General features: G+C 70.4%; 59 protein-coding genes, 1 tRNA gene and 1 pseudogene (2 of these 61 only partly in view). 26 read left to right on the top strand and 35 right to left on the bottom strand.

The window, feature by feature from the left end; all coding sequences use genetic code 11:
* The 3 genes in view from ACIQM3_RS17040 to ACIQM3_RS17030 are tightly spaced (each overlapping or abutting the next) and all read right to left on the bottom strand, a layout consistent with a single transcriptional unit that may run on beyond the window.
* Positions 1-720 carry the 5' portion of an FAD-dependent oxidoreductase gene (locus ACIQM3_RS17040; RefSeq protein ID WP_401624591.1) on the bottom strand. It extends 552 nt beyond the left edge of the window, so 720 of the gene's 1,272 nt are visible here — the first part of the coding sequence; its start codon is at positions 718-720; the stop codon falls past the left edge of the window.
* Positions 717-2,138 carry an FAD-dependent oxidoreductase gene (locus ACIQM3_RS17035; protein WP_401624589.1) on the bottom strand — a complete coding sequence of 474 codons (1,422 nt, stop codon included), beginning with the start codon at positions 2,136-2,138 and terminating at the stop codon, positions 717-719. Before ACIQM3_RS17035 ends, ACIQM3_RS17040 begins: the two co-directional genes overlap by 4 nt.
* Positions 2,135-3,568, bottom strand: coding sequence for an FGGY family carbohydrate kinase (locus ACIQM3_RS17030; protein WP_401624587.1), 1,434 nt, complete (start codon positions 3,566-3,568; stop codon positions 2,135-2,137). Before ACIQM3_RS17030 ends, ACIQM3_RS17035 begins: the two co-directional genes overlap by 4 nt.
* Positions 3,569-3,941: 373 nt before the next feature.
* Here ACIQM3_RS17030 and ACIQM3_RS17025 point away from each other — a divergent pair, with 373 nt between their 5' ends.
* Together ACIQM3_RS17025 and ACIQM3_RS17020 are read left to right on the top strand one after the other, a co-directional pair.
* Complete coding sequence (locus tag ACIQM3_RS17025; protein WP_401624585.1) at positions 3,942-4,949, top strand: hypothetical protein; 1,008 nt, start codon at positions 3,942-3,944, stop codon at positions 4,947-4,949.
* A gap of 111 nt (positions 4,950-5,060) precedes the next feature.
* Positions 5,061-6,590 (top strand): amino acid permease, encoded by a 1,530-nt coding sequence (locus ACIQM3_RS17020; protein ID WP_401624583.1) that lies wholly within the window; start codon positions 5,061-5,063, stop codon positions 6,588-6,590.
* Between the two features lie 22 nt (positions 6,591-6,612).
* Here ACIQM3_RS17020 and ACIQM3_RS17015 read toward each other — a convergent pair whose 3' ends face one another.
* Positions 6,613-7,377 carry a sulfite exporter TauE/SafE family protein gene (locus ACIQM3_RS17015; RefSeq protein ID WP_401624581.1) on the bottom strand — a complete coding sequence of 255 codons (765 nt, stop codon included), beginning with the start codon at positions 7,375-7,377 and terminating at the stop codon, positions 6,613-6,615.
* A 146-nt stretch (positions 7,378-7,523) separates the two neighbouring features.
* Between ACIQM3_RS17015 and ACIQM3_RS17010 the strand changes: the two genes are divergently transcribed.
* The 8 genes from ACIQM3_RS17010 (at position 7,524) to ACIQM3_RS16975 (ending at position 17,200) form a co-directional block, all read left to right on the top strand.
* The gene (locus ACIQM3_RS17010) at positions 7,524-8,639 is read left to right on the top strand and encodes a substrate-binding domain-containing protein (protein ID WP_401624579.1); all 1,116 of its coding nucleotides are present in this window, start codon (positions 7,524-7,526) and stop codon (positions 8,637-8,639) included.
* Positions 8,640-8,740: 101 nt separating this feature from the next.
* On the top strand, positions 8,741-10,108 hold the full coding sequence (locus tag ACIQM3_RS17005) for an ABC transporter substrate-binding protein (RefSeq protein WP_401624577.1): 1,368 nt from the start codon (positions 8,741-8,743) through the stop codon (positions 10,106-10,108).
* A gap of 47 nt (positions 10,109-10,155) precedes the next feature.
* A complete protein-coding gene (locus ACIQM3_RS17000; RefSeq protein ID WP_401624575.1) occupies positions 10,156-11,157 on the top strand; it encodes a carbohydrate ABC transporter permease in 1,002 nt (333 codons plus the stop codon).
* Positions 11,154-12,029: a carbohydrate ABC transporter permease gene (locus tag ACIQM3_RS16995; RefSeq protein WP_401624573.1), complete on the top strand. Its 876-nt coding sequence runs from the start codon at positions 11,154-11,156 to the stop codon at positions 12,027-12,029. Before ACIQM3_RS17000 ends, ACIQM3_RS16995 begins: the two co-directional genes overlap by 4 nt.
* Positions 12,030-12,066: 37 nt before the next feature.
* Positions 12,067-13,095, top strand: a complete 1,029-nt coding sequence (locus ACIQM3_RS16990; protein ID WP_401624571.1) for a hydroxyacid dehydrogenase — start codon at positions 12,067-12,069, stop codon at positions 13,093-13,095.
* On the top strand, positions 13,092-14,984 hold the full coding sequence (locus tag ACIQM3_RS16985) for a DUF2264 domain-containing protein (RefSeq protein WP_401624569.1): 1,893 nt from the start codon (positions 13,092-13,094) through the stop codon (positions 14,982-14,984). Before ACIQM3_RS16990 ends, ACIQM3_RS16985 begins: the two co-directional genes overlap by 4 nt.
* A gap of 382 nt (positions 14,985-15,366) precedes the next feature.
* Positions 15,367-16,032, top strand: a complete 666-nt coding sequence (locus tag ACIQM3_RS16980; protein ID WP_401626426.1) for a fascin domain-containing protein — start codon at positions 15,367-15,369, stop codon at positions 16,030-16,032.
* Positions 16,033-16,300: 268 nt separating this feature from the next.
* The gene (locus ACIQM3_RS16975; RefSeq protein WP_401624567.1) at positions 16,301-17,200 is read left to right on the top strand and encodes a hypothetical protein; all 900 of its coding nucleotides are present in this window, start codon (positions 16,301-16,303) and stop codon (positions 17,198-17,200) included.
* A gap of 82 nt (positions 17,201-17,282) precedes the next feature.
* On the opposite strand, the gene ACIQM3_RS16970 is transcribed toward ACIQM3_RS16975, so the two are convergent.
* From ACIQM3_RS16970 to ACIQM3_RS16955, 4 genes are all read right to left on the bottom strand, one after another.
* On the bottom strand, positions 17,283-17,921 hold the full coding sequence (locus ACIQM3_RS16970; RefSeq protein WP_401624565.1) for a lactate utilization protein C: 639 nt from the start codon (positions 17,919-17,921) through the stop codon (positions 17,283-17,285).
* The gene (locus tag ACIQM3_RS16965) at positions 17,918-19,462 is read right to left on the bottom strand and encodes a lactate utilization protein B (protein WP_401624563.1); all 1,545 of its coding nucleotides are present in this window, start codon (positions 19,460-19,462) and stop codon (positions 17,918-17,920) included. The genes ACIQM3_RS16970 and ACIQM3_RS16965 overlap by 4 nt, the downstream gene beginning before the upstream one ends.
* On the bottom strand, positions 19,459-20,226 hold the full coding sequence (locus tag ACIQM3_RS16960; RefSeq protein ID WP_401624561.1) for a (Fe-S)-binding protein: 768 nt from the start codon (positions 20,224-20,226) through the stop codon (positions 19,459-19,461). The genes ACIQM3_RS16965 and ACIQM3_RS16960 overlap by 4 nt, the downstream gene beginning before the upstream one ends.
* Before the next feature lie 153 nt (positions 20,227-20,379).
* Positions 20,380-21,111 carry a FadR/GntR family transcriptional regulator gene (locus tag ACIQM3_RS16955; RefSeq protein WP_401624559.1) on the bottom strand — a complete coding sequence of 244 codons (732 nt, stop codon included), beginning with the start codon at positions 21,109-21,111 and terminating at the stop codon, positions 20,380-20,382.
* 142 nt (positions 21,112-21,253) lie between these two features.
* On the opposite strand from ACIQM3_RS16955, the pseudogene ACIQM3_RS16950 reads away from it, so the two are divergent.
* Both ACIQM3_RS16950 and ACIQM3_RS16945 read left to right on the top strand, forming a co-directional pair.
* Positions 21,254-21,525 (top strand): annotated as a pseudogene (locus ACIQM3_RS16950) (response regulator transcription factor); the annotation flags it as partial.
* A gap of 143 nt (positions 21,526-21,668) precedes the next feature.
* Entirely contained in the window at positions 21,669-22,592 is a 924-nt protein-coding gene (locus ACIQM3_RS16945) for a DUF2510 domain-containing protein (RefSeq protein ID WP_401624557.1), read from the top strand.
* 407 nt (positions 22,593-22,999) lie between these two features.
* On the opposite strand, the gene ACIQM3_RS16940 is transcribed toward ACIQM3_RS16945, so the two are convergent.
* Complete coding sequence (locus tag ACIQM3_RS16940; protein ID WP_401624555.1) at positions 23,000-23,731, bottom strand: MerR family transcriptional regulator; 732 nt, start codon at positions 23,729-23,731, stop codon at positions 23,000-23,002.
* 204 nt (positions 23,732-23,935) lie between these two features.
* Here ACIQM3_RS16940 and ACIQM3_RS16935 point away from each other — a divergent pair, with 204 nt between their 5' ends.
* Positions 23,936-25,438 (top strand): alpha/beta hydrolase, encoded by a 1,503-nt coding sequence (locus ACIQM3_RS16935; protein WP_401624553.1) that lies wholly within the window; start codon positions 23,936-23,938, stop codon positions 25,436-25,438.
* A 72-nt stretch (positions 25,439-25,510) separates the two neighbouring features.
* Here ACIQM3_RS16935 and ACIQM3_RS16930 read toward each other — a convergent pair whose 3' ends face one another.
* The 3 genes from ACIQM3_RS16930 to ACIQM3_RS16920 all read right to left on the bottom strand — a co-directional run bounded on the left by ACIQM3_RS16930 (position 25,511) and on the right by ACIQM3_RS16920 (position 27,985).
* Entirely contained in the window at positions 25,511-26,692 is a 1,182-nt protein-coding gene (locus tag ACIQM3_RS16930) for an alpha/beta hydrolase family protein (protein WP_401626423.1), read from the bottom strand.
* 691 nt (positions 26,693-27,383) lie between these two features.
* Entirely contained in the window at positions 27,384-27,569 is a 186-nt protein-coding gene (locus ACIQM3_RS16925) for a hypothetical protein (protein WP_401624551.1), read from the bottom strand.
* The gene (locus ACIQM3_RS16920; protein ID WP_401624549.1) at positions 27,566-27,985 is read right to left on the bottom strand and encodes an ATP-binding protein; all 420 of its coding nucleotides are present in this window, start codon (positions 27,983-27,985) and stop codon (positions 27,566-27,568) included. The genes ACIQM3_RS16925 and ACIQM3_RS16920 overlap by 4 nt, the downstream gene beginning before the upstream one ends.
* A 229-nt stretch (positions 27,986-28,214) precedes the next feature.
* Here ACIQM3_RS16920 and ACIQM3_RS16915 point away from each other — a divergent pair, with 229 nt between their 5' ends.
* From ACIQM3_RS16915 to ACIQM3_RS16905, 3 genes are read left to right on the top strand one after another with little or no spacing between them, the layout of a single operon-like run.
* Positions 28,215-29,480 carry an XRE family transcriptional regulator gene (locus tag ACIQM3_RS16915; RefSeq protein ID WP_401624547.1) on the top strand — a complete coding sequence of 422 codons (1,266 nt, stop codon included), beginning with the start codon at positions 28,215-28,217 and terminating at the stop codon, positions 29,478-29,480.
* Entirely contained in the window at positions 29,477-30,004 is a 528-nt protein-coding gene (locus ACIQM3_RS16910; RefSeq protein WP_401624545.1) for a GNAT family N-acetyltransferase, read from the top strand. Before ACIQM3_RS16915 ends, ACIQM3_RS16910 begins: the two co-directional genes overlap by 4 nt.
* Before the next feature lie 57 nt (positions 30,005-30,061).
* A complete protein-coding gene (locus tag ACIQM3_RS16905) occupies positions 30,062-30,580 on the top strand; it encodes a hypothetical protein (protein WP_401624543.1) in 519 nt (172 codons plus the stop codon).
* A 77-nt stretch (positions 30,581-30,657) separates the two neighbouring features.
* Here ACIQM3_RS16905 and ACIQM3_RS16900 read toward each other — a convergent pair whose 3' ends face one another.
* The 9 genes from ACIQM3_RS16900 to ACIQM3_RS16860 all read right to left on the bottom strand — a co-directional run bounded on the left by ACIQM3_RS16900 (position 30,658) and on the right by ACIQM3_RS16860 (position 35,817).
* Positions 30,658-31,263, bottom strand: coding sequence for a DUF2637 domain-containing protein (locus ACIQM3_RS16900; protein ID WP_401624541.1), 606 nt, complete (start codon positions 31,261-31,263; stop codon positions 30,658-30,660).
* Entirely contained in the window at positions 31,260-31,436 is a 177-nt protein-coding gene (locus ACIQM3_RS16895; RefSeq protein ID WP_401624539.1) for a hypothetical protein, read from the bottom strand. Before ACIQM3_RS16895 ends, ACIQM3_RS16900 begins: the two co-directional genes overlap by 4 nt.
* 70 nt (positions 31,437-31,506) lie before the next feature.
* The gene (locus ACIQM3_RS16890) at positions 31,507-32,220 is read right to left on the bottom strand and encodes an HGGxSTG domain-containing protein (protein WP_401624537.1); all 714 of its coding nucleotides are present in this window, start codon (positions 32,218-32,220) and stop codon (positions 31,507-31,509) included.
* A gap of 232 nt (positions 32,221-32,452) precedes the next feature.
* Positions 32,453-34,444 (bottom strand): AAA family ATPase, encoded by a 1,992-nt coding sequence (locus ACIQM3_RS16885; RefSeq protein WP_401624535.1) that lies wholly within the window; start codon positions 34,442-34,444, stop codon positions 32,453-32,455.
* Entirely contained in the window at positions 34,441-34,596 is a 156-nt protein-coding gene (locus ACIQM3_RS16880) for a hypothetical protein (protein WP_401624533.1), read from the bottom strand. The genes ACIQM3_RS16885 and ACIQM3_RS16880 overlap by 4 nt, the downstream gene beginning before the upstream one ends.
* The gene (locus ACIQM3_RS16875; RefSeq protein WP_401624531.1) at positions 34,587-34,778 is read right to left on the bottom strand and encodes a hypothetical protein; all 192 of its coding nucleotides are present in this window, start codon (positions 34,776-34,778) and stop codon (positions 34,587-34,589) included. Before ACIQM3_RS16875 ends, ACIQM3_RS16880 begins: the two co-directional genes overlap by 10 nt.
* Positions 34,779-34,967: 189 nt before the next feature.
* Positions 34,968-35,327, bottom strand: a complete 360-nt coding sequence (locus tag ACIQM3_RS16870) for a hypothetical protein (protein WP_401624529.1) — start codon at positions 35,325-35,327, stop codon at positions 34,968-34,970.
* Positions 35,328-35,338: 11 nt separating this feature from the next.
* A complete protein-coding gene (locus tag ACIQM3_RS16865; RefSeq protein WP_401624527.1) occupies positions 35,339-35,539 on the bottom strand; it encodes a hypothetical protein in 201 nt (66 codons plus the stop codon).
* Positions 35,539-35,817 carry a helix-turn-helix transcriptional regulator gene (locus tag ACIQM3_RS16860; RefSeq protein ID WP_401624525.1) on the bottom strand — a complete coding sequence of 93 codons (279 nt, stop codon included), beginning with the start codon at positions 35,815-35,817 and terminating at the stop codon, positions 35,539-35,541. Before ACIQM3_RS16860 ends, ACIQM3_RS16865 begins: the two co-directional genes overlap by 1 nt.
* Positions 35,818-36,069: 252 nt before the next feature.
* Between ACIQM3_RS16860 and ACIQM3_RS16855 the strand changes: the two genes are divergently transcribed.
* Positions 36,070-36,441: a helix-turn-helix domain-containing protein gene (locus tag ACIQM3_RS16855; protein WP_401624521.1), complete on the top strand. Its 372-nt coding sequence runs from the start codon at positions 36,070-36,072 to the stop codon at positions 36,439-36,441.
* 2 nt (positions 36,442-36,443) lie between these two features.
* Positions 36,444-37,700 carry a tyrosine-type recombinase/integrase gene (locus ACIQM3_RS16850; protein ID WP_401624519.1) on the top strand — a complete coding sequence of 419 codons (1,257 nt, stop codon included), beginning with the start codon at positions 36,444-36,446 and terminating at the stop codon, positions 37,698-37,700.
* A 96-nt stretch (positions 37,701-37,796) separates the two neighbouring features.
* On the opposite strand, the gene ACIQM3_RS16845 is transcribed toward ACIQM3_RS16850, so the two are convergent.
* From ACIQM3_RS16845 to ACIQM3_RS16835, 3 genes are all read right to left on the bottom strand, one after another.
* Positions 37,797-37,870: transfer RNA gene (locus tag ACIQM3_RS16845), tRNA-Pro, on the bottom strand.
* Between the two features lie 151 nt (positions 37,871-38,021).
* Positions 38,022-38,390 (bottom strand): MmcQ/YjbR family DNA-binding protein, encoded by a 369-nt coding sequence (locus ACIQM3_RS16840; protein WP_401624518.1) that lies wholly within the window; start codon positions 38,388-38,390, stop codon positions 38,022-38,024.
* A gap of 582 nt (positions 38,391-38,972) precedes the next feature.
* Complete coding sequence (locus tag ACIQM3_RS16835; protein ID WP_401624516.1) at positions 38,973-40,019, bottom strand: aldo/keto reductase; 1,047 nt, start codon at positions 40,017-40,019, stop codon at positions 38,973-38,975.
* 142 nt (positions 40,020-40,161) lie between these two features.
* On the opposite strand from ACIQM3_RS16835, the gene ACIQM3_RS16830 reads away from it, so the two are divergent.
* Positions 40,162-40,752, top strand: coding sequence for a TetR/AcrR family transcriptional regulator (locus ACIQM3_RS16830; RefSeq protein WP_401624514.1), 591 nt, complete (start codon positions 40,162-40,164; stop codon positions 40,750-40,752).
* A gap of 68 nt (positions 40,753-40,820) precedes the next feature.
* The gene (locus ACIQM3_RS16825; RefSeq protein ID WP_401624512.1) at positions 40,821-41,546 is read left to right on the top strand and encodes a TetR/AcrR family transcriptional regulator; all 726 of its coding nucleotides are present in this window, start codon (positions 40,821-40,823) and stop codon (positions 41,544-41,546) included.
* Positions 41,547-41,560: 14 nt separating this feature from the next.
* Here the strand turns inward: ACIQM3_RS16825 and ACIQM3_RS16820 are convergent, their stop codons facing one another.
* From ACIQM3_RS16820 to ACIQM3_RS16785, 8 genes are all read right to left on the bottom strand, one after another.
* On the bottom strand, positions 41,561-42,028 hold the full coding sequence (locus ACIQM3_RS16820) for a GAF domain-containing protein (RefSeq protein WP_401624510.1): 468 nt from the start codon (positions 42,026-42,028) through the stop codon (positions 41,561-41,563).
* The gene (locus ACIQM3_RS16815; protein ID WP_401624508.1) at positions 42,025-42,636 is read right to left on the bottom strand and encodes a GTP-binding protein; all 612 of its coding nucleotides are present in this window, start codon (positions 42,634-42,636) and stop codon (positions 42,025-42,027) included. Before ACIQM3_RS16815 ends, ACIQM3_RS16820 begins: the two co-directional genes overlap by 4 nt.
* On the bottom strand, positions 42,614-42,985 hold the full coding sequence (locus tag ACIQM3_RS16810; RefSeq protein WP_401624506.1) for a DUF742 domain-containing protein: 372 nt from the start codon (positions 42,983-42,985) through the stop codon (positions 42,614-42,616). Before ACIQM3_RS16810 ends, ACIQM3_RS16815 begins: the two co-directional genes overlap by 23 nt.
* Before the next feature lie 2 nt (positions 42,986-42,987).
* Positions 42,988-43,422 (bottom strand): roadblock/LC7 domain-containing protein, encoded by a 435-nt coding sequence (locus tag ACIQM3_RS16805; RefSeq protein WP_014152748.1) that lies wholly within the window; start codon positions 43,420-43,422, stop codon positions 42,988-42,990.
* Positions 43,423-43,427: 5 nt separating this feature from the next.
* Positions 43,428-45,497 carry a sensor histidine kinase gene (locus ACIQM3_RS16800; RefSeq protein WP_401624504.1) on the bottom strand — a complete coding sequence of 690 codons (2,070 nt, stop codon included), beginning with the start codon at positions 45,495-45,497 and terminating at the stop codon, positions 43,428-43,430.
* A 416-nt stretch (positions 45,498-45,913) separates the two neighbouring features.
* Positions 45,914-46,303: a VOC family protein gene (locus tag ACIQM3_RS16795; RefSeq protein ID WP_401624502.1), complete on the bottom strand. Its 390-nt coding sequence runs from the start codon at positions 46,301-46,303 to the stop codon at positions 45,914-45,916.
* A complete protein-coding gene (locus ACIQM3_RS16790) occupies positions 46,300-46,593 on the bottom strand; it encodes an ArsR/SmtB family transcription factor (RefSeq protein WP_401624500.1) in 294 nt (97 codons plus the stop codon). Before ACIQM3_RS16790 ends, ACIQM3_RS16795 begins: the two co-directional genes overlap by 4 nt.
* 72 nt (positions 46,594-46,665) lie before the next feature.
* Entirely contained in the window at positions 46,666-48,462 is a 1,797-nt protein-coding gene (locus ACIQM3_RS16785; RefSeq protein WP_401624498.1) for an ABC transporter ATP-binding protein, read from the bottom strand.
* A 182-nt stretch (positions 48,463-48,644) separates the two neighbouring features.
* On the opposite strand from ACIQM3_RS16785, the gene ACIQM3_RS16780 reads away from it, so the two are divergent.
* Positions 48,645-48,950 carry a hypothetical protein gene (locus ACIQM3_RS16780; RefSeq protein ID WP_401624496.1) on the top strand — a complete coding sequence of 102 codons (306 nt, stop codon included), beginning with the start codon at positions 48,645-48,647 and terminating at the stop codon, positions 48,948-48,950.
* A gap of 103 nt (positions 48,951-49,053) precedes the next feature.
* Here the strand turns inward: ACIQM3_RS16780 and ACIQM3_RS16775 are convergent, their stop codons facing one another.
* Together ACIQM3_RS16775 and ACIQM3_RS16770 are read right to left on the bottom strand one after the other, a co-directional pair.
* A complete protein-coding gene (locus ACIQM3_RS16775; RefSeq protein WP_401624494.1) occupies positions 49,054-49,497 on the bottom strand; it encodes an SRPBCC family protein in 444 nt (147 codons plus the stop codon).
* Between the two features lie 106 nt (positions 49,498-49,603).
* Positions 49,604-50,101, bottom strand: coding sequence for a cupin domain-containing protein (locus ACIQM3_RS16770; RefSeq protein ID WP_401626421.1), 498 nt, complete (start codon positions 50,099-50,101; stop codon positions 49,604-49,606).
* Positions 50,102-50,400: 299 nt separating this feature from the next.
* On the opposite strand from ACIQM3_RS16770, the gene ACIQM3_RS16765 reads away from it, so the two are divergent.
* The 5 genes from ACIQM3_RS16765 (at position 50,401) to ACIQM3_RS16745 (ending at position 53,544) form a co-directional block, all read left to right on the top strand.
* On the top strand, positions 50,401-50,757 hold the full coding sequence (locus ACIQM3_RS16765; RefSeq protein WP_401624492.1) for a hypothetical protein: 357 nt from the start codon (positions 50,401-50,403) through the stop codon (positions 50,755-50,757).
* A 51-nt stretch (positions 50,758-50,808) separates the two neighbouring features.
* Positions 50,809-51,546 (top strand): SDR family oxidoreductase, encoded by a 738-nt coding sequence (locus ACIQM3_RS16760; protein WP_401624490.1) that lies wholly within the window; start codon positions 50,809-50,811, stop codon positions 51,544-51,546.
* Positions 51,547-51,638: 92 nt separating this feature from the next.
* Entirely contained in the window at positions 51,639-52,112 is a 474-nt protein-coding gene (locus tag ACIQM3_RS16755) for a carboxymuconolactone decarboxylase family protein (RefSeq protein WP_401624488.1), read from the top strand.
* A gap of 100 nt (positions 52,113-52,212) precedes the next feature.
* Positions 52,213-52,584, top strand: a complete 372-nt coding sequence (locus tag ACIQM3_RS16750) for an iron chaperone (RefSeq protein ID WP_401624486.1) — start codon at positions 52,213-52,215, stop codon at positions 52,582-52,584.
* Positions 52,585-52,641: 57 nt separating this feature from the next.
* On the top strand, positions 52,642-53,544 hold the full coding sequence (locus tag ACIQM3_RS16745; RefSeq protein ID WP_401624484.1) for an RNA polymerase sigma-70 factor: 903 nt from the start codon (positions 52,642-52,644) through the stop codon (positions 53,542-53,544).
* Positions 53,545-54,030: 486 nt separating this feature from the next.
* On the opposite strand, the gene ACIQM3_RS16740 is transcribed toward ACIQM3_RS16745, so the two are convergent.
* Positions 54,031-54,215 carry the 3' portion of a rhodanese-like domain-containing protein gene (locus tag ACIQM3_RS16740; RefSeq protein ID WP_401624482.1) on the bottom strand. Its footprint extends 301 nt past the window's final position, so 185 of the gene's 486 nt are visible here — the last part of the coding sequence; the start codon falls outside the window, past its right edge — the gene reads right to left on this strand; it ends in the stop codon at positions 54,031-54,033.

The raw sequence follows: 54,215 nt of genomic DNA, 5'->3' as shown, positions 1-54,215 counted from the left end.
TCGCAGGGCCACCCCGGAGAGCCGGGTCCTGCCCGTGAGCCCTGTGACGGTGGCGGCGGTGAGCAGCGGGGTGTGCCCGCTCCGCAGCCGGACCGGTCGGGGCGGCTGATCGGTGACCATGGCGACGACGTGGACCCCGGCGGCGCGCAGTGTGGCGGCGGCCGCGTGCCCGACGGGCTCGTCACCGACGACGACCGCCCTGGTGCCGATCCGCTGCCCGTACAGATGGACGGCCTGCTGGAGTTCGCCGGTGGTGTAGACGCCGGGCGGCCGGGTGCCGGGGATCAGGCGGGCGCTGCGCGGCCGTTCGCGTGCGCCGGTGGCGAGGACGACGGCCCGGGCGGTGATGCGCTCGATTCCTGCGGGTCCGGTGGTCTCGACGGTGCGGGGTCCCGCCCAGCCGGTGACGGTGACTCCGGTGCGCAGCTCGGCGCCGGCGTCCAGGGCCGCGGCCACACTCCGCCGGGCGTAGGCGGGCCCGCTCGTCCCTCCCTGGGCGTACGCGGATCCGGTGGCCGACGCCCAGGCGTGGGCGGCCCGTCCGAGGCGTCCGCCGAATCCTCCGTGGTGGCAGTGGCGGGGGATCCCTCCCGCCTCCTGCTCGCGTTCCAGGATCTCCACCCGGCCCGCTCCCGCCCCGGCGAGCTCGGCTCCGGCCGCGAGGCCGGCGGGGCCTGCGCCGATGATCAGGACGTCGATGTCGCGTGCGTGTCCGGTCACGGTCGCGCCTCCTCGAACAGGGCGCGGACGGCGGCGCCGCAGTAGAAGCCCTGGCACCGGCCGCCACGGGCGCGGGTGCGGCGCCGCAGGCCGTCCAGGGAGTGCGGCGGGACCGTGGAGGCCAGCGCGTCCCGGATCTCTCCGAGGGTGACCTGTTCGCAGTGGCAGACGAGGGTGCCGTACGCCGGGTCCCCGGCGATCAGGGCGGCGTCGCGGTAGGGGCGGGGGTACGCCTCGCCCAGGTTGGGCATCGTGAGGGGCGGGAGCGGGCGGGGCTCGGTCAGGTCGAGGCCGGTGTCGGCCAGCAGGCCCATGACGTGGCGGCCGATCGCCATGGACGCGGTGAGACCGGTGGAGCGGATGCCGCCCACGGCGACGTAGCGCTGTTCGGGGTACTCCTGGATGCGGTAGTCCTCCTGCCCTGTGGCGGCGCGGAGGCCGGCGTAGACGGCGGTGACCTCCTCGTCGAGGAGCGCGGGCACGATGCGGTGGCCCTTCTCGCGCAGGAGGTCCAGGCCGTCGGCGGTGGACCCGGTGGCGGTCTTGTCGTCGAGCTCCTCGGCGGTGGGGCCGAGGAGGACGTTGCCGAAGACGGTCGGTGCGACCAGGACGCCCTTGCCGGCCGGGCCGGGAACCGGCAGGAGGATGTGGCCGACGAGCTCGCGGGCGAGCTTGTCGAAGACGATGAGCTGGCCTCGGCGAGGGGTCACGGTGAAGACGTCGTGGCCGAGGAGCCGGTCGATCTCGTCGGCGTACAGCCCGGCGGCGTTGACCAGGTGGCGGGTGCGCAGCGGGCCGCGTGAGGTGGTGAGCGTGTGGCCATCGGCGTCGCTCGCGATGTCCTGCACCCGGCAGTTCAGGTGCAGGTGGACGCCTGCCCGCACGGCCTGGGTGGCGAAGGCGAGCGGGGTGGTCCAGGGGCAGATGACGCTCTCGTCGGGGATCTCGAGCGCGCCGAGCGCGCCGGGCCCCAGGTGCGGTTCGGCGGAACGCAGTTCGTCGGCGCCGATGATGCGGGACGCGTGGTAGCCGTTGCGCTCGGCCTTGTCCCGGAGCCGGGGCAGTGCGGCGAGCTGGTCCTCGTCCCAGGCCACCAGGAGGGCGCCGGTCCGCTCGACCGGGATGCCGGTCTCGGCGGCGTAGTCGGCGAGGAGGTCCCGTCCTTCGCGCACGAGGCGGGCCTCCAGCGAACCGGGAACGGCGTCGAAACCGGTGTGCAGGATCGCGGTGTTGGCCTTCGACGTGCCGTTGCCGATGTCGTCGGCGGCGTCGACCAGTGCGGTGCGCAGCCGGTAGCGGGCGAGTTCGCGGGCGATGGCCGTGCCCACGACGCCCGCGCCGACGACGGTCACGTCGTACGTGTCCTCCGCGTCCTGCTCCGAGGGCAGCGGGCCGGTGGTGGTGAGGGTGACGGTCACGCGCGCTCCAGCAGGCTGTCCACCGCGGCACGGAAGCCGGCGAGGCGCTCCGACGCCTCCTCGGGGGCGATCCGTGGTTCGTACACGGCGGAGGGCCGCCACTCCGGGGTCGCGCTGCCCGGCGGCAGCCGCGGGTCGAGCCCGAGCCTGGCCACGACGCCGGCGCCGAGCGCGGTCACGTCGGGCAGCGCCGAGACCTCGACCGGCCTTTGCAGCAGGTCCGCCTGGGTCTGCATCAGCAGGGAGGAGCGGGTCAGGCCGCCGTCGACCCGCAGCGCGGTCAGTGGGGCTCCCAGGTCCGCGGCGACGGCGTCCGCCAGGGCGACGACCTGCGCGGCGATGCCCTCGCAGAGGGCGTGGACCAGGTGGCCCGCGGTGGTGTCGAGGCCGAGGCCGGTCACGGAGCCGCGCAGGTCGCTGCGCCACCAGGGTGCGGCGAGGCCGGCGAGCGAGGGGACGAAGGTGACTCCCCCGGTGCCGCCGACCGAGGCGCCCACCGGGTCGAGGTCCGCGGCTCCTGAGATCACTCCGAGGTCGGTGAGCCAGCGCACCGCCGAGGCCGCCGTGTAGACCTGTCCGTCGAGGCAGTAGTCCGTCAGCCCGCCGAGGCGCCAGGCGACACAGCTGACCAGGCCGGTGGAGCCGGTGCTGGGCCGGCGGCCGGTCTGGGCGAGGAGGAACGCCCCGGTGCCGTACGTGCATTTGGCCTGGCCGGGATCGAGTGCGTTCTGTGCCAGCAGGGCGGCCTGCTGGTCGACGATGAGGCCGGTCAGGGGGATTTCTCCGCCGAACGCGGTGGTGGTGCCGACGGGCCCGGCGCAGTCGACGACCGTGGGCAGCCGCTCGTCGGACAGTCCGAAGATCTTCAGGGCGTCGGGCGACCAGCCGACGTCGTGGAGGCCGAGCAGCTGGGTGCGTCCCGCGGTGGCCGCGTCGGTGACGAAGGCTCCGGTGAGCTGGTGGACCAGCCAGGAGTCGCTGGTCGTGACGACCCCCTCCCGGGTCAGTTCGCGGCGGATCCACGCCATCTTGGGCGCGGCGAAGTACGGATCGAGCGGCAGTCCGGTGAGCCGCTTCAGCTCGTCCCCGTGCGCGGCGAGGGCGCCGCAGAGCCCTTCCGCGCGCCGGTCCTGCCAGACGACGGCGTCGGTGAGCGGCCGGCCGGTCGCGGGGTCCCAGGCCAGCACCGTCTCGCCCTGGTTGGCCAGGCCGACGGCCGCCACGGGCTCGGCGGCGTCCGCGACCGCCTGCCGGCCGGCGTCGAGGACCGACCCGATCAGCTGGGCGGGGTCGGCCTCCACGAGGCCCCCGGCACCGTACCGCGGTCGTACGGGTGCGGAACCGGAACCGATCACGCCGCGCTCGGGACAGATCACCAGCGCCTTGGTCCCGGACGTCCCCTGGTCGATGGCGAGCACCGGTTCTGTCAATCCACGCTCCAGCCGTGCGGGCCGCCCGGACCCGGGCGGAATCGTGATCATTTGGTCCCTACGCCCACAGTCGTGCAGACCACGCCCTGCGTCAAGCCTCCCAGAACATCCCGTCAGGAGCCGCCGGGCGTGATCAACGTCCGGTATATGGAAGCTACTTGCGTAAGATCCGCACAGTCGCCGGAAGGCGGGCACGCGGCGCTCTACACTCACCGCCGAGTGGACAACCGGACGATGACCAACGGCAGTTCACTACCGAACCGCACAACCCCCCACGTTCCTTGAGGATTCATGACGAGAAGAACCTGCGCCGTGCCGCTGTGCCCGGCTCACCGCCCCGCCCCCACCGCGTGTTCAGGGGCGGGGCGCATACATGGCTACCGGTGACTTCCGGCCGGTCTACCACCCCGCTGGGCACGATCACCCTCTGCGTGTGGCGTTACAGGATCTGCGTACCGGCCGTTGGCTCGCCATGCGGAATCTGCTGGAGAGCACCCCGGACTGGGCGCTGTGGACCCAGCGGACCCAGGTCCTCGCGGCCGTGGCGGCGGGTTCCGACACGGTCCACGCCTGGCTGGCCGAGGAGCCTCGGAGTGTGGCGGCGGCGGTGATGCACGCCCGGGTGACGGTGGAGCGCGCCGTCCGCGCCCACCGGGAGAGGCACCCGAGAGCCCAGGAGCTGTGGCAGGAGGCGTGGGAGGGGTGCCGCTCCGCCGCGCACGCCTCGCCCGCGGATCCTGTGCCGTGGGTATGTCTCCTGGCCCTGTCCCAGCTCGACGAGGGACAGCGCCTGGAGGAGCACCGCCTGCTGCCGCCGGGCCCGATGCTGTTCCCCGGGCCGTGGGGCCTCCTGGCGGAGGCGGACAAACGCGATCCTTTCAATCGCGAGGCGTACCACCGGATGCTGCAGTTCGTCTATGCGCGACAGCCGGGCGGCACTCTCTCCGAGGCGGTCAACTTCGTCCAGTGGGCGGCCTCTTCAGCCCCGGAGGGCTCCGCGCTCCATGTGCTGCCGCTGTACGTCCGGGTGGAGCGCTACCGGCGCGAGCACGGCAACGAGCGGGCACTGGACCTGCACTGGGTCACCGAGGACGGCGAGCGGGATGCCCGGCGCGCCCTGCGCATCTGGTTCGCCGCGGCGGACCCGGCCGCCCGGTCCCTGCTCGACCTCAACCACCTGGCGCACGCGCTGTGGGGTTCGCTCCGGTTCGCCGACGCCGCCCCGGTGTTCCGGGCGATGGGCCCGTACTACACGTCCGTCCCCTGGGCCCACCGCACCCGTGCACCGCAGGATCCGGCCGGTACCGAGGACGTCTTCCTCCGGGCCCGGAGCCGCTGTCTGGCCGCCGAGCCCGGGCCGGGGAGGGAGCCGCCCGGCTGACCGGCCGGTGTCCCTCCGTGGACCGTGCGCCTGTCCGGCCGCTGCTCCGTCCCCACGATTCCCCCCGTCCCCCGTCCCCCGTCCCCCTTCCCCCACCTGGAGGTCGTCTCCATGTCCATATCCGCCTCGACCCCGTCGAGCACGGAGCCCACGCCGCACAAGGACGAAGAGCAGCGGCTGCGCGAGCTCGGCTATCAGCCGGTGCTGGCACGCCGCATGGGCGGCTTCGGCAACTTCGCGATCAGCTTCTCCGTCATCTCGATCCTCTCCGGCTGCATGACGCTGTACGGCTTCGGCATGTCCACCGGTGGCCCGTCCGTGATGCTCTGGGGCTGGGCCGGCGTCGGCCTGTTCGTGCTCTGCGTGGGCATGGCTCTGGCCGAGGTCACCAGTGCGTACCCGACGTCCGGGGCGCTCTACTACATGGCCGACCGGCTCGGTGGCCGTAAGTGGGGCTGGTACACCGGGTGGCTGAACCTGCTCGGTCTGCTGGGCGCGATCGCCGGCATCGACTACGGGGCCGCGCTGTTCACGGGCGCTCTGCTCAATCTGCAGTGGGGGTTCGATCCCACCCCCGGCTCCACGATGGTGATCTTCCTCTGCATCCTGCTGCTGCACGCCGTGCTGAACCTCTTCGGGGTGCGCCTGGTCAGTGTGCTCAACTCGATCAGCGTCTGGTGGCACCTGGCCGGTGTCGCCGTGATCGTGACGGTGCTGGCGATCGTGCCCGCGAACCACCAGTCGCCGTCGTTCGTCTTCACCGAGTTCGTCAACGACACCGGCTGGGAGAACCCGATCTATGTGGCGGCGATCGGTCTGCTCCTGGCGCAGTACACCTTCTGCGGCTACGACGCCTCGGCCCACCTGTCCGAGGAGACCTCGAACGCTTCGGTGACGGCGGCCAAGGGCATCGTCCGCGCGATCTGGGTCTCGTGGATCGCCGGTTTCGTCCTGCTGGCCGGACTGACCTTCGCCATCCAGGACTACGCGGGTACGCAGAACAGCGCCACCGGGGTCCCTCCCGCCCAGATCCTGATCGACGCGCTGGGGACGTCGGGCGCCACCGCCATGCTGCTGATCGTCATCGCGGCTCAGCTGTTCTGCGGCAACGCCGAGGTGGCGGCCGCGAGCCGGATGGTCTTCGCCTTCAGCCGTGACAACGCGCTGCCGGGCTCCGCGCTGTGGCGGAAGGTGAGCGCGCGTACGCAGACTCCGGTGCCCGCCGTGTGGCTGTCGGTCGCTGTCGCGGCGCTGCTGGCGGTGCCGTCGCTGTACTCCGCGACCGCGTACGGCGCGGTCACGGCGATCAACGTCATCGGGATCACACCCGCGTACGCCATCCCGATCTACCTGAAGCTGCGCGCCGGGGACCGCTTCCAGCGCGGCCCCTGGCACCTCGGCCGCTGGTCCAAGCCGATCGGCTGGATCGCCGTGGTGTGGGTCGCCGTGGTGACGGTGCTCTTCCTGCTGCCGCAGTCCTCGCCGGTGACGATCGACTCGATGAACTACGCGTCGATCGCCCTGGTCGCCGTGCTGGTCCTGGCCACGGTGTGGTGGTTCGTCGCGCGCCGTTCGTACAGCACCCCGGCCGCGTACGGGAACGCCCGTGAGCAGGCGGAGATCGCCGAGGGCATCGTCTGACATCCGCTCCCCCGGGCGGTCTTCAGCGCAGCAGCAGCTGGAGGCCGCCCAGGACGGTGGCTCCGATGACGATCCGGTCGAAGAGCTTCTGGTTGATCCGGCCGACGCAGGCACGGCCGAGGTAGGCGCCCGGGACGACGAACAGCACCAGGGCCGCGTCCAGCATCAGCGACTGCGCGTCGATGAGACCGAGTCCCACGCTGAAGGGCACCTTGGACGTGTTGACGATCAGGAAGAACCACGCCGACGTCCCCAGGAAGCCGAGCTTCCGGAATCCCGCGGACAGCAGGTAGAGCGACATCACGGGGCCGCCCGCGTTGGCGACCATGGTCGTGAAGCCGCCCAGCACCCCGTAGGTCCGGGCCTTGAGGCGCCCGCCGCGCGAGGGTTCGTCCGTGTCCTCTTCCGCGGGCGGCCGGGGACGGGCGCGCCGGCGCCAGAGGGTGACGCCCGCCATGAGGAGCAGGATCGCGCCGATCGAGCGGGCCACGGCCTCGTCGTCGGCCCACAGCATGAAGACCGTGCCCGCCACCACGCCCGCGGCGACGGCGGGGAAGAGCCGCAGCAGTGTGGGCCAGTGGGCGTGCCGACGGTAGACCAGCACGGCGAGGATGTCACCGGCGATCAGGATCGGGAGCAGAACTCCGGTCGATTCGCGGGCCGGCAGTACGGCCGCGAAGACCGCGAGGCTGATCGTGTTGGCACCGCTGACGGCCGTCTTGGAGAAGCCGACGAGCAGGGATGCCGCCGCGAGCGCGGCCAGTGGCCACAGGGTGATGGTGTCCATTCCGGATCAGATGGTAGACACATCTTCCTCTCGGCGGATCATCGTTCCATCCTGTGAGCGTCTTGAGCGGCGGTCCCTCGCTATGCTGCGATCATTCAGAGAAACGTTCAAACGAACATCGCACAGCGGTAGGCAAGGGGGCCAGCATGCGGGAGCCGGTTGAGCTGAGGCGCAAGCGCATTCTCGCGGTGGTGCACGCACGCGGTGCCGTCAAGGTGAGTTCGCTGGCCGACGAGCTGGACGTCTCGGCGGTGACGCTGCGGCGGGATGTGGAGGAGCTGGCCAGGACGGGGATGCTGCGGCGCGGGCACGGGGTGGTCCGTCCGATGGGGGACGCCACGCGCACGACTGCCGTGCCGGCCGCACGGAACGGGGAGCCGGCCGGGGACGCGATCGCGCTGGTCGTCCCGGAGCGGCATTCGTATCTGTACGAGACCCTCTACGGCGCCAGGACCGCCCTGGAGGAGGCCGGGAAACGCATCACCCTGCACATCACCCCGCAGATGGCCGGGGCCGAACGGCCGCAGGTGGAGCAGGCCTTGGCCGCGGGCGTGAGCGGGTTGCTGATCGCCCCCCGGTGGCGGAGCGCCGCCGGCGAGGAGGCGGACTACGAGTGGCTCGCCGAGTTGGAGGTGCCGACGGTCCTGATGGAGCGGCGGCCCCGGTCCGGCAGCGCGCTGCACGCCATGGACTCGGTGTGCTCCGACCACTGGTACGGGATCCACCTCGCCGTGGACCACCTGATCTCGCTCGGCCACCGCCGGCTGGTCCTCGCCGCCAGGAACGACAGCCCGACGGCGCGCTCGATACGGGCCGCGTTCGCCGACATAGCCGCCTCCCGGCCCGAGGTGGAGGACTGGTCCGTGGTGCTCAGCTCCCCGAACGCGGGCCCCGGGGAGCCCGGCACACGGGAAGTGGTCCCGGATCTCACGGCGCTGCTGAGGGAGCGCGGTGTGACCGGCGCCGTCCTGCACGGCGACGAGGACGCCCTGATGCTGGTCCAGCGGCTGGCGGAGAACGGCTTCCGGGTGCCGCGGGACTGCTCCGTGGTGGCGTACGACGATGTCGTCGCGGCGCTGGGCAGCACCGCCCTCACCGCGGTCGCCCCGCCGAGGGCCGAGATCGGGCGGGCGGCGGCGGAGCTGCTTCTGCACCGGCTGGCGCACCCGGCCGGCACCACCGGGCCCGTGCGCAGGGTGGAGCTGCTCCCCCGACTCGAAGTGCGCGGATCGACCCAGGAGTTGCCCCACATCGATAACTGATCGTTTGAACACTTCAATCTTCTTTTGATCGATCTATTGACCGCTACCGATCAGCCGATCAGTATTCCCGTGTCTCGAATCAGGAGCCGCGGGAGGCGCACATGCCTGGTCGACAGAGCCGTCGATCCGTGCTCGCCACGATCGCCGCACTGCCTCTGACGGGCGCGCTCAGCGCCTGCGGAGGTGGTGGCGGAGACACACGATCGGGCGGTACGAGCAGTACCGGCAGGAACGTAAGCAACAGGACCGGCAGGAAGACGCGGATCACCTTCTGGTCCGCCCTGCGGGGCAGTCAGGAGGTCGTGGACGCGTTCAACCGCGGTCACGACACCATCGAGGTCGACTACCAGCAGGTCCCCTCCGGGACCCAGGGCGGCTACGCCAAACTCAGCAGCGCCGCACGGGCCGGCAACGCCCCGGACGTCGCCACCATCGAATACATGCAGGTCCCGGGCTTCGCCATCGACGGGGTCTGCCGCGACATCACGGATCTGGTCGGTGCAGGGCTGCGGTCGAAACTGCTGCCGCAGGCCCTGGGACTGACCACCTTCGAGAAGCGGGTGTTCAGCGTCCCGCTCGACATAGAACCGATGGTGCTGCACTACCGCACCGACCTCTTCGAGCGGTACGGGCTGACCGTCCCGCGTACCTGGGAGGACTTCGAGGACGCGGCAAGGAGCGTACGGGGCAGGAGCGGTGACCGTCGGATGGCGCTCTTCCCCACGGACGGTGACACGCACCTCGCCGCGTTCGCGTGGCAGGCGGGCGCCCAGTGGTTCGACACGAGCGGCGGCGTCTGGAACGTGTCGCTCGCCGACGCGCCCACCCGACGTGTGTCCGCCTTCTGGCAGCGGCTGACCGACCAGGACCTGGTCTTCATGAACGCGGTGGAGAGCCGTCAGAGCGACGTCCAGATCGGCAACGGCCTGGTGCTCAGCCGGCTCAGCGGCGCGTGGGACGCCGGCGCCCAGATGAAGGCCCGGCCGAAGCAGACGGGGAAGTGGGCACTCGCACCGATCCCCCAGTGGGATCCGGCCGACCCCGGTGTCGGGACCCATGGCGGCTCGACCTTCGCGATCACCAAGGACAGCGCGCACCCGGAGGCCGCGATGGAGTTCATCGAGTGGCAGGTCTCGCATCCGGACGCTCTGCGGGCCCGGCTCTCCAGCGGTGCGAGCAGTCAGTACCCCGCCGCGCCGGGCCTGGTCGACGTGGGCCGCAAGGCCTTCGACCGGGCCTACTACGGCGGGCAGGACATCTACACCCTCTTCGAGCAGGAGGCGCGGAAGATCCGCCCGGGCTGGATCTGGGGCCCCCGCATGACGGCCACCGGCAGGCTCATGAAGGACGGACTGGCGCGGGCGAGCGGAGGCCAGGGCTCCATCCTCGGAGCGGTCCGGGCGGCGGAGGAGGGCACCATGCCCGACCTCAAGGCGCTCGGTCTCTCCACCACCCGGCGCTCCACCTGACAGGCGACCCGCATTCCGTTCCCAGCAGCAGAGAGGCAGGTGACACCATGACCAGCGCCACCCCTGTGTCCGCACCGGCAAACGCCCCCGCCCGGCCGTCGCCGGAGCGTCCGGCCGCCGCCGCGCCGGCGCCCACCGCCCGCAGGTCCGCCCGGCGTCGTGAACTCGGCGCCTGCGGCGTCCTGATGACGCCGTTCTTCGTCCTTCTGGTGACCGTCTTCCTGATCCCGGTCGCCACCGCCGTCTATCTGAGTTTCTTCAGCGACGACCAGCCCGGGCTCGGCTTCGGCCCGGAGCGGACGGTCTTCGCAGGGCTCCGCAACTACGCCGCCGTACTGGCGGACCCGACGTTCCTCAGCGGTCTCGGCGTCGTCGCCCTGTACTGCGTGGTCTACATCCCGCTGATGGTGATCGGCGCCCTCGTGCTGGCGCTGCTGCTGGACTCCGGGGTGGTCCGCCTGCGCGGCACCGTCCAGCTCGCCCTGTTCCTGCCGCACGCCGTGCCGGGCATCATCGCGGCTCTGATCTGGCTTTATCTGTACACGCCCGGCATCAGTCCGGTCATCGACCTGCTCGGCAGGGCCGACCTCACGGTCGACTTCCTCGGGGTGCACATGGTGCTCCCGTCCATCGTGAACATCGCGCTGTGGAGCAACCTCGGCTACAACATGGTCGTGTTCTACGCCGCCCTGCAGGCGGTCCCCCGCGAGGTCATCGAGGCGTCGGTCGTCGACGGCGCGGGCCCGGTCCGCACGGCCCTCCAGGTCAAGGCCCCGCTGGTGCGGTCGTCGATCGTCATGGTCGCGATGTTCACGCTCATCTTCGCGCTCCAGCTCTTCACCGAGCCGATGCTGCTCAGCCAGTCGACCCCGATGATCAACTCGCGCTTCTCCCCCAGCATGTACATCTACGACGCGGCCTTCACCCGCAACAACTACGGCCTCGCGGCGGCCGCCTCGGTCATCCTGCTCCTGTGCACGATCGCCCTCTCCTACGGCGTCACCCGCTGGACCAACCGCGCCGACGCCGCCGAGGAGGGCTCCCGATGAGCGCGTCGACCGTTTCCCGTACCGCCTCACCCCTGCGGCCCCGGCTCCTCGGGCGCTCCGTCGTCAACCTGGTGGTCTTCGTCTCGGTGCTCTACACCCTGCTGCCGGTGCTGTGGCTGGCGCTCGCCTCCACCAAGGACCGGGACGCCCTGTTCAGCAGCGACATCCTGTCGACGAGCGGCTTCTCCTTCGTCCAGAACATGAAGGACCTCTTCGCCATGGACGGCGGGCTGTACGGCCGCTGGTACGGCAACAGCCTGCTGTACGCGGTGCTCGGCGCGGCCCTCGGAGCGCTGGTCAGCGTCGCCTGCGGCTACGCCTTCGACAAGTACCGCTTCGCGCACAAGGAGAAGCTGTTCGGCCTGGTGCTGGCCGCCGTCATGGTGCCGCAGACCGTGCTCGCCCTGCCGCTCTACCTGATGGCCTCCGGCGCCGGTCTCGTGAACACCTTCTGGGCGGTGTTCATCCCCGTCCTGTTCAATCCGTTCGGTGTCTATCTCGGCCGGATCTTCAGCCAGGGGTACGTGCCCGACGAGGTGCTGGAGGCCGCGCGGATGGACGGCGCGGGCGAACTGGCCGCCTACTTCCGGGTGGCGCTCCGCATGCTGGGGCCGGGTCTTGTCACCGTGTTCCTCTTCCAGCTCACCGCCATCTGGAACAACTTCTTCCTGCCCATGGTGATGCTCTCCGACCAGGACCTGTATCCGGTCAGCCTCGGCCTGTACTCCTGGAACAGCGCCGCGTCCGTTTCACCCGAGTACTACCCCGTCGTCGTCATGGGCTCGCTGCTCGCGGTGCTGCCCCTGATCCTCGCCTTCGCCCTGCTCCAGCGATTCTGGCGGTCCGGTCTGACGGCGGGCGCCGTCAAGTAGCCGTGCCGCCCCGCCCGGACCACCGCACAGGAGAACCATGCCCAGCACTCCCCCCGCACCCCGCCGGCCGCGCGCCGCGCTCGCCATGGGAGCGGAAGCCGCAGCCGCGGTGCTCTCCCCCGACTCCCTGGCGGCGCTGGCCGAGGTGTGCGATCTCGCGCCACTGCCCGCGATCGACGACTTCACGACCGAGGAGGCCAGGGCCGTACTCGCGGACACGGAGCTCCTGATCACCGGCTGGGGCTGCCCGCCGATCCATGCGGGTGTCCTGGCCGCCGCTCCCGCGCTGCGGGCCGTGGTGCACACGGCGGGCTCGGTACGCGGCCATGTCACCGACGCCTGCTGGGACAGGGGCATCGAGGTGTCGTCGGCCGCGGCGGCCAACGCGCTCCCGGTCGCCGAGTACACCGTCGCGATGATCCTGCTGTCCGGCAAGCGGGCCATCGAGCGGGCCGTGGAGTACCGGGCCACCCGCATTCGCGACAACTGGCTCGCGATGCCTCCCGGTGTCGGCAACTACCGCCGCACGGTGGGCATTCTGTCCGCTTCCCTGATCGGCCGACGGGTGATCGAACTGCTCCGGCCGTACGACCTGGAGGTGCTGCTCCACGACCCGTACGTCACGGACGAGGAGGCCGCCGGGCTCGGTGTCCGCCCCGTCTCCCTGGCGGGACTCTTCGTGGAGAGCGACGCGGTCAGCGTCCACACCCCGCTGTTGCCCGCGACCACAGGGCTGGTCAGCCGCGGGCTGCTCGCCTCGATGCGGCCCGACGCCGTCCTGATCAACACGTCCCGCGGCGCGGTCGTCGACCAGGACGCCCTCGCCGACGTACTGCGTGCCGGCCGGATCCGGGCGGTGCTCGACGTCACCGACCCCGACCCGCTGCCGGCCGGCCATCCGCTGTGGGACTGCGACAACGCGCTCATCACCCCCCATCTCGCGGGTTCCCAGGGCAACGAGCTGCGGCGGCTGGCCGATCTGGCCGTCGGCGAGATCGCCCGGTGGGCCGCCGGCGACGGCTTCACCCATCCCGTACGACGCGAAAGGCTGGCTTTTCTCGCATGACCTCCACTCCCTTTCACCTCCCCTCCGAGGACCGCGCGCGGAGCCCGTACACCGGCTACACCCGGGACCACTGGGAAGCCGTGGCGGACGGCCTGCTGGACGCCGCCTGGAAGTGGGCCACCCCCGGCCGGGCCCTCCTCGACCTGCCGGGCCGCCCCTCCCGCTCCGGGGTCCGGTCCGACGGCCTGGAGGGCTATGCCCGTACGTTCCTCACCGCCGCGTTCCGGGTCGCCGGCGCGGAGGGCAAGGATCCGCACAACTGGCTGGAGCGGTACGCCGAAGGGCTCACCGCCGGTACGCGCTCGGCCGGGCGGGACGAAGCCGAGTCCTGGCCGCTGATCCTGGACCACACCGTCTTCGGCCAGCCGATGGTGGAATCGGCCTCGGTGGCGATCGGGCTGCGGCTCACCCGGCCGTGGCTATGGGACCGGCTGGACGCCACCACGCAGGACCGTGCGGAGGAGTGGCTGCGGGGCGCCCTGCGGCACACGCCCGCACCCAACAACTGGTATCTCTTCCCCTTCTCCGTCGCCGGGTTCCTGGAGTCGGTGGGGCGGGGCGACGCGGAGACGGCGCGGGCCCGGCAGCGGGCGCTCGACCTGCTGGAGGTCTGGTATCGCGGCGAAGGCTGGTACGCCGACGGGGACGGGCGCGCCTTCGACCACTACAACGGCTGGGCGCTGCACCTGTATCCGGTGCTGGACGCGTATCTGTCGGGCGACGCGGAGTTGTCCGCGCACTACGGGGCACGGCTGAGCGAACATCTGGAGAGCTTCTCGCTGATGTTCGGCGCGGACGGCTCTCCGCTGCACTTCGGGCGTTCCCTCACCTACCGGTTCGCGGCGGGGGCGGCGGTCGGGATGGGCGCCGTGTCCGGGCACACCCCTCTGGCTCCGGGCGTCTCGCGGCGGCTGATCAGCGGTTCGCTGCGGTACTTCCTGGAGCGCGGGTCGGCCGGGGACGACGGTCTGCTGAGCCTGGGCTGGCACGGGCCGCACGACGCGACGCTCCAGGTGTACTCCGGCCCGTCGTCGCCGTACTGGGCGTCGAAGGCCTTCGTCGCCCTGCTCGCCCCGGCGGAGCACCCGCTGTGGACGGCGGAAGAGGAGCCCGCCCCCAGCGAGGGCCCGGACCGGGTGCTGGCGCTCCCGTCACCGGGGCTGCTGGTGCAGTCGACACAGGCGGACGGCGTGGTGCGGCTGCACAATCACGGCAGTGACCATGTCCGGCCGCACGAGGGCGAGACGGCGGACGTCTCGGACCCGCTCTACGCGCGCCTCGCGTATTCGACGGCCACCGGTCCGACGGCGTCCGCGAACACCGCGGACAACCATCTGTCGGTGCGGGTCGGTGGCTCCCGCAGCAGCCGGGTCCTCATCCACCCGCTGGGCGCGGGGCACGGCGAGGGCTGGGGCTGGGCCGCGTCCTGGCACCGCCCGGTCTTCCCGGAGGGCCCGCCGACGGTGCCGGGGCTGCGGGTGGAGAGCGTCACGGTCGTCCGGGGGATGTACGAACTGCGGGTGCACCGGATCCTGGGCGCGCCCGCCGGGACACGGGCCGAGCTGACGGGCTGGGCGACGGACCCCCAGGGCACCGTGCGTTCGGCGTTGCACGGGCTGTACGGCTGGGAGGGACCGGAGGACGTACGGGCCCCACAGGGCACGGCGTTCACCCGGTGGGCCGTGCTGCCCCGGCTGGGTGCCGATGTGGAGGGAACCGAGGTGCTGGTGGCGCTGGCCTCGCTCACCGGGGAAGCGGACGCCGGGCCCCTCGGCGCGGCGGTGAGCGGGGTGGACGTGAACGGGGAGACGGTCACGGTGCGCTGGGCCGACGACGGTGCGACGACCCGTATCGGTTTCGCACCGCTGGAGGTCACCCACGTTCCCTGAGCCGCTCGGCAAACGGAGAGTTTCACTTGTCTTAACGGAATACTGCGGAACCGGTAATGCAACGGGGCCTTTCCCGGAACTCCACAGAATCCCCTGAAATCATTTCCTGAGATCACGTCGCGCCGTTACGCTGAGCCCGCTCCGCCGAGTGGTGGTGAAGCGACTGCCGAAACGCCCAGGGAGGGGCGTGGACAGCAGTTTCGGGGTGGGGAATTCAGGGGTCAGCTCCGCCATGCCGTGGAGACGGCTGACGGCGCACGTCTGGAATCGTGCCGCTCATTCGGCGAGTCCGCCGAATGAGCGACCGGAAACCAGGGCGAACCCCTTTGTCCCGCAGGCCCGGAATTCCTTTGACGACAAGTGAGGAAGACCTGTGCGACGCATCACGTCCGTTTTTCTGTCCCTGAGCGCCCTTCTTGCCGCCTCCGCGCTGGCCGTACCCGCGGCCGGGGCGGCACCGGTGGCGGACAGGCCGGCCGCCGTACCCAGCGGCTGGGACGCGGTGGACGGCACTGAGCTGGCGCGCATCGCCCAGGGGGCAGATGCCCGGCAGGCTCCCTTGGCCGCCGGTGAGGGAGTCTCCGCCACGGCCGGGGAGACCGAACTCGTAGCCCTGCAGTCGGGCCGCAACGCGCAGTTCGTCGCCACCGAGGTGAACTACTCCGCTCCGAACACCGGTGTGCTGCGGGCCCGTTCCGTGGAATTCGGCGGGTCCTGGGAGGGCTTCGCATTCGAGTGGGACGACACCTTGGAGACGTTCGCCATGAAGTCCCTGGCGAACAACCGCTATGTGGCGGTCGAGAAGAACTACACCGGCAACGCGCAGAACGTGCTGCGCGCGCGTTCCACGAGCGTGGGCGGCTGGGAGCGGTTCGTCCTGTACTACAACGAGGTCCTGGACCGCTGGGCACTCCAGTCCACGCTGAACGGGCTGTTCGTCACCATGGAGAACAGCTACACCGGATCGCTCCAGTACGTGCTCCGTGCCCGGTCGGCAGACATCACCGGGGCCTGGGAGGAGTTCGTCCTCTACGACCTCGGCGCCTGACACACGGCCGATGCGCCTCGGCGCCCGCGGGCGCCGAGGCGCGAGTCTTGTCCGGGTGTGCGGACGGCTCTCGTGATTCCAGGGCGACCCGGACCCGCATTCCGTTCACAGCAGCCACAGATGTTGGCTGAAAGATCAACCAGTCACTCCTGAAACACAGTTGTCGCCGGCTTCCCCTCTTGTCAGACTCTTCCCGCCGCGGACGGGAGACCCTCGTCGGCGGAGCCAGAACCGTCTTCCCAGGGGGGAAACACACATGAAACTCACCATGCCCGGACGTGCTCTGGCCAGAGGTGCGGCCGTGTTCGCGCTGGCCCTGACCCTGGCGACCGGTACGACGGGGCTGCTGTCCGGACCTCAGGCCCATGCCCAGCCGGTCACCGACGGGACCCTGGCCTTCAGCGGGGACGAGGGGGACTGGATCAGCGGCGGCGGGTCCTACTCCTACTCGACGGACTCCGAGGACAAGGTGTCGGTGACCGGGTCGAGCGACAACCGGGTGGTCTCGCTGTCCGTCGACGGGGCCAACGGGGACTGGTGGTACCTGGACCTCGCGGCTCCGGAGGGCGCCGCCCTGGCGCCCGGCACCTACGCGGGGGCCACCCGGTACCCGTTCAACGAGGCGGCCGAACCGGGCCTGGACCTCGGCGGGAACGGACGCGGCTGCAACACCCTCACCGGCAGCTTCACCATCACGGCCGTGGAGTTCGGCCCGCTGGGGTACGTGAAGGAGCTCGACGCCTCCTTCGAGCAGCACTGCGAGGGCGGCGAGTCCGCCGCGCGTGGTGAAGTGCACATCGACAACCCTGCCCCGCCCGCCGAGCTCGGTCTCGGCCTCGCCGTGGCGCTCGACGGTACGGCGAGCACCCTGAACGGCAAGGCCACCCTGCACGGCACGGTGAGCTGCAACAAGTCGGCCAAGGTGGAGGTGGCCGGCGACGTCACGCAGGTGAAGCGCCAGCAGCTCATCCGGGGCTCCTACTCCACTTCGGTGGAGTGCGTCCCTGGCGCACCGGTCGCCTGGACCGCGAAGGCCGTCCCCACCGGGTCGGTGCCGTTCCAGCGCGGTGACGTCGAGGTCGAGGCCCGGGCCACGGCGACGGACCCGGACTACCAGCAGCCGGTGACCGTCAGCGAGACGGTCGCCGTCCACCTGACCCGGGGCTGACGCAACCCGGCGCCGCGCCCGCGGGCCCCGCCCCCTCTGGGTGCCTGGCCCCGCGAGCCCGGCACGACCCGAACGTGGGGCCCTAGGCGTCGGTGCGGATCACCACGGCGAGGGTGCGGGGGCCGTGGACACCTTCCACCCGCTCCAGTTCGATGTCGGACGTGGCCGACGGTCCGCTGATCAGGGTCGTCGGCCTCTCCGGCACAAGCCGGGCCACCGCCTCCGGCACGCCGGCCACGACCGAGGACAGGTCGACCACGCACACATGGAGGTCGGGGACGAGGGACAGGGCACGCCGCCCCTGGTCGGGCGATCCGTCCAGGAAGATCGTGCCGGTCTCGGCGCAGCTGACGGCGGAGGCGGTCACCACGCCGTCCAGCGCGTCGAGACTCGGCGCGGGGATGTCCGCCGAGTCCCGCTGGACCTCGCCCTCGTAGGCGCCGAGCCACTGCTCGTCCAGCCCGTCCGGGACGCCGATCCGCCGCGCCCCACGCTCGCGCAGGACCTCGGCGATCACCTCGGCCGTGCGGTCCGCGGTGCAGGGATGGACGTACGCCTTGTAGTCGACGAGCCGGTCGGTCAGGAGCGCGAGGCGTTCGCCGTCCGGGAGGGTGCGGCCGGTGCGGTAGGCGCGGGGGATCGCGGTCTCCGGGGTGGGTGCGAGCGCCAGGGCGTCCCTGATGCGGCCCAGCACCGTGTCGCGTGCGGTGGGGGTGGTCACTGATCCTCCTCGGGGCCTTCGGCGGTGCGCCCGGCGCCCTCCTCGGCGGCGGCCCGCATCGTCGCCGCTCCCTCGGGCGATGCCAGCCAGGAGCGGAAGGACTGCTTGGGCGGGGCGGCGGTGTCGCGGCTGTCGCTCCAGCCGCTGAACGGGACGGGCAGACGCGAGATCGTGCCGTCGCGTCCCCCGACGACCCTGCCGAGGGAGGCGGCCTTCTGCGCCGCGGTGAAGAGCTTCGGCTTCCTCATCACACCGGCAGCGGCCTTCATGGCGAGCTTCTCCGCCGTCGTTCCGGACTGTTCGGTGTGCTGGTGGCGCAGTTCGACGAGCATCGAGGGGATGTCGATCTTCATGGGGCAGGCGTCGAAGCAGGCGCCGCAGAGGCTGGAGGCGTACGGCAGCGAGCTGTTGGGGTCGTTCTTCGCCGCGTCCATCCCGGCGAGCTGCGGGGTGAGCACCGCGCCGATCGGACCGGGGTACGTTGATCCGTACGCGTGCCCGCCGGCCCGTTCGTACACGGGGCAGACATTGAGGCAGGCCGAGCAGCGGATGCAGTTGAGCGCCTCCCGGCCGATCGCGTCGGCGAGCGCGGCGGTGCGGCCGTTGTCGAGGAGCACCAGGTGGAAGTCCTGCGGCCCGTCTCCCGGTGTCACGCCGGTCCACATCGAGGTGTACGGGTTCATCCGCTCACCGGTCGAGGAGCGTGGCAGCAACTGGAGGAACACCTCCAGGTCCTGGTAGCGCGGCAGGACCTTCTCGATCCCCATCACGGTGATCAGGGTGTCGGGCAGGGTCAGGCACATCCGGCCGTTGCCCTCGGACTCGACGACGGAGAGGGTTCCGGACTCGGCGATGCCGAAGTTCGCGCCGGAGACGGCCACCTTGGTGGTCATGAACTTCTCGCGCAGATAGGCGCGGGCGGCGGCGGCCAGATGCGCGGGCACGTTGTCGAGTGCGGGGTCGACGCCGGGGATCTCCTTGAGGAAGATCTCCCGGATCTCGTCGCGGTTGCGGTGGATCGCGGGCACCAGGATGTGCGACGGCTTGTCGTCGGCGAGCTGCACGATGAGCTCGGCCAGGTCGGTCTCGTACGGGGTGATGCCGGCGGCCTCGAGGTGTTCGTTGAGGCCGATCTCCTGCGTGGCCATCGACTTGACCTTGATGACGTCGCTGCTGCCGGTCGCCCTGATGAGCCGGGTGACGATCTCGTCGGCCTCCACGCCGTCGCGCGCCCAGTGGACGGTGCCGCCGTGCTCGGTGACCTTCCGCTCCAGCTGTTCGAGCAGCTCGGGCAGCCGGTTCATGGTGTCGGTCTTGATGGCCGATCCGGCGTCACGCAGCTCTTCCCAGTCCGGGAGTTCGCCGGTCACGTTGACGCGCTTGGCACGGATGGTGCGGGTGGCCCGGCCGAGGTTGCGGCGCAGCTGCTCGTTGCGCAGTTCGTCGTGGGCGGCCTCGGGGAACTTGCGCTCCCCCCGCAGGTTCCCGGTCCCGTACGGGGAGCGGGGCGGGGCGGCGGGCATGCCGAGGAACGTGCTCATCGGGCGGCCTCCATCAGGGCGTACGGCGCGGTGCGGGTGGAGCCGAGGATCTGGGCGAGATGCAGGGTGCGCGTACCGGACTTGATGCGGGAGAGCCCGCCGCCGATGTGCATCAGACAGGAGGAGTCCCCGGCGGAGCAGACATCGGCCTTCGTGGCGGAGATGTTGCGCATCTTGTCCTGGAGCATCGCGGTGGAGGTCTCGGCGTTCTTGACGGCGAATGTGCCGCCGAAGCCGCAGCAGGAGTCCGCCTCCGGCAGCTCGACGAGGTCGATCTCCTCGACGGCGCGCAGCAGCCGCAGCGGCTTGTCACCGACCCGCAGCATCCGGAGGGAGTGGCAGGTGGGGTGGTAGGTGACGCGGTGCGGGAAGTACGCGCCGACCCGGGTGACTCCGAGGACGTCGACGAGCAGCTCGGAGAGCTCGTACGTCTTGGCCTTGACCGTGGCGACCCCGGCGCGGAGCGCCGCGTCGCCGTACCGCTCGGCGACGATCTCGTGCTGGTGGCGCACCGAGCCGGCACACGATCCGGACGGCATGACGACCGCGTCGATCGAGGCGTCCCCGAACTGCTCGGCGAAGTTGCGCACCAGCGGGACGGGTTCGCGCTGGTAGCCGGTGTTGACGTGCATCTGGCCGCAGCAGGTCTGGTCCGGCGGGAAGACCACCTCATGGCCCAGGCGGGCGAGCAGCACCGCGGTGGATTTCACCGCCTCCGGGAAGAGTGTGTCCCCCAGACAGGTGGCGAAGAGTCCGATACGCATGGGGCCTCCTCGATCGATTTATGGTCCGACCATACTAGCCTCGGTCCGCATGGGAAAGCCTACGGGCACGCCGGATCGAGAAGACGCCGAACGGGAGCGGGGGCGGTGCGTGTGCACCGCCCCCGCTCCCGTTCAACTGGAGCCGGCCCGTTTCTACCGGGCGTCGTTCTCGTCGACCAGCGTTCCGTGGAGGCCCCGGATGTGTTCCTCCACCAGGTCCGCGGCCTCGCCACCCCGGCCCTCGCGTACCAGCCGCAGCAGTTGCGCGTGCTGGGCATTGAGCGCGCCCGCGGTCTCCGGCCAGTCGTCGGCGTCCTCCAAGGCCCGAAGGATCAGCGGGCGGACCGATTCACGCACCGCCGAGGTGAGTGTGGAGGTGAGCGCGTTGCCGGAACTCCCTGCGATCAGCACATGGAAGCGGGTGTCGAGGTCGTTGAATTCGTCCACGCCGACATCCGGGTCCCCCATCCGCCGGACGAGCTCCTCCGCCGCGTCGAAGTCCTCGGCGAGGGCGTGCCGGGCGGCGGCCTCCCAGCTCGACCGCTCCAGGACGACGCGCGCCTCCAGTACGTCGTGCAGGCTGTAGCTGCCGAGCGCGAAGTGCAGGCGCAGCAGACGGCCGAGCGCGTCGTCCGGGTTGCGCACGATGCGCGCCCCGGAGTCCGGGCCCCGGCCGGGCTGGGCGACCAGGACGCCGATGGTCTCCAGCACCCTGAGCGCCTCGCGCAGCGCGGACCGGCTGACGCCGAGCACCGGCGCGAGCTTCCGCTCGGGCGGCAGGCGGTCCCCCGCCTTGAGCTCTCCGGCGAAGACCCGCTCCTCGATACTCTGGAGCACGAGCTCATGGGTGCGCGACTGCCGCACGGGTTGCCACTCGACGGGCATCCGCTACTCCCTGTTCCCGGCGATACACATGCCCCGACTATGTCACACAGGAGATGTGGTCGGACCAAAGCAGGACTGCCGGACCGACCCGAACCCCGGGAGTTCGTTCAGCGGCCCGGGGCGCTGTTCCCCTGCCCGCGGTTTCCTCTATCCGGGTGCGGTGACCCCCTGATCCGAAACCATCTGCACCGGGTCAGGGACGGCGGCGACGTTCCGGAGCGGGCGATCACCGAGCGCGAGGAGGAGATCCTCAAGCTGGTCGCCGAGGGCCACTCGTCGAAGGAGATCGCGGGCATGCTCGTGATCAGCGTCAAGACCGTCGAGCGGCACCGGGCCGATCTGCTGCAGACGCTGGGACTCCGCGACCGTCTGGAGCTCACCCGGTACGCGATCCGGGCCGGGCTGATCGAGCCGCCTCATGCCATGGCGTCGGCCCCAAGACGGCCTGGCGGTACCCGCAGGGTGGCTCGTTCCCGACGGACACGGCGACCTCGGGGTGACCACGGCCACGCTGTGCGTTTCATAGGATTCTCACCCAGTGCGCCTACGGTGCTCCTGTGACCCAGACGACCCCGCCCGGCTGGCATCCAGACCCCGGGCACTCAGGAATCGGCCCCCTTCATGAACGCTGGTGGGACGGGAGCCGCTGGACCGACCAGCTCCGGATACCTCCCGCGACGGTCCGGCGTCGCCGCCGCATTCGCATCGGCGCGGGCATAGCCGCCGGCATCGTCGTACTCGCGGCCGTCGGTGGCGGCGCGTACCTGCTGGGCGACAGCTCGGACGACAGCGCCGACACCGTGTCCACGGGCCCCGCCCCCTCGGGGAGCCCACGTCTGCCGGGCGCCCCGGACGGCGGCGAGCAGGACGGCGGCGGGAGCGGCGGCCAGGACGGCGGCGGGGGCCAGAGCCCCGATCAGCAGATGCCCCAGACCGAGGAGGGGTACGCGACCGACGCGGCCAGCGGCATAAGCATCCCCGTACCGGACGGCTGGACCGGCCAGTCCGGACCGGTCGGCGCGGGGGTGACGACCGGTGAGTACGCCTGCCCCGGCGACGAGTCCGAGAAGTGCGTGCGCGGCGGGGTGTTCTCCGCACCGGCTCAGGCCCTGAAGGTCGAGGCGACCACGGCGAAGGCCGCGGCGGAGGCCGACATCAAGGCCAACGCCGAGGAGTCGTACGGCGAGAAGATCTACGGCGGCATCACCTCTCACGAGGAGCTCAAGTCCGAGGCCGTCACGGTCGCCGGGCAGAAGGGCTATCAGGTGCGCTGGAAGGTGGTGACGAAGAACGGGGACGACGGATACGTCGAGTCGCTCGCGTTCCCCTCCCCCAACGTCGAAGGCATGCTGGTGGTTGTCCGTTCGGGCTTCGACATCAACACCGAGGCGCCGAAGCTCTCGGTGCTGGACGACATCACCAAGGGCATCAAGGAAGCGGAGGGCGCCGGTTCCGGCTCCGACGCGGGTGAGACCGCCTGAGTGATCCGATCGCGAACGGAGGCCGTACCGGAGAGTCCCGGTACGGCCTCCATTCGTACGTTTCCGCTCCAGGCATTCAGGACGCCGTGAAGAGGAGCGACCCGGCCGGGGACGAGCCCGAGGGGCCTCGTGGCGTCATCGCCATCAAGTCCGGCCGGGTCCTGTCCCAGGTCCTCCGGGCCCACCCCCATGCGGGTGAGCAGCTCCGCAGGGGCAGGTCACGTACGAAGGTCAGCGTGTGGACCGGGGAATCCTCCTGCCGGAACAAGGCCACGCCGCGGCCCGTCTCGGTACTCGTCATACCGTGGACGCTGCCCCCACCGACACCCCCTGCGGACTTCCGTCCTTGACAGCTCACCTTGCCGGAGGAGTTCGCACTGAATCGCACGACTGCCGAGTCGGCGCTGTCATGTCCCGGCGGGGTCGTCCTCCGAGAGCAACGCATTGACGCGTTGCAGGATGTCGAGCTGGGCCTCGTTGTAGAACTCGACCAATGCGTGGACGACCACCGATTGGGTGATCGCCGCTTCCCGGCGGGAGGAGGTTTCCAGGTCGCTCAGGAAAGGTTGGTCCTCCTGCTGTCTGCGCGCTTCGGGCGCGAGGCGTTCCGCGAGCGACTGCCGCACATCCTCGGGCGCGTCCGCGGGGAGGGCGTCGAACTGCTCGGCGACATCGCTGCGAGGCGCTGCGAGCTGCTCCTGGAGCGCCGACATCGCCGAGGGGGTGAGAATGCTGGAGTACGCCAGCAGGAAGGAACGTTGGGCCTCCGGCAGGTCGAGGGCGAGCGGCTTGAAGTCCGCCGGCAGGTCGATCGAGGCCCGGTTGTCCAGGATCGCCGCCAGTTCCCGTCGCATGCGCCGCTGGCGTTCGATGCTCGCCGCGAGCTCTGCGTCCAGAGCACGCAGGATCTGCTCCCCCTTCTCGTCGGCGGCCTCGACCGACGGGATGTCCGACAGTGGCACGCCGAGGTCGACCAGCCTGCGGAGGCGTAGGAGGCGGACCAGGTGCTTGATGCCGTACTGCTTGTAGCCGTTGGCCGCCCGTTCCGGCTCGTCCAGCAAGCCGACCTCGTGATAGTGCCGGACGGTTTTCAATGTCGTGCCCGCGAGTTCGGCCAGCTGTCTCGTGCTCCACGCCACCGGCAGACCCTTTCCTGCTCCGCTCCCCGTCGATGTCCCGCCGGCCGGCGGGATCGTCTCCGGGAGACGGCCCATTCAAGACCGTGCCCCAGGGGCACGGTCAACCCCGACCGCGCCACCCTTCACACCGGCTTGACCGTGCCCCGAGGGCACGGAGTGCGATGGGTGTGGACACAACCGCGAAACGGGATCGGGAGACCGGACATGAAACGACAACGCGGTATCGGCTCGGCCCTGGTGGTCGTCCTCGGCCTCGGCGGCTCGCTGCTCGCGCCCCCGGCCGTCGCGGACGGACCGCGGGCCCCTCAGATCGATTGGGGCACCTGCCCCGACGATGTCGTGGCCGAAGCGGCTCCGACCGAGCTGCAGTGCGGAACCGTGTCCGTGCCGGTGGACCACGCCGACCCGGGGAGCGCTCGGATCGACCTCATGATCTCCCGGCTGGCCAGTACGAACCCGGACAAGCGGCGCGGGACACTCATGCTCAACCCGGGCGGCCCCGGAGGGTCCGGACTGGCGCTGCCCGCGCTGCTGGTGGCCCGGGGCCTTCCCGCCGGCGTCCTGGACGGCTACGACCTGATCGGCATGGACACCCGCGGCATCGGGCACTCTGCGCCGGTCTCGTGCGGGCTCACGCCGGACGGCCCCTACATCGCCAACATTCCTCCGTACGCGGTCGACGACGCGGCGGTTACCGCGCAGGCGAAGGTCGCCGAGCGGGTGGCCGACCAGTGCGCGGACCATGACACCGGCGGATTGCTGCGCCATCTGACCACGGCGAACACCGCCCGCGACCTGGACCGGATCCGGGCCGCGCTCGGCGAGGAGAAGACCAGCTATCTCGGCTACTCCTACGGAACGGCCCTGGGCGCCGCCTACGCGTCGATGTTCCCCGAGCGATCGGACCGCATCGTGCTCGACAGCAACATCGGTGACACCCACCTCGACCGCGACGGCATGCGCCGCTACGCCCTCGGGATGGAGCAGTCCTTCCCCGACTTCGCGAAGTGGGCAGCGGCACGGCACGACAGCTACGGCCTGGGCCGTACTCCCGCGCAGGTCCGCGCGACCTACCTCGCTCTCGCCGAGCGACTCGACAAGGCTCCGGTGGCGGGCTTCGACGGCAGTCTGCTGCGGCTGTCCACCTTCGCCCATCTGTACAAGAAGATGCAGTACCCCAAGCTGGCTCAGCAGTGGCAGACGCTGGCCGACGGGGACGGAACGGCGGCCCGCCGCCTGCTGTCCCAGAACTCCGCCGCAGGCGGTGTGCCGTCCTCATTCGACAACTCCTTGTCGGTGTTCCTGGCAGTGACCTGCAACGACATCAAGTGGCCCGAGAACGTCGACACCTACCGGAGCGGCGTCGCCGAGGACCGCCGGCGCTACCCGCTGCTCGGCGCCGCCACCGCCAACATCACGCCCTGCGCGTTCTGGCCGCACGCCCCGGCCGAGCCGCCGGTCGCGATCGACGACGACGGGCCGAGGAACGTGCTCCTCGTACAGAACCTGCGCGACCCGGCAACACCGCACCTCGGCGGGAAGATGCTGCGCCAGAAGTTCGCGGACCGGTCCCGGCTGCTCAGCGTCGACGACGGCGGGCACGGCGCCTACGTCCTCGGCGACAACCCCTGCGCGCTGAACACGGCCACCCGCTTCCTCGTCGAGGGCCAGCTGCCCGACAAGGACACGGTCTGCCCCGCAGGCTGACCCCCGCCCCGGCCGGCGCCGGAGGCGGAGGTCCCGGACGCCGTGACGCCGCTGCCGGTCGTGGGTGGGTCGTCAGAGACAGGTGCTTGTGTCCGGGGTGCAGAACTTGACCTCCGGGTAGCGCTTGGAGGGCTTGTCCAGGAGGGGCTGGGGCCGGTGGCGCAGGTGCAGTTCCAGGAACGCGCGGGTGTATCTGCGAGTGATCTCCGAGGCACGGGCCGCCGGCAGGTCGGCGCCGATATCGATTCCCAATTGCCCGGCCAGCAGTCCGATGTCGGTGAAGGAGGCGTGTTCGGCTCCGGCCACCACGAGCCACCGTTTCCACCCGGTCAGGCGTTGCCAGTCGCGTTCCCAGGTGGCGACCGCGTCGCCACCGCTGCCCGGGCTGTACTGGGCCTGCCTGCCGAGGAACAGGAACGGCCGCGACAGGCCGCTGTCCGGGATCGGGACCTGGGTCGAGCCGTCGACGTCGACTCCCACGCGCACCCGCGAGTCGGCCAGCATGGACGTGACGGCGCTCGCACCGCCGACGGAGTGGCCCGCCATCGCGATCCGCGACGGGTCGATGAGCCGGGCGCCTCTCCATTTCGCGTGCGGCCCGGTCAGTTCGTCCAGTACGAAGGAGACGTCGGCGGCCCGGCCCTCGACCAGCCGGTTCCAGAACCCTTCGTCATGCGGGACCTCGCAGGCGGCGCAGTGAGCGACCCGCCCGTCCGGGAAGGTGGTGGCGACGCTCTCGTAGGTGTGGTCGATCGCGGCCACCATGTAGCCGTGGCTCGCGAGGTCCTCGGCGAGAGTGGTCAGCGTGGTGCGCGGCTTGGAGAAGCCCGGTGAGAGCACGACCAGCGGCAGACCGCGCACGCGCCCCGCCGGTCGGGCGTCGGCGAAGGCGTTGGTCCGCGTCGTGCTCAACACGTCCAGCGGCACACCGGTGATGCCCCCTTCCTCGAGGAGCAGTTCCGACTCGGTCGGAGTCATGTACTGCGCCCGCCGCCCGCTCGGCGACGCCGCCGGATACCACAGGGAAACCATGAGTTCGCGCGCGGTCACCCCAGAAACCCAGGGATCGGGGCGTGAGCCGTCCGTGAGGTGCAGGGACGTGGTGCCGACCGCGTGGCGTCCGGTCGGATCGGGCAGATACGGCGCACTGCCCGGGCCGTCGTCCGCAGCGGCAGGAGGCCCGCCCACACCGACGGCGAGAGTGAACAGGGCCGTGACAACGGTCAGGCCACGACGGAAGAGCGCATGGTTCATCGGGTTGTTTCTTCCAGTCAGCGCGGGCGGGCCGTCGTCGTAGCGGCGGCTCACCTCGCGTGGTCCGGTTACCGGCATGGCCATGAAGGCTCCTTGCGTATGGGTACTTGGCTGCGTGAACGCTAGGTGCGGGGCCGCCCCGGACGCGTCACCCGTCCGAACCCCTTGCGGTACCGCGCTGGGACGATCCCAGGGCAGGTCATCCCTGGGATGTACGCGGGCGATGTATGCACCTCGGGTGGACATGACCGCCGAGACGGACTCCGCAGACCCGTTGCCGCCCGCGAACCTCGGGGGACGTCCAGGCTCCCGGTCCGCCGGCCGTCAGGCGACGCAGCCGCCCTGACCCCGCCGCCTGTCCGGCGACCGCATACGCCGCGGCGCCTGACCGAGGCCCGAGCGGGCTCTGGTCGCCGGGAACGACCGAGGGCCGGTTTCGGATTTCTCCGAAACCGGCCCTGATCTACGACTCTCACGAGTCGGGACGACAGGATTTGAACCTGCGACCCCTTGACCCCCAGTGAACGAAACACCGTCCAGGGGGGTCCGTGAGATCCAGGGAGTGCGGAAACGTCCAGGTCAGCGCCACAATTTCCGTGTCAGTCCGTGCAGTCCGTGAGATCTGTGTGAGACGGACGTGAGAAGCGAAGCCCCGGCCGGTGGAGTTCACCAGCCGGGGCTTCGTCGTGTCTCAGCACTGCCGCGATTCGAGCAGAGTCAGCCGCTCGGGGTGCTCCGAGGTCCACCACCGGCCCGGACCGAGTTCCGGCCGCAGCACCCACACGGCGCCGCCCTGCACGTCCGTGACGATCCCGCGCCGGTCGGCGTCCTCGTCATGGATCAGGTCGCCCACCCAGGGCGTTCGTTCGCCGCTCATCCGCGTTCCTTCCCGTGCAGCTCTGCCCACACCCGCTTGCCCCACGGCAGCGGATCAGTTCCCCAGCGATCAGCCAGCTCCGCCACGAGCACGAGGCCGCGACCGCCTTCGTCCTCGTCATCCGCTTCCTTGGGCGCCGGGGGCACCTTCGAGAAGTCCACGACGCCGATGCGCACGCACGCCGCTCCGGGGCGGTCGATGACGACCCGGATGGACTCCCGCCGGGCGTGCTGGACGGCGTTGGACACCAGCTCGGAGACGATCAGCGCGCCGTCCTCGGTCAGCTCTTCCAGCTCCCAGGCGGCGCAGGCAGTGCGCACCAGGCGCCGGGCCGTCGCGGCGCTCTCCGGCTCACGCGGCAGGGTCTCGCTGTAGCCGGGGTGCCCGGTCGGCCTGGAGGTGGTGGTCACGGTCATCAGGACCCCTCGTAGGTGAGCGGGAGGCACAGCCCGCCCCCGACGGGGGCCAGGGGCGGGCCTCTCTGACCTGCCACCGGGCTGTCCTTACCGGTGGCGGCCTGTCACTCAGTCAACGACGCCTTGTGACTGCCCGTGAGGAAATGTCAGGCCGCCGTGCATCGCGGGCAACCGGAAATTTCGGCGCTGCTCCGGCGCCACGACCCTGCTACCTCGCTACCTTGAAGACGTGGAGGAGAACAGGCACCTGGCGGACGCGCTCAAAGAAGCAGGGCTGACCCAGACCGAGTTGGCGGAGTCGGTGAACGACTACCTTCGGTCCATCGGCAGGGAGGGCACGGTCAGTGATCGCACGGCGCGTCACTGGCTGACCGGAAAGACCCGCTGGCCCCACCCTCGGCAGCGCGAAGCCCTGGAGGCAGTATTCGGCTGTACCGCCGGGGAACTGGGCTTCACACCCCCAGCGGGCAGCCCTAGCCCTACCAGGACGGAGGACCCTGTGCACCGCAGGAACTTCCTCACCGCAGCCACCGGGACGACGGCCGCTGTCGTGCCCCTGATCGCCGCCAGGCCGCACGCGGTCGGCACCACCGACGTGATCCGCCTCCGCAGCGGCCTGGACGCCCTGACGGCCCTGGACGCCTCCAGAGGCGGGCATGAGGCCCTGGAGCGGGCCGCGCTCGCGGGTGCTGCGGAGGCCCTGGACCTCCAGAAGCGCGCGGCCTCCCAACGCATCCGGCAGCGCCTCTTCAGCGTGGCCGCGAACTACACCGCGTCGGCGGCGTGGTCGGCCGTGGACGCCCGCCAGAGCGACCGCGCACAGAGCCACCTGAACCGCGCCCTGTACCTGGCGGGCATGGGGAAGGACCCCGTGGCGGAGCTGCGCGTGTGGAACAGCCACGCCATGCTCGCCGTCCATCGCGGCGAGTTCTCACAAGCCGTGGACGCGGGCCAGGCCGCGCAGGCGACCGCCGTCACACGGCGCGATCCGCTGTTCGCCTCCCTGGCGCACGCACGGACGGCCATCGGGCATTCGGTGGTCGGGGACCGCCGGGGGGCCCTGCGGTCGCTGGGGCACGCGGAAGACGCCCTGTCGAAGGCGTCCCTGGAGGAGTCCCGACCGTCGTGGGTGGCGTTCTACGGGCCTGCGGAGCTACTGGCCATCACCGCCATCGTCCGGGACGACATCGGGGACGCAGCGGGCGCGGAGGCGGCCTCACACCGCGCCCTGGCCGCCATCCCGAAGCAGTTCCGCCGGAACCGCGCACTCGCCACCCTTCAGCTCGCCCTGACGCAGCTTCACCAACGGGACATCGACCAGGCGTGCGGCACAGCGGCGAAGGTGTTCGCGCTGATGGCTGGTGACCCCCTGCCGGGCCGGATGCGCTCGTTCCTCGGGGACTTCCACCGTGACCTGATCACTCTGGCGCCGGACTCCGGCACTGCGCGAGAGTGGGAAGACCGCTACCGATCAGAATGGAGCCAGGCCCGATGACCTCCGCCTTGGAGCTGCGCCACTACAGCCATGACGACCTGTCGGAGATCCGACAGACGTTGATCGACGTGCACGCGGACGTACACGCCGACCGGATGGCGGACGACGACTTCCGGCAGAAGTTCCCCTGGTTCGTGGACCACTGGGGCGGGAACCCCGGCTTCTCCTGCGTGATCGCGTACGACGGCGCCGACGTGGTGGGCTTCGCGTACGGCGCCCCCGGCGCGGAGGGCCGCGAATGGTGGCGGGAGCACATGGACCCGGCGCCGGAGAAGGGCCGCACGTTCCACTTCTCGGAGCTGATGGTGCGCGAGCAGTGGCGGAAGACGGGCGCTGCCGAGCGCCTTCACAGAGCGCTGATGGACGCCAGGAACGAAGATCTCGCGGTGCTGCTGGTAGACGTGACGCACCCGAAAGTGGAAGCCCTGTACGAGTCGTGGGGGTACCGGAGGGTCGGGGAGGACCAGCCGTTCCCGGATTCTCCGGTGTACGCCGTGATGCTCGTGGATCTCCCACTGTCCTGACGCCTGGCTCCCAGACCCGGGGCCCGGGGCGTTGCAGCGATCGAACATCATGCACGCATGGACTCAGGACTTGCAGCGGTGCTTGGCGCCGGAATCACCGGCGCCGTAGCGTCGTCGGGCGCGTTTCTCACCTACCGACAGACGAAGGTCCAGATCAGGAGCAACGCGAAACTGGCGCTCCGTGAGCCGAGGCGGAAGGTCTACAGCGACTTCCTGGCTGCCTGCCGAGGAGCGGTTGAGGCCGTACTGGATCTCGTAGACGAGGACACGGGAGAGGTGGACCTAGGACCTCTCTGCCTTGCGCTTGACGAGCGCTTCCCGGCCCTGATGCATCTGCTTGCCGAAGTGGACCTGGAGGGGCCGCAAGCAGTGAGTGACACGGCAAACCAGGTGATCAAAGCACTCTCGGACCTGCATGCGACCGCTTACAGCGCAGACCTTTCCGGGCTGGTTGACGATGACGGTCGCCCTGTTCGGATCAGCGGCAACTTCATGGCCGAAGCCCGCGCAGCGATGAAGGAGTTCGTAAGGGCCGGACGCAAGGCGCTTCAGACCGACGCGGACCAAGCGCAGTAGCTGGGCAGCTTGGCAGCACGCCGGCTCGCGTTTACACGGCAGGAAGCCGCAGCTCCCGGGCTGCGGCTTCCTCGCGTTCAGACTGCCGCTGCCAGGCCATCCCGGATGCGCTGAGCACGGGCCTGCCCGATCGCGTACCGGGCCTTCAGCTCCCGCACCGAGGGGTACCCGTCGGCGTACTCGCGCCGTACCCGAGCCGTGAGCGGGTCCGGGTGCGCCTCCGGTACGGCAGGTACGGCCACCGGCGCGGTGAGCACAGCGGGTACGCCCTTCGCCGGGCGGAAGACGGCCAGGCGCTCGTGTACCTGCCGCATGAGTGCCCCGAAGGCCAGCAGGGCGGCCACGGGAGGTACGGCCGCCACCACGTACTCCAGCACCGGCCGCCCGGTGCCGACGGCGGCCACGTTCAGCGCGATGGAGCCGAGGGAGCCGGAGGCAGTGAGGCCAACGGCCCACGGGTCGGTGCGCCGCTCCAGCGCGGCCCGGAGCATGAGCAGTTCTCCGGCGACGATGAACAGGTCCACGGTCGCGGGCCACGCCCAAGCGCGGGCGCCGTCCAGGCCGTACCCCCGCGCGAGGTCGTGCAGGTGCTCGTACGAGAGCCAGAAGGCGGCGGCGGTGAGCGCCACGATGACGGCCGCTGCTGCCCCTGCGAGGGCAGTGAGAGCGGTGGGGCGGGTCATCGCTGCACCTCCCCGTCCAGGGCTGCGAGAAGCGCCCGGTAGCGCTGTACGCCCGGCGTGGGCTCCAGCGCGGCGGCGACCGTCCGCAGGGAGCGGAGACGGCGCGCGCGGTCCTTCTGCGGTGTCTCCTGCCCGGCGGCCGGAGGCAGTTCGGTAGCGTTGATGTAGACCATGGCCTGCTCCATTCAGGTTGTGGCTAGGCCCTGTCCCGGTGGTGAGAGACCGGGGCGGGGCCGTGGGTGTTCAGACGGACAGCTCGCGCGGTCCGTCGTTCTCGGTGGCCATGCTCCGCAGCAGACCAGCCATCACGTCCGGCAGGCGGTGCTGCTGCTCGGGCGTCAACTCCAAGGCGTCGAAGGCCCGGTTCATCGCCTCGAACATGATCTTCGTCTGGACCTCGGCGATCGTCACGAGCCGTTCGTTTACACCCATGCGGGCCGCGAGGTCGCACATCTTCAGCAGCCGGTCCCGTTCCTCCCCGTACAGCCGCACCCATCCGTTCACGGCCGCGCTGTACGTGGTGTCCACACCCGGGAACTCCCCGCCCTGCCGCTCCACTTCGGAGGTCATGCCCCATACCAGGGCCTCGGCCTCGGTCTCCTGCACGCGCTCCAGCAGCCACGCCACATGGCCGGACGCCTGCCGGATCAACCGGGAGACGACGACCGCCGGGTCTTCCTGCGGGCCGTCCACATCCCCGTACGTGCGCAGGAACTCGGCCGTGGCTTCCCGGCGCTGCGCGGCGGCCCGCACCTGCGGCGCTGCACCACCGTGCATCCGGCACACGGTCGCCCCGGTGACGGCCATGCCCCGGCACCGGCCGCCGGACCGCGTCCGGGCCGTACAGCGGCCGTCCTCGGGCGTCTCCGGGCCGTTCCCGCCACCGGTGGCCGCCTGGACGCGCGCATGGGGTCCGCGCCCTCCAGACGCGCGCATGGGGTTGCTCGCCTCGCTCATGATCTCGCTCCTCTGCTGTGCTTCTTGCGACCCCGGTGTGGGGTCGCAGTTCGGGGGTTCGGGGGACCTGTTCACCTGTTCACTCCTACGGAGTGTGAACAGGTTGAACAGGTAGGGTCCCGGCTGTTCTGAACAGGGCTGAACAGGTTGAACAGGTAGTGGCCTGACCTGCGGTGATACCTGTTCAGGGTGCTGAACAGGTCGGAGCCTCAGACCTGTTCAGAACAGGCGTTCATTTCAAGATCGTCTGAACAGGTCCGGCGGCCTTTTCGGCGTCCCCGAGGACGTAGCCCTTGACCCCGAGCTGAACGATCCGTCCGGCGTCCTTCAGCTCCCCGAAGGCCGCCGACACGGCGGTGTTGTGGGTCTTCTCCGGCTTGTACGGCCCCGAGCGGAAGCGGGCCTGCGACACCGGCTCGGGGTCGGACTGCCGAAGGTGCGCGAGGATCGCGGCCTTCAGCGGCGCCGTCTTGTCCGGGTCACGCGGAGCGTGCTTCAGCGGCACCAGGACCACCGACGTGACCGGGTCGCCGTCCTCGTCCGCCAGGCCGTCCAAGACCACCTGCCGGGGCTGGAACACCTTGTCCGGCAGTTCCTCCGCGTCCTTCTGCTTCTCCACCCCGAGCGTCACCGTCGTCTCGTCCAGCTCCTTGCCGTCCCGCTTCACGGACAGCTCGGTGTCCATCGCGCCCTTCACCGCCGACGCCCCGCGCGAGCGGTCGGCGTTGTGCCCGGTGTGGTGCACCAGCCACACGCACGCCCCGGTGGTGGCCTTCAACCGGTCCACCAGGGCTACGACTTCGCCCATGTCGGTGTTGCTGTTCTCGTCCACACCGACCGTTACGCGAGCCTGCGTGTCCAGCACCACCAGCACGGGGCGCAGCCGCTCGCACGCCACCACCAGGGCGTCCCACTCCGTGCCGGTGACCTGGACGGGGCGGGGCAGGAACTTCAGGTTCGGGCCGATCTTCTTGCCGTGGTGCTGCTGCCAGGCGGCGCCGCGCTTCCAGACACCGGCGGCGCCCTCGGCCACGATGTAGACCACCGGCCCGGCCTCCACGCGGTGCCCGTGCCAGTCCCAGCCGTTCGCCACGTGGACGGCGATGTCCAGCGCCAGGAAGGACTTCATGGAGCCGGACGCGCCGTACATCCGCGCCACGGTGCCCCGGTACAGGTATCCCTTCAGCACGGGCCGTGCCGGAGGGATGGCCGCGAGGTCGTCCAGCGTGAGCATTTCGTCCAGCAGGGCGGCGGCCTGGTTCTCCATGGCCTCCGCCTCCGCCTGCTCGTGCTGCCGGGCCTCCGTGTCCCAGATGGACCGCATGGTCTTCACCAGGTCGGCTTCGCCGATCGGGTCGGCGGACGCGGAGTTGGCGGCGCGCACCATGTCCGAGTACCAGGACCAGCCGCGCGGCGGGGCGAACTTCCAGGCGTCGGCGGCGTAGTGCCCCGCCACGGCCGCCAGCCAGTTGTTCCCGCGCGCCGGGTCGTCCGCCGGAAGAGAGAGCAGGTCAGAGAGGTGGGACCCCTCCAGCCGGCCAGCTACCACGCTGCCACCCGTACCGGGCTGCGCCGTGCGTGCCAGATCCGCGACCCAGCCAGGCAGCGGCGCCGGTTCGGCGTCGTGGACGACCGTGTAAACGTCGTCCGTCTTGGACCCCGGGACCATGACATACGCGCCCGGCCCCGTCTTGAAGTCCACGGCCGCCCCGAGGGAGTTCGAGTAGCCGTCGGCCTTGCCGCCGGTCTCGCCGTCGGGGAGCTGGAAGACCATCTGGAGGCCCCCGCGACCCGTCCGGTACGTCAGCGTCTTGGGGACGTCCTGAGCGGCGCTCAGCGCCTCCCAGGTGGCCTCTCCCGGCTTCCCCTCGGCCACGTCCACGTCCACCACGGCACGCCCGGTGAGCGTCTGCCCCAGGTTCAACCGCCCGTGCTGGCCCCACTTGATCCACCACATGCGGATCGTCTCCACCTCGGTGGTGGCGTCCTTCGAGCCGTGGTCGTTGCGCGGGTGCTTGCCGGGGGACTTGCAGGCGTAGTTGCCGCAGGTGCACCCGTCCTCGGTAACCCGGTGGCAGGGGAAGACCTTCACGCCCTCGGCCGCGAGAGCCAGAGCCGCCGCCAGCAGGCCGTCAGGGTCCGCCAGGGCGCCGTTCCCGGCGTCGGTGGACTCCGGGGCCACCGGAGGCAGTTCGGGGCGCTCAGTGCCCTTCACGTACTTCACGACTGGCCCCCTGCCTGAGCCTCGAACAGCTCGGCCAAGTGCAGCCAGAAGGCGTCCCAGGGGTCTGCCGGAGCGTCCGCCCGGACCTCGGGCGTACGGCGGTCGGAGGGGTTCAGCTCTCCGGCCGTTCCGTCGTTGCGGGTCACGTCCACGGCGATCCCTCCTTGGTGGGACGCATGGCGATCACGGTCCGCAGTTCGTTGATCGGCTGACCGGTCTCCCGCGCCACGGCTTCGAAGGCGTCCAGGGAGTCTCGGACCATCTCCGCGTTGTACTGCTCGTCCGTCTTGGACGGCTTCCAGTTGCGCCCCTCGTGAACGCTGGACTTGAACATTTCGGCCCCTCCGCGCGAGTCGTCTCGTCTGGTGTGCCCGACCGATGGGGGATCGTCTGGGGACCGGAGACCAGGCCGGAGGGGCGGTATCCTGAACACGTAGATACCGGGCTCACGGCCGGGCCAGGTCTGCACTTTGTCAGTCGAAGCGGCGTCTCCTGTGAGGGCGCCGCTTCGGCGTTTCCGGGGTCAGGCGGCGCGGCACTCGCCCGCGTGCTTGTTGGCGTGCTCGCGGGCGCGGTCGTCCCAGCCGTAGCCGAACTCCCGGCGCTCACCGCAGCCGTAGCAGTACAGGAAAGCCACCTCGCCTTCAGCGGTGGTCGCCGTAGCGACGACGTTCCCGCCGACGGTCGTGTACTGCTTGCCGATGCGGTCGCCGCGCTCCGGCGCCATGGAGACCTCGCGGGCGTCGGCCGCGTTGGACAACTCGTACTGCCACTCGGTGTCGATCACGTCGTACATCTCGTCGTCCGTGATGTTGGCCAACGGGCCCTGCTGCTCGGCCGACAGCGTGATCCGGCCGTCTGCATCGGTGGTGTAGTTCGTCATGATCTTGCCTCTCAGATGAAGTGGTGCTGAAGAGTGGTGCGGACGGTGGTGGAGCAAGTGGCCGCGTGGTCGCGTCCGTTCTCCTCGCCCTTGCCCTGCGCCTCGCAGGAAGAGCAGGACCAGACGCGTTCGCCGGTCTCGGGGTGAGTCACGCTCTCCACCCGTCCGCCGCCGTCGGCGGTGACGTAGAAGCGCGAGCCCAGGACGGCCATTACGCGGCCTGGAGTGCGACGACCGCAGCCGTGGCCGGGGGAGTCGGGTCCGGGTCTCCGGTCTCCAGCAGGCGGACCAGGGAGGCCGTGATCACGACCGTGCGGCCGGGTCCGAGCCGGACGGTGCGCACGGGCATCTCACCCCGCTTCATCCGGTCGTAGAGGTTGCTCTTGCTGCACCCGAGCGCCAGGGCGCAGCGGGTGACGCTGATCGTGGCGGGCCAGGTCTTGATCTCCGCCAGGGTCGGAGCCGAATTCGTCGTTACAGCGGTCGCCATTTCCGAGTCCCTTCCGGTTCTCGTTCGGTTGTTCCGGGTGATTCCAGGATGGCACGGCCCGGAGGATGCCATCAGGCTCCTCACCTGCGGAAACTGTAGATACAGGACCGGAAACGGGGAGATTGGTAGCTTGGCAGCGCCCTTGATCTGCGACGATTCGCCAGGCAAAGAGCTTGCAAAGAATGCGCAGTGCAACATGAGCGTTTAAACGCTCCTATGCAGAGATCGCATAACGCGTGGTACCTTAGTTCTATGCCAACCACACGAAGGCCACTCGGCCCCACCACGCGGCACGTCGCCGCCTCCATCCGCCAACTCCGCACGGAGTTCGGTATGTCCACCACCACGATGGCCGGACGCCTCGAAGCCCTCGGGCACCCCATCTCGCAGTCGGGCGTGACGCGCCTGGAGACGGGTCAACGACAGATCACCGTGGACGACTTGACCGCCGTGGCCACTGTGCTCGGTGTCGTCCCCGCCGCTTTGCTGCCCTGCACACGTGCGCAGGAGGCCGCCGACGGCGCGTGCCGAGTGAACGGCCACAGCTACGACAGCCGCGAGATCAGCGGCCCCGGCCCCCGCGTCTGCAACGACTGCGGCCAGATCGAAGACCTGGAGGACTGACCGTGCCCGACCCGATCAAGAAGCTGCCGCCCAACCGAAGAGGGCAGATCAGGTACCGCGCCGTGATCGACATCGGTTACGAGCCGGTGACGGACAAGGCCACCGGTGAGGTGATCACCGACCCCGCCACCGGACAGCCGAAGCTGAAGCGGAAGCAGCTCACGATCACCAAGGACACCAAGACCGAGGTGAAGAACGAGCTGGCCCGCATCCGCCACCAGCGCAGTGCGGGCACGTACGTGGCCCCCGCGAAGATGACCGTGAGCGCCCTGCTGGACCTGTGGCTGAAGTCGGCCACCCGGGACGTGGAAGAGGCCACCGCCAGCAACTACGACAACGCCCTACGGCCCGTGCGGAAGTACCTCGGGCACAAGCCCGTGCAGGAGTTGAGCGAAGAGGACGTGGAAGCGTTCATCGACTGGATGGTGACCGAGGGGCGCCAGCGTGGCGGGAAGCCCGGGACGGGCCTCGGCATACGGTCGGTGCGGCTCACCCTCGGGCGGTTCCGTGCGGCTCTGAACCTCGCGGTGCGGCGCGGCGTGGTGGCCCGCAACGTGGCGGAGCACGTGACCATCTCGAAGCAGGCGAAGGAGAAGGCGAAGAAGGCCACCACCGTGCACAAGCCGTGGAATCAGGAAGAGGTGAAGAGGTTCCTGGAAGGCATCCAGGGCCACCGCTCGTACGCACCCATGCTGCTCGCCCTGATCGCGGAGCGTCCGGCGGAGGTGTGCGGCGCCCGCTGGAGCCCGGACGTGGACCTGACGGCCGGGACGATCGCAGTCGGCACGAACACGCGGACGATCGTCTACGACCGCACAGCCGAACGCGGGCAGCGGAACAAGGTGGTGGAGAAGGGCGCCAAGACCGACGCGGGGAAGCGCACCTTGCCCCTGCCGAAGCCGGTCCTGCGGGCGCTGAAGGCGTTCCGGGCGCAGCAGGCAGCGGAGAAGCTGGCCGCCGGGGAGGCGTACACGGACAGCGGGTACGTGCTCGTGGACGATCTGGGACAGCCGTGGAAGACGGACAAGCTCCGGCGCGAGGCGCACAAGCTGATGGCCACCACGGGCGTACGGAAGGTGCGGTTGTACGACGCGCGGCACGCCTGCCTGTCCTGGATGGCGAACAACGGGGTGCCGGACACGGTGGTCTCCGCGTGGGCGGGTCACTCGGACCTCGGGTTCACGAAGCGGACCTACGTCCACCCCGACCCACAGTCGTTGAAGGCGGGTTCGGAGAAGCTGGCCGAACTGCTCGGCTGACCTTGATCAACAGCGTTTGTGAGAAATTGTGAGACGGCGCCCCTGGGAACGATCAAGAGGGGCCCCGAAGGACCCCTCTGACCTGCTATCTCTCTGTCGGGACGACAGGATTTGAACCTGCGACCCCTTGACCCCCAGTCAAGTGCGCTACCAAGCTGCGCCACGTCCCGATACCCGCTGACCTGGGGTTTCCCCTGGCCGAACGCGCATGAGAACAATACCGCACTTGGACCGGTGCTCACGAACCCGTTTCCGGTGAACGGACCTCGGCCTCGCTCGACGCCGCCATGTGCACGACGGATCACGGACCGAGCACGAGCCTCAGCCTTCGCCAGGCGGCAGACCGAGCTCCGGGTGCTCGGCGGCGAGCCGGCGCGGGGCGGCCAGCCGCCAGGAGTCGGCGAGGATCGCCGTCAGCTCCGCCACGTCGTCGAGGGCGGCGAGCCGTACCCGCAGCCAGGCGTACTTGTCGTCGTGCCCCTCACGCACGAAGAACTTCGCCGGTTCCGCGGCGAGCAGCCCGGCACGGTCCTCGACCGGACACTTGACGCCCATGGTCGCGTCGTCGTCCCCCAGCGCGGCGAAGATCTTTCCGGCGACCCGGAACGTCGGCCGGCCCCAGGCGGGCTTCTCCGCCGTATCGGGCAGCGACAGCGCGATCGCGCGGACGTCGTCGGCGGTGATGGTCATCCACGGTCTCCGTCCCGAAGGCTGCGTTCGGTCCGACCGTAGCCCTCGGACCCGGCACTCTGGAGGTTCGCGCCAAGCCCTGTCGGCCCGCTGATCATCGGCTCGGTCGCGGCCGCCTCGTTCCCCAGGACTCGGTCCGCGCCGGTGTCGACGCGGTGAGGAAGCTAGGGGCCGACAACGGGTTCGGGGTCGGAAGAGGATCGGCCGGGGCGCTTCACGGACGGCCGCGTTGAGGAACCCTGGCGGCAGCGTGGCGCTGTACGCGGTGTTCACCGACCCGGCGTGAATCAGCGAGAAGCCGGATCTGTTCGCCCTGGACTGACTGCGCTTCGACGGGCCGGGCGCCGGGAGGGACGGGGCCCGGTGACAGCGCCCCACGGCGCTCAGTGCGAGGCGAGGAACGTCCGGTACCAGGCGAGGGTGGCGTCCAGCGTGTCGGAGAGCGGGGTGGGCGACAGCGCGTAGGCCTTCTCGATGGTGTGCCCCTTCGACTCATCTGGAGTTACTTAGTATCACTCTCGTTAGAGACTGTAACCCTCGCGATGGGTCATAGCAATGCCGTCTCACGGCTCCCTGCCGCTCTCACTCCGGCCCGCGGCGGCGGCGCTTCGCATCGGCCAGGACCGCGGCGCTGTAACCCGCGTCATCCGGGTTGAGATCGGTGCCCGGCGCCACGACGCGGTCGATGCGGTCCAGCACGGCTGACTCCAGGACGATGTCCGCGGCACTCAACTGGCCGCGCAGATGATCGGCGGTGCGCGGGCCGATGATCGCCGCGGAGACCGCTGGGTGCGTGGTGACGAACGCCAGCGCCAGTTGGACCAGCGTCAGGCCCGCCTCGTCGGCGATGGTGGCGAGTTCGGTGGCGGCGTCGAGCTTGGCCCGGTTGCCCGGGACGTCCAGGTCGTAGTGGGCGACGGTGGCAGGGAAGTGCATCGTCCGCGTGCGGTGGCTGGACAGGTCGGCCGCGTCGCGGCGCCAGCGGCCGGACAGCCAGCCTCCGGCGAGCGGACTCCAGGCGAGCACCCCCATCCGGTAAGCCTCGCACGTGGGCAGCACGTCGGCCTCGACCCCCCGGACCAGGAGGGAGTAGGGCGGTTGTTCGCAGACGAAGCGCTCGCGCTGCCGCCGCTCGGCGGTCCACTGGGCCCGCACGATCGACGAGGGGGCGAACGTGGAGGATCCCGCGTAACGGATCTTGCCGGCGTGGACCAGGTCGGACAGCGCGCCCAGGGTCTCGTCGAGGTCGGTCGCGAGATCGGTCCGGTGCACCTGGTACAGGTCAATGTGGTCCGTACCCAGGCGGCGCAGACTCTCCTCGCAGGCCCGGACGATCCAGCGCCGCGAGCCGCCGCGCTCGTTCAGCCCGGGACCCATCGGGCTCGAGACCTTGGTCGCCAGGACGACGTCGTCGCGCCGCCCGGCGATCGCCTTGCCGACGATGACCTCCGACTCACCGCCCGAATACACGTCGGCCGTGTCGATGATGTTGACGCCCGCGTCCAGCGCCGTGCGGATGATGCCGATCGAGTCGTCGTGGTCGGGGTTTCCCCACTCCCCGAACATCATCGCGCCCAGGCACAGCGAGCTGACCTGGACTCCCGTACCACCCAGCGTGCGGTACTGCATGAGCAAGACCTCCTGTGATCGATGCGGCGTAACGGAAGGCAGACAGCGAGCTGCTACCGTCCAGATAAGCGGAGTCGACTCCGCTTGGTCGCCAAAGCTAAGCGGAGCCGACTCCGCATGGCAAGTCGAGAGGAAGAACCGCATGCCTGATCCGTCCGGCCGACCGGTCCGGGCCGACGCCCGTGCCAACGAGGACAAGCTGCTCGCCGCGGCCGCCCTGGCCTTCACACGGGACGGCGCCGACGCGACCCTGAAGCAGATCGCGAAGGACGCGGGCGTCGGGATCGGCACGCTGTACCGGCGCTTCCCGACCCGCGAACAGCTCGTCGACGCCACCTACCGCTACGAGACGGCCCGCCTCTCCTCCCGGACTCGGGACCTCCTCGGAGAGCTCCCCGCCGACCGGGCCCTGCGCGCGTGGATGTCCGAGGTGCTGGACCACATCGCCACCAAGCACGGCATGGCCGACACGCTCAAGACCCTTCTGCGGGACGACGCACAGCTCAGCTCGGGGACGCGCGAGCAGCTGACCGGCGCGATCGAGGAGTTCCGTCTCGCCGGGATCGCCCAGAGGGTGATCCGGGGGGACGTGTCCTCGACGGACATCCTCATGAACCTCGCGGGCGTCACCCTCGCGGCCGGAGCCGCGCACCAGCGCGCACAGGCCGAGCGGCTGCTCGACCTGTTGATGGACGGCATCACCCGCCCGGAGGGGTGGCGTGGGTCTTGTTAGGCTCCGTAACGCAAGTGAACGCGTCTAGCGATCCCGTGCGTCGAGCAGAGCCAGCAGAGGAGTCCGCGATGGTCCGAGGCCAGGAGGGCCCCCGTGCCCGGTACAGGGAGCAGACCCGGTCGGAGATCAAGGACACGGCGCTGCGGCAGCTGGCCGAATCGGGAGCCGGTGCCCTCGCGCTGACCCGCATCGCCAAGGAGATGGGCCTCTCGGGCCCGGCGCTCTACCGGTATTTCGCCGGCCGCGACGATCTGCTGAGCGCCCTGATCAGGGACGCCTACGACGACGCGGCTACGGCGGTCGCCGATGCCGCGGCCGCAGCGGAGGAGGCGGGGCGGAGCCCACGGAGCCGGCTGCACTCGCTGGGCGGCGCCTACCGCGCCTGGGCGGCGGCGGAGCCGCACCGCTACCTGCTGATCCAGGGCGCCCCCGTGCCGGGCTATGTCGCCCCCGACGACACCCGGGACCGTGCCCGGGCGGTGCTCGGCCCGTTCCTGCCGCTCTTCGCAGACGGGTCCCCCGGGGCGGGCGCTTCAGCGATGGTGACCGAGATGGAGGCCTGGCTCACGGCCGACACAGGGGTCGCAGAGTGGGTCGCCCGATACGCCCCGCACACGGCCTCTGACACGCGTCGCGCGGCGTACGGGCTGGCGGGCGCCGTGCTCGTATGGGCACAGCTGCACGGCTCCGCGGGGCTGGAGACGGCGGGTCACCTCACCGGGATGGGACACAGCGGCGACGCCCTGCTCGCCACACAACTGCACCTGCTCGCGGACGCGTTCGCCCTCGACTGAGCGCCGCCCCGGCGTCAGGGGTTCACTGCCTCCCGACGCTCGGTCTGTACGACGAATTCCCCGGCCAGCAGCTTGATGGTGTCGAGTCCGGCCCGGCCCCAGGCGCGCGGCACGGTGTCCACGGCGCAGACGGTGCCGAGCGCGACGCCCGTACGGTCGATGAGCGGGGCGCCGAGGTAGGAGCGGATGCCCATGTCGTCGACCACCGGGTTGCCCGCGAACCGCGGGTAGTCGCAGACGTCCTCCAGCACCAGGGCCCCGGTGTGCAGCCCTGCGAAGAACTGCCGGTTCTCGTCGATGAAGTTGACTATCGAGAACGGCGTAGCGGTGACCTCCGCCACCCGGCCGGCGAAGCCGTCGAAGCTGTCGAACGAGGCATCGGCACGCTCCCCCAGGCCGAGCCTCCGCAGCCGTGCGCTTCTGCGCGACCCGTCCCGGTCGACGGGGGTGAGCAGCGGCCGGTCCGTCCCGTACGGGATCACGGGTGGGCCCCGAAACCCGAGAGCGGCGCCGGTGCGGTGGCGTTGATGAGGTGCTGGACGAGCGTGACCAGCGCCCCGGTGCCCGAGCTGGCGATCCTGGCGTCGCAGAGGACGACCGGCACGGCCGGCCCGAGGTCGAGAGCCGCACGCACCTCTTCCGGTTCGTAACGGTAGGCGCCGTCGAACTCGTTGACCGCGACGATGAAGCCGATGCCCCGCCGCTCGAAGAAGTCGACGGCCGCGAAGCATTCGGCCAGGCGGCGCGTGTCGGCGAGCACGACCGCTCCGAGGGCCCCCTTGGACAGCTCGTCCCACATGAACCAGAAGCGCTCCTGCCCGGGGGTTCCGAAGAGGTAGAGCACGTGCTGCTCGGACAGCGTGATCCGGCCGAAGTCCATGGCCACGGTGGTCGCCGACTTGGATTCGATGCCTTCGAGGCTGTCGGTCGCCGCGCTGACCTGCGTCAGGAGCTCCTCGGTACTCAGCGGTGCGATCTCGCTGACGGCGCCCACGAACGTCGTTTTGCCGACGCCGAAACCGCCCGCGACCAGGATCTTGAGGGCCACGGGAAAGTATTCGGAGCTGTCAGAGCTGTCGTCGTAGACCATCGAGCACTGCCTCCAGCAGGGATCGGTCGGTTGGCATGTCATGGAACGCGGGGGCGTGCGCGGTGACCGCTCCGCAGTCGACCAGGTCGGACAGGAGGACCTTGGTGATGACGGCGGGCAGCCGCAGATGGGCGGCGATCTCCGCCACGGACGTGGGTCCGCCGCAGAGCTCCAGCGCCACGGTGTGCTCAGGGCCGAGGTGGACCTGGGGCACGCTCCCCGTGGCCATGACCAGGGAGAGCAGGTCGAGCACGGTGGTCGGCCTGGTCCGGCCGTTGCTCACGGTGTACGGGCGGATGAGCCGGCCTGCCGCGTCGTCGAGCAACGGCCCGTCCTGCGGGGCCGGCATCCTCACAGCCCCGGGGTGAACGGCGCTCCGGCCGGCTGCCGGAGCGGCGTCATCAGGTAGGGGCGCACGCTCTTGACCAGCATGGCCATCTCGTACCCCAGTACGGCGGCATCCGCCTCGCGGCCGGCGAGGACGGCGAGACAGGTGCCGGATCCGGCGGTGGAGACGAACAGGAGCGTCGAGTCGAGCTCGACCACGACCTGCCGCACGTCGCCGTTGTCACCGAATCTGGCACCGGCGCTTCGGCCGAGTGAGTACAGGCCGGCGGCCAGGGCGGCCATGTGATCGGCGCTGTCGGCGTCCATGCCGTGTACGGATTTCACCAGGCCGTCCGCCGAGAGGAGAACGGCGCTGCGCGTGTAGGGCACGCGTTGGACCAGGCCGCTCAACAGCCAGTCGAGGTCCGAGACCTGACCGGACGGCATTTCGCTCGTCATGGCATCTACTCCTTGAACATGTTCTCGGTGCGTGGGTCCGGTTCGGGCGTCTGCGGATCCCGGTGCCCCGGGTCCACCCGCTCGGTACCGGCTGTCGCGGTGGTCGCGGTGCTGCGGAACGGCAGCGGGGCGAGGCCGTGGGAACGCTGGGCCCCGACGGTCACGGCGGGGCCGGGGGCAGCGGGCTCGGCGCCCGGTGCGGCGTATGCGTCCGACGGTTCCGGTTCCCCGGCGGTCTGAGCCTCCGCGAGGTCGACCCCACGCCGGAATGCCGCCATCAGGCCGGGGTCGTGCAGGGCGTTCCCGTCCTCGGCGCGCGGTACCGGGGCCTCCCTGAGCTGCGGGACCAGATGCTCCTGGTTGCTCCGCCTGGGGAGCTGGGGGCGGTCCGGGGCGGCCGCGGGAGCCGGGAGCGCCTCGGCGGGGACGCCGGTGTCCATGGCAGCCCGGACGAATGCGACGGACCCATCGGACGGGGCGGGCACGACCGACGAGGCGGTCACGGCCGAGGAGGCGGTCACGGCCGACGAGGCGGTCACGGCCGACGAGGCAGGCACGGCCGACGAGGCAGGCACGGCCGCGGGATCCTGCCCTGCCTGCGGCGCGGGCTCGGCGGACGGCGGGGGCTGGGCCGTGTCGACGGACCCGACGCCCGACGGGGACGCCGCCAGGTTCGGGCGGTCGACCCGCTCGGCACGCAGGGGCAGCGGCGGCCCCGCCCCCTGCGCCCGGTCCAGCCGCAGCGTGGGCTGGACCGCCGGCTGCGGCGGGGCTACGGGCGATGAGTCGTGCGTTCCTGACGGCGGAGCCGTTGTCGCCCCGGCCGGCGTCGTGGCGTCGATGTCGATGCCCAGGAGGATCTCGGGCAGCACGAGCACCGCCTGGGTGCCCCCGTAGATGTTGCTCTGCAGCCGCACGGCGATGCCGTGCCTCCGGGCCAGGGAGGCGACGACGAACAGTCCGATCCGCCCGTCCTGCAGCAGATGGGCGACGTTGACCTGGTCGGGATCGGCGAGCAGGGTGTTCATCCGCTTCTGCTCGGGGCCGGGCATGCCGAGTCCGCGGTCCTCCACCTCCAGGGCCAGCCCGGCGGTGACGCGCTGGGCGCGCAGCAGGACCTGGGTGTGCGGGGCGGAGAACACCGTGGCGTTCTCGACGAGCTCGGCGAGGAGGTGGATCACGTCGGCCACCGCGTGTCCGCGCAGGGTGCCGTCGATCGGCGGGACCAGCTTGACCCGTGGGTACTGCTCGACCTCGGCGATCGCCGAGCGCAGCACTTCGGTCATGGTCACGGGGTTGCTCCACTGCCGCCGTGAGACCGCGCCGCCGAGCACGGCGAGGTTCTCGGCGTGCCTGCGGATGCGGGTGGCGAGGTGGTCCACGTGGAAGAGGCCCTTGAGCAGGTCGGGGTCCTCGACCTCGTGCTCCAGCTCGTCGAGGATCTGGATCTCCCGGTGCACGAGGGACTGCAGCCGGCGGGCGAGGTTGACGAAGACCTCGACCTTCTGTTCGTTCCCGTTGCTGCGGAACAGCTGCGAGGCCTGGACGACGGCCGCCACCGCCTCGTCCTGCGAGCGGCCCATCTCCTGGGCGAGGAGGTCGAAGGCGTCCGCGTCGTCGGCCGCGGCCGGTGTGGGCCGACGGGCGGGCAGGGGTTCACCGTCGCGCAGCTGTTCCACGACGCGCTGGAGTTCGGCCTGGTGCCGGGCGCCGGTGCGCCGGAGTGCCAGAGCGCGGTCGAGGACCCCGGAGGCGACGCGGCCGGAGCCGAGGAAGGCAGCGGCCATGGCCGCCACAGCGAGTGCCCCGGATCCTCCGAGCGCCGCCAGGAGGCTGCCGGAGGGGCGCACCCCGGAGGCCCGGATGGTGAAGATGACGGCCGCCGCTCCGCTGAGCACGGCGGCCACGGTCGGCAGGAGGGCGGTGCGCAGCAGCTGTGGTCGCAGCCGGCTGTCGGGAACGGGCTGCGCGGCGCGCGGCCGGCTCGCGGCCGAGTGCGGACGGCCACCCGGACGGCCGTGCCGTCCACCTTCGCGGCGTTCCGGTCGCGCGTTGGGTGCGCGAAGTTGAGACATCATCGTCCTCGGTACGTGGGGCACCAGGAATCGGCATTCGTGTGGTGACACCTACGGTGGTCGGTCAGGCCCGGGTCAACGGTCGGGGCAGGCTCGACCGATATGAGCCCACCGTTGATCACCGGCCACACACGGTAGTCGTCAATCGCCCGTGCTCGATGTGCAGTTGTCGAAGTTGCCCGCCAGGCGTCCCGCTCTGGTATGACGCCTCGCACGGGCAGCCGAATCCGTCCACCCCCAACTCCGCACGGGTGGCCGCACATCGGCCTCGTGTACGAATGCGCGCGGGCGGGCGCACCGAGGGCCCCGTACGCGCGAAGGAGCGGTGGGCCCGGGCGTTCCGGGGGCTCACCGCTCCTTCGTACGCGTGCCGACGGCGGACCCGGGCGGATGGCCCGCCGACGTCCGCCGCCGGTCTACTGCGCGCTGTGCACGATCTGGATCAGGTTGCCGCAGGTGTCGTCCAGAACCGCCGTGGTGACCGGGCCCATCTCCAGCGGGTCCTGGGTGAAGCGCACGCCGAGCCCGCGCAGCCGGTCGAACTCCGCGTGCACGTCGTCCACGGCGAAGGAGGTGGCCGGAATCCCGTCCTTGACGAGCGCGTCCTTGTACGGCTTCGCCGCGGGGTGGCCGTCGGGCTCCAGCAGCAGTTCGGTCCCGTCGGGGGCCTCCGGCGAGACGACGGTCAGCCATCGGTCGGCCCCGAGCGGAACGTCGGCCTTCTTCACGAAGCCCAGCACATCCGTGTAGAAGCGCAGGGCCTTTTCCTGGTCATCGACGAAGACGCTGGACAGGTGGATCTTCATGCGGTGCTCTCCGGCGTGTCGGGCCTGAGCCACCGGGTCACGATGTGCTCAAGAGGTTCGGTGTTCAGGTCGTGGAACTTGTAGCGGCCCTGGCGGCGCACAAGGACCAGACCCGCGGATTCCAGCACGGCCAGATGCTGGCTGACCGCCTGGCGGGACAGCCCGAGACCGTACTTGGTCACCAGCCGCGCGCAGATCTCGAACAGGGTCTGGCCGTCGCGGTTCACCAGCTCGTCGAGAATGCGCCGACGGGTGGGGTCGGCCAGGGCCTTGAAGACATCCTCCGCCATGCCACCACCATAGGCAAGTATCGACTTGCCTATCAAGCCGGGTCTCCCCGCGCGAGGTCATGACATGGCACATCACCTCGGGTGGGCGGGCTGGAGCCCCGCGTACACACCGGCCGTGCCCAGCAGCTCCTCGTGCGTCCCCACCTCGGCGATCCTCCCGCCCTCCATGGCCACGATGCGGTCCGCGCCCTGGATGGTGGAGAGCCGGTGGGCGACGACGAAGACGGTCCGGCCGTCCACGAGCCTGGCGAGCGCCTCCTGCACGAGTGCTTCGGAACGGTTGTCGAGCGCCGACGTCGCCTCGTCGAGCACCAGCACCCTCGGATCGCGGATCAGCGCCCTGGCGATCGCGAGCCGCTGCTTCTGCCCGCCCGACAGCTGCGCGCCGCGCTCCCCGATGACCGTGTCCAGGCCGCGCGGCAGACCGCGCACGAACTCCAGCGCGTTGGCGTCCCGGAGGGCGCGCATCAGCATCTCCTCGTCCGTGTCCCCCATGCCGTACGTGACGTTGTCGCGGATGCTGCCTTCGAAGAGGATCGACTCCTGGGGCACCACCGAAAGGAAGCGCCGGTAGGTCCGCAGATCGAGTCCGGCCATGTCGGTCCCGTCCAGCAGGATGCGGCCCGAGGTGGGCCTGATGAACCCGATGAGCAGGTTGAGCACCGTGGACTTGCCCGCACCCGAGGCCCCGACGAGCGCGATGGTTTCGCCCGGCCGTGCGGAGAGGGTGAACCCGTCGACCGCCGGCTCCCCGTCCTCGTAGGCGAATCCGGCGTCCTGGAAGTCGATGCGGCCGACGACGCTCTCGACCCGCGCCTTGCCGGCGTTGTTCTCCAGGTCGGGTGCCTGCAGCACCTCACCTGCCGAACGCACCGACTCCAGGCCCTTGGTGAGGACCGGAGCCAGGCCCAGCAGGGTCGTCACGGAGCCGGTCAGCACGGTGAAGAAGGCGCTGAGCATCACCACGTCGCCGGCGGTGACGGGCATCCAGCCGTGGTAGGCGACCAGGGCCGATCCCGAAAGACACAGGACACCGAGCGTGTTGAGGATAACCCAGGCCAGCGATCCGAAACGGCCGTTGATCATGTCCAGACGCAGCCCGGCCGCGAACACCTGGCGCAGCGACCCGTCGACCCGGCCGAGCGCGGTCCGCTCCAGTCCGTGGGCGCGGGTGATGGGAATCAGGGTGGTCATCTCCCCGACACGGGAGGAGAGATGTTCGACCTCGCGGCGGAACGACTCGTTGTGGCTGCGCAGCCGGCTGCGCAGTTTCATCACGAGGAAGCCGGCCGCGGGGACCACGACGAGGAAGAGGGGCAGGAACTCGGGCACCCGTACGCCGATGACGACGAGTCCGCCGATCAGCGTGACGACGGCGCCGAGGCCCATGTCGGAGCTTTGCTGGACCATCTGCTCCACTGCTTCGACGTCGCGGACCACCTTGGCCTGGAGGACGCTCGAACTGACCCGCGCGTGATAGCCGACGGAGAGCTGCTGCATACGGCGGCAGAGCGCCGAGCGCAGGGTGGTGCCCATACGGCGGATGCTGCCTCCGAGCAACCGCACGTACCACTGATGGAGCGGGTAGTTGATCACGAGGATGAACAGCAGGACTCCGGTGGACTTCCAGATCCCCGATTCGGGACCGTGCTGGACGACCACGTCGAGGACGGTCGCGGTGATCAGTGGCAGCAGCCAGATGGGGCTGTGCTTCACGACGAAGATGGCGACCGCGAGGACCAGCTTGCCGCGGTCGGGGCGGAAGAGATGGCCGAGGGTGCGGACCGGGTTCTCGCCGCGGTAGCGGTGATCCAGGTGGTCGAAGGATGCCAGGGGTTCGGCGGAGAGCGATGAAAGCGCTTGCTTCATGCGATCATCCCACCCGCTCCGGCCGCTGCCGACAACCCCCGTTCCACGGGAAGAGACAGAGGGCACGGAAAGAGACCGAGGGCGGTGGCCGTGACCGGCGGGAATCTTTCGGGGTCACCCTGCGTACCCGCTCGCCGACCGGGTACCGGGCGGAGATGTTCAGATATAGGCGTGTACGAGTTGTGACCGTGCTGCTCATCGGCTGGTTGGTGCTGACCGGCGTGGAGCGTTGGGCAGAGCGGGCGCCGTGGCCGAGCGCCGTGCTGGGCGGCCTCATGTGGGCGTGCGTGGTGGCCGGCGTCTGGTGGTTCGCCGAGTGGACCCAGTCGCCGCTGCGTACCGCACGCCAGTCGGCTGAGGCGCGCGAGCGGGCGGCAGGGCACCGCCCGAAGGACGAGGCACCGCACGAACCGGGCACGGACACCGGCACCGATGGTGGACAGGTGGTGGCCGGTCGGCCGGATTCCTCCGCTCCGTCTCGACGCTGACGCCTTGTCGGGCCCGCGACAGCGACGGACAAGAACCGCCCGCGCGCACCACGGAGGTGCGCCCGGGCGGTTCCCGTCTGCGGGGATGCCACGAGGGCCGTGGTCACACCCCCCGAGGGCCGTCGCCCGCGGCCGTGGCCTCGGCCAGCTTCTGGAACTCGCCCAGGTCGTAGTTGGCCAGTGCCGAGTCGAGATTGGTCAGTGCGCCCAAGTGCTCGACGAACCCGCTGGGGTCGTACTCGATCTGCAGGGCGACCCGGCTGGAGGTCTCGTCGAGCCGGTGGAAGGTGACCACGCCCGCGTGGTGCACCCCCTCGATCGTCTTCCAGGCGATCCGGTCCTGCGGGACGACCTCGGTGAGCTCCGCCACGAAGCCCTTGTCGGCGCCCGGCAGGGACAACTGCCAGGAGAACCGGCGCTCGTCCATCGGATCCACCCGTCGCACGTGGCTCAGGAACTTCGGCCACTGCGTCACATCGCTCCACAGAGCCCAGGTAACGCTGACCGGCGCCTTGATGTCGACGGTTTCCACGAGGGAGGAGGACATGGAGGAACAACTCCTTCTTTTGCTCGGTTACCCCGTGCGCTGCCGACCACCCGATGGTCTGCGGCGCACGCATGCACCTCCGCCTTCCCGGTCGCACCGGCCGTACTCACCCGACCTTCAGCGCGTCCCGCCAGGCGGCACTTTCCACGTAGTGGTTGTCGAAGCGCTCGGCCGACTCGGCAATCTCCTTCGGGTCCGCCTCCCCTCGCATGACCCTGCCGAGCAGACGCAGGTACGCGAAGCGGTCCATGTGCCGGTCGAACACGAACAGGACGTCCGCCGTGAAGCCGGGGGCAGCGGCGAACGCGTGCGGGGTGTGGGGCGGTACTGACAGGAAGTCCCCTTCCCGCAGGACAGTCACCTCTTCGCCTACGAGCACGCACAGGGCACCGCCGAGCACGAAGAACAGTTCCGTCGCCTTGGTGTGGAAGTGGGCGGGCGCCCCCACAGCGCCTTCGGCGAAGGTCGACCGGTAGCTCGTGAAACCCCCGTCCGTGTGGCGACCCTCGCCGAGCAGCCGCATCGTGCTGCTCGGGTCGACGCAGGTCTCGGCGTCGGCGTGGCGGGTGAGCACCGGGGGGAAGGTGGTCCTGTTCTTGGTCATGAGCACGACTCTATGACCGTACATGCCCAGTACCGAGAGCCACTTGGGCGCGAAGAGCATGGGCCAATCCTGCGTATCCGCGATCGGTTCCGGCCGGTCGCCCCGATCGTGCCCGGCGCCACCGCGCGACGGGCGAGTACCACGGCTCCCCCGGCCACACGCATCTGCCCAACGGCGCCCCGGCCACCCTGTTCGACAGCACCACCGACCAGTACATCGAAGTCCCGGACAGCGACGTCCTGTCGGTCTCCACCACGGGAGCACCGACCATCGAGGCCTGGCTACGCCCGGACGTACTGGTGCTCCCCCGACCCGGGGGGTCCGGCCACGTCCACTGGCTGGGCAAGCTCACCTACGCCAGGGTCAACCAGTGCGAACGGGTCGCGCGTGTCCACTCCGCGGACAACACCGAGGGGCGCGCCAACCGCATCTCCGGTTACGCCTGCAATCCGCCCGGTCGACTGGACGGCCCCGCCGAGCCTCCGGGGCACACCAGGATCTACCGGGACGGGCGGCTGAGGGATCAGGACGCGCTGGCCGACTACGACATCGTCCCGGGTAACACCACCTCGCCCCTGCGCATCGGGAGTGTGGCCATGACGGCCGGGGGTCAGCGAGTGCGGTCCGGAGGCGGGCGTGCTTCAGTGGATCGGTGAATCGGTGAATCGCAGCAGGTGCGAGAACGTCCTCCGGCAGAAGGGCCCGTCATGAGGATCGCAGTGATCGGCGGCACGGGGCTGATCGGATCGAAGGTCGTCAGGAAGCTGAAGGCCGACGGGCACGAGGCGGTGCCGCACTCGAAGTCCACGGGCGTGGACGTCGTCACGGGCGAGGGCCTGGAGAAGGCGTTGACCGGCGCCGACGCCATGGTCAACCTGACCAACTCCCCGACCTTCGACGAGGCCGCACCGGCCTTCTTCCGGCAGTCGATGGACAATCTGCTGAGCGCCGGGCAGAAGGCCGCGGTGCGCCACTTCGTCGTACTGTCCATCGTCGGCGTGGACCAGGTACCCGAACTGGACTACTACCGTGCGAAGGCTCTCCAGGAGGAGATCCTCGTAGCGGGGCCGATCCCGTACTCCATCGTCCGCGCCACACAGTTCATGGAGTTCATTGACTCCGTCATGAGCTGGACGGCCGACGGTGACACCGTCCGGCTGCCCGTCACCCCGATCCAGCCGATCGCCGCCCAGGACGTGGCCGACGCGGTCGCCGACGTCGCCGTGGGCGCTCCGCTGCAGGGCATCCACAACATCGCGGGCCCCGAGGTCTTCCCTCTCGACGAGCTCGGGAGGATCACTCTCGCGGCCCGTTCGGACAGCCTGACGGTCACCACGGACGACGCCGCCGGCATGTTCGCCGTGGTTCACGGAGACGTCCTCACCGGCAAGGACGACGCCGCGCTCGCCCCCACCCGGTACGCGGACTGGCTGGCGGCGCGCTGAGGAGAGACGCACGTCACACCCCGCGTCCTGTCACACTTCGGGGGTCTTCCCGGTCAGCTGTGTGTATCCGCAACACGGCTAGGAGACCCATCGTGGAATCACGCCTCAACTACTTCGGCCACCCCCTCGCGGGCAAGGTGCTGAAACACATCAACTCGGCCAACAAGACGGTGGCGGACTCGACGCTTCCCCACGCGGTCCAAGAGCTGGTGAAGATTCGCGCCAGTCAGATCAACGGCTGCGGCTTCTGCACCGACATGCACACCAAGGACGCCGCGCACGCCGGGGAGACCGTGCAGCGTCTCAACCTGGTGGCCGCCTGGCGGGAGGCAAAGGTCTTCACCGAGGCCGAGCGCGCGGCCCTGGAACTCGCGGAGCAGGGCACCCGCATCGCCGACGCGGCAGGCGGCGTCACCGACGAGGCCTGGGCGGACGCCGCCAAGCACTTCGACGAGGACCAGCTGATCGCCTTGATCTCCCTCATCGCCGTCATCAACGCCTACAACCGCATCAACGTCATCAATCAGCAGCCCGCCGGCGACTACCAGCCCGGCCAGTTCGGCTGACCTGCCCGGTCCGTACGGGACCGTCCCCCGCCGGCTCCGCCCGGCGGGGGACGGTCCCGCCGTCAGGATCAGCGTCTGCCGGCCGGAGTAAGCTCGGCTCATGGTGAGGAGCACGGCGGAAGACGTCGACGGGTACCTGGCCGAGGTTCCTGAGGAACGCAAGGACGCCCTGGGCAGACTGCGGCAGTTGTGCGGTGCGGAGCTCGAGGGATTCGACGAGGTCATGGCGTACGGCATGCCCGCGTACGGGCGGGGCGGCACCGCGGAGATCGCCTTCGCCAGTCAGAAGCAGTACATCTCCCTCTACCTCATGCGGAGCGACGTCAGGGAGGCGTTCGAGGAGCGGCTGGCCGGGCAGGACATGGGCAAGGGCTGTCTGAGGTTCCGCAGGCCCGCAAGCATCGACTTCGACGACCTGGTGCGCGACCTGCTGAGGGCCACCGCGGCGGCTCCCCCGGGCCAGCTCTGCTGACGGCCGCGGCCCGGCGCGACGACTTGTGGCACGGCGCGGCAGAGTTGGAGGATGCCCATGCGCTCGGCGGATGACCCGGATTCCCTGGACCTCGACCGCGCGACCAGGGAGTTCACAGGAGCACGTCCTCAGCTCTTCGGCATCGCGTACCGCGTCCTCGGCAGTGCCGCGGAAGCCGAGGACATCGTCCAGGAGGCATGGCTGCGGTGGCAGAAGGCCGACCGCACCGAGATCCGCGAACCGGCGGCCTTTCTCGCTACGGTCACCACCCGTCTGGCGATCAACCTCGCCCGGTCCGCCAGGATCCGCCGTGAGTCCTACACCGGGCCCTGGCTTCCCGAGCCGGTCGACACGAGTGCGGATCCGCAGCTGGGCGCGGAGCGGGCCGAGGCGCTCGACCTGGCCGTTCTGTTCCTCCTGGAGAAGCTGAACCCCGTCGAACGGGCTGCCTACGTGCTGAGGGAGGCCTTCGATTATCCGTACGGACGCATCGCGGACATCCTGGGGACGAGTGAGGCCAATACGCGCCAGCTGGTGAGCCGCGCTCGGAAGCACCTGTCGGCGGAACGCAGGGAGCCCGTCGGCCCCGACGAGCACCGGCGGCTGCTGCACGTGTTCCTGGCCGCGGCGCGGACGGGCAGCCTGTCGGTGCTCGAGGACGTGCTCACGGCGGACGTCGTCAGCTACTCCGACGGAGGAGGAGTGCGCGGGGCCTCCAGGATCCCGGTCATGGGCCGCACGCACGTCTCCAAGTACCTTGCCGCCTTCGCCCCACGATTCTGGCCCGAAGCGGACACCCGCTGGGTCGAGGCGAACGGCAGGCCGGCCGTCCTTGTCTCGGCCGGCGGGGAAGCGGTGGCGCTCCTGTCCATCGACGTGTCCGCGCGGGGCATCGAACACATCATGTGGGTGATGAACCCCGCCAAGCTGTCTCCGTACGTGGATTCCCTGGACAGCTGAGCCGGGCCCCGAAGCCGCCTGGTCCTCGGCTCGCTGGGCCGGTCCGGCGGATGCCGTATGTGTGTCCTGCCTCAGCAGCGTCGTCGCACTCGAAGGACGCCTCCACCCATGAGCAAGACCATGGACCCTGTCCGCCAATTCCTTCTGCAAGTGCGCTCGGGACTCCACCCTTCGATCGGGTCCACGCCCGCTGGATCCAAGAGGGGCGGCACGTCGGCCCGGCGAATCGCTGTCCGCCGGCCGGCGCACCGGTCACGGCGATGACCAGTGCAGTCTATCGCGTCGAGCACGGACGCATCGTCGACTAGTGGATACAGATCGACCGTCGGGGAAACACCGCTCAACTACAGCACGCGGCAACCGAGCACTGATCCCCGCCCGTTCCGGGGCCGAGGCCGGCCGGCCTCACCACGGCGACGCGCAGGACAGCGCCGGTCGTGCAGGCGGCTTCGGCGGACAGGAGCCGGTCCGGCCGTGCGGTGTCCTTCAGCAGGCGCAGGAGATGCCCGAGCGTGGGGCGGTGAGATCGTCGACAGGGCGCTGCTCGGAGCCGGCGGCGGAGTCGTAGGCGAAGCCCTCGCGTGCCCAGTACTCGAAGCCGCCGAGCATTTCCTTGACCCGGTAGCCGAGGCGGGCGAAGGCCAGCGCCGCGCGGGTCGCGCCGTTGCAGC

Origin of the sequence: Streptomyces sp. NPDC091271 (assembly GCF_044757505.1) — a bacterium.
Classification (GTDB): Bacteria; Actinomycetota; Actinomycetes; order Streptomycetales; family Streptomycetaceae; genus Streptomyces.
The sequence above is the reverse complement of the archived record's forward strand: the minus strand, read 5'-3'. Positions and strand labels throughout refer to the sequence as shown.

Coding starts and splice junctions, on each gene's coding strand:
- ACIQM3_RS16975 (WP_401624567.1), top strand. CDS start 16,301: ATGCCCGGACGTGCTCTGGCCAGAGGTGCGGCCGTGTTCGCGCTGGCC.
- ACIQM3_RS17005 (WP_401624577.1), top strand. CDS start 8,741: ATGCCTGGTCGACAGAGCCGTCGATCCGTGCTCGCCACGATCGCCGCA.
- ACIQM3_RS16985 (WP_401624569.1), top strand. CDS start 13,092: ATGACCTCCACTCCCTTTCACCTCCCCTCCGAGGACCGCGCGCGGAGC.
- ACIQM3_RS16920 (WP_401624549.1), bottom strand. CDS start 27,985: ATGACCGTGACCACCACCTCCAGGCCGACCGGGCACCCCGGCTACAGC.
- ACIQM3_RS17000 (WP_401624575.1), top strand. CDS start 10,156: ATGACCAGCGCCACCCCTGTGTCCGCACCGGCAAACGCCCCCGCCCGG.
- ACIQM3_RS17010 (WP_401624579.1), top strand. CDS start 7,524: ATGCGGGAGCCGGTTGAGCTGAGGCGCAAGCGCATTCTCGCGGTGGTG.
- ACIQM3_RS16760 (WP_401624490.1), top strand. CDS start 50,809: ATGAGGATCGCAGTGATCGGCGGCACGGGGCTGATCGGATCGAAGGTC.
- ACIQM3_RS17025 (WP_401624585.1), top strand. CDS start 3,942: ATGGCTACCGGTGACTTCCGGCCGGTCTACCACCCCGCTGGGCACGAT.
- ACIQM3_RS16830 (WP_401624514.1), top strand. CDS start 40,162: ATGCCTGATCCGTCCGGCCGACCGGTCCGGGCCGACGCCCGTGCCAAC.
- ACIQM3_RS16925 (WP_401624551.1), bottom strand. CDS start 27,569: ATGAGCGGCGAACGAACGCCCTGGGTGGGCGACCTGATCCATGACGAG.
- ACIQM3_RS16810 (WP_401624506.1), bottom strand. CDS start 42,985: ATGCCGGCCCCGCAGGACGGGCCGTTGCTCGACGACGCGGCAGGCCGG.
- ACIQM3_RS16910 (WP_401624545.1), top strand. CDS start 29,477: ATGACCTCCGCCTTGGAGCTGCGCCACTACAGCCATGACGACCTGTCG.
- ACIQM3_RS16745 (WP_401624484.1), top strand. CDS start 52,642: ATGCGCTCGGCGGATGACCCGGATTCCCTGGACCTCGACCGCGCGACC.
- ACIQM3_RS16875 (WP_401624531.1), bottom strand. CDS start 34,778: ATGTTCAAGTCCAGCGTTCACGAGGGGCGCAACTGGAAGCCGTCCAAG.
- ACIQM3_RS16905 (WP_401624543.1), top strand. CDS start 30,062: ATGGACTCAGGACTTGCAGCGGTGCTTGGCGCCGGAATCACCGGCGCC.
- ACIQM3_RS16955 (WP_401624559.1), bottom strand. CDS start 21,111: ATGCCCGTCGAGTGGCAACCCGTGCGGCAGTCGCGCACCCATGAGCTC.
- ACIQM3_RS16800 (WP_401624504.1), bottom strand. CDS start 45,497: ATGTCTCAACTTCGCGCACCCAACGCGCGACCGGAACGCCGCGAAGGT.
- ACIQM3_RS16840 (WP_401624518.1), bottom strand. CDS start 38,390: ATGACCATCACCGCCGACGACGTCCGCGCGATCGCGCTGTCGCTGCCC.
- ACIQM3_RS16890 (WP_401624537.1), bottom strand. CDS start 32,220: ATGAGCGAGGCGAGCAACCCCATGCGCGCGTCTGGAGGGCGCGGACCC.
- ACIQM3_RS16865 (WP_401624527.1), bottom strand. CDS start 35,539: ATGGCCGTCCTGGGCTCGCGCTTCTACGTCACCGCCGACGGCGGCGGA.
- ACIQM3_RS16815 (WP_401624508.1), bottom strand. CDS start 42,636: ATGGTCTACGACGACAGCTCTGACAGCTCCGAATACTTTCCCGTGGCC.
- ACIQM3_RS16835 (WP_401624516.1), bottom strand. CDS start 40,019: ATGCAGTACCGCACGCTGGGTGGTACGGGAGTCCAGGTCAGCTCGCTG.
- ACIQM3_RS16790 (WP_401624500.1), bottom strand. CDS start 46,593: ATGGCGGAGGATGTCTTCAAGGCCCTGGCCGACCCCACCCGTCGGCGC.
- ACIQM3_RS16930 (WP_401626423.1), bottom strand. CDS start 26,692: ATGAACCATGCGCTCTTCCGTCGTGGCCTGACCGTTGTCACGGCCCTG.
- ACIQM3_RS16960 (WP_401624561.1), bottom strand. CDS start 20,226: ATGCGTATCGGACTCTTCGCCACCTGTCTGGGGGACACACTCTTCCCG.
- ACIQM3_RS16750 (WP_401624486.1), top strand. CDS start 52,213: ATGGTGAGGAGCACGGCGGAAGACGTCGACGGGTACCTGGCCGAGGTT.
- ACIQM3_RS16995 (WP_401624573.1), top strand. CDS start 11,154: ATGAGCGCGTCGACCGTTTCCCGTACCGCCTCACCCCTGCGGCCCCGG.
- ACIQM3_RS16900 (WP_401624541.1), bottom strand. CDS start 31,263: ATGACCCGCCCCACCGCTCTCACTGCCCTCGCAGGGGCAGCAGCGGCC.
- ACIQM3_RS16785 (WP_401624498.1), bottom strand. CDS start 48,462: ATGAAGCAAGCGCTTTCATCGCTCTCCGCCGAACCCCTGGCATCCTTC.
- ACIQM3_RS16860 (WP_401624525.1), bottom strand. CDS start 35,817: ATGGCGACCGCTGTAACGACGAATTCGGCTCCGACCCTGGCGGAGATC.
- ACIQM3_RS16825 (WP_401624512.1), top strand. CDS start 40,821: ATGGTCCGAGGCCAGGAGGGCCCCCGTGCCCGGTACAGGGAGCAGACC.
- ACIQM3_RS16795 (WP_401624502.1), bottom strand. CDS start 46,303: ATGAAGATCCACCTGTCCAGCGTCTTCGTCGATGACCAGGAAAAGGCC.
- ACIQM3_RS16895 (WP_401624539.1), bottom strand. CDS start 31,436: ATGGTCTACATCAACGCTACCGAACTGCCTCCGGCCGCCGGGCAGGAG.
- ACIQM3_RS16855 (WP_401624521.1), top strand. CDS start 36,070: ATGCCAACCACACGAAGGCCACTCGGCCCCACCACGCGGCACGTCGCC.
- ACIQM3_RS16805 (WP_014152748.1), bottom strand. CDS start 43,422: ATGACGAGCGAAATGCCGTCCGGTCAGGTCTCGGACCTCGACTGGCTG.
- ACIQM3_RS16770 (WP_401626421.1), bottom strand. CDS start 50,101: ATGACCAAGAACAGGACCACCTTCCCCCCGGTGCTCACCCGCCACGCC.
- ACIQM3_RS17020 (WP_401624583.1), top strand. CDS start 5,061: ATGTCCATATCCGCCTCGACCCCGTCGAGCACGGAGCCCACGCCGCAC.
- ACIQM3_RS16990 (WP_401624571.1), top strand. CDS start 12,067: ATGCCCAGCACTCCCCCCGCACCCCGCCGGCCGCGCGCCGCGCTCGCC.
- ACIQM3_RS16935 (WP_401624553.1), top strand. CDS start 23,936: ATGAAACGACAACGCGGTATCGGCTCGGCCCTGGTGGTCGTCCTCGGC.
- ACIQM3_RS16775 (WP_401624494.1), bottom strand. CDS start 49,497: ATGTCCTCCTCCCTCGTGGAAACCGTCGACATCAAGGCGCCGGTCAGC.
- ACIQM3_RS16870 (WP_401624529.1), bottom strand. CDS start 35,327: ATGACGAACTACACCACCGATGCAGACGGCCGGATCACGCTGTCGGCC.
- ACIQM3_RS17015 (WP_401624581.1), bottom strand. CDS start 7,377: ATGGACACCATCACCCTGTGGCCACTGGCCGCGCTCGCGGCGGCATCC.
- ACIQM3_RS16965 (WP_401624563.1), bottom strand. CDS start 19,462: ATGAGCACGTTCCTCGGCATGCCCGCCGCCCCGCCCCGCTCCCCGTAC.